Source organism: Salinimonas sediminis, assembly GCF_003429285.1.
Lineage (GTDB): Bacteria > Pseudomonadota > Gammaproteobacteria > Enterobacterales > Alteromonadaceae > Alteromonas > Alteromonas indica.
Map to the genome: position 1 here is coordinate 4,357,844 of NZ_CP031769.1, position 42,157 is coordinate 4,400,000.

Below are 42,157 nucleotides of genomic sequence, written 5' to 3' on the forward strand. Positions count from 1 at the left end.
TTATAGCAACCTGCACTTTATTCTGGCGCGTTTGATAAGCGCCCCCAACTGCTATATTGCCACCGTTGATGAAGACGGTGAAACCCTGCATTTCCCCTATTTTAGCGATACCGTCGATACCCAGGCCAGCCAGCGCCCGCTGGGGCTGGGGCTTACCGAATTTGTGTTGCGCACCGGCCAGGCAGAATTAATTAACCCGCCCCGGGTGCTGGAGCTGGCTGAAGCCGGCGAAATTGATGTGTCGATTGCCCAAACCATGTTAACCAGCGCTAACTCGTGGCTGGGTTCGCCCTTGGTAGTAGACGGTGAAATCTCTGGCATTATTGCCGTGCAAACCTATGGCAAACTGGCTAAATACACAGCCCGCGACCTGGAATTGCTTCGCTTTGTATCGCACCATATAGCGGTAGCTATGGAACGCAAACGCAGTACCGAAGCGATTCAGCAATACAATGCCCAACTTGAAGAGCGCGTCAAAGAGCGTACCGAAGAGCTAAACGGTGCTAATGCCAGCCTGCGTCAGCAAATTGAAGAGCGTAAGGAAATGGAGCTCAAGCTGATTCACGATGCGCATCATGACACGCTTACCGACCTGCCCAACCGGGCCATGTTCGCCAGCCGGTTAGAACTGGCACTGGCTAGCAAACACCGTTATCACGATAATCTGTTTGCGGTGTTATTTATTGATTTAGACCGTTTCAAAGTGATTAACGACACCCTGGGCCACCATGCCGGTGACGAATTTTTGGTTGAAGTTGCCCGGCGTATTTCATTATGTATTCGTGGCCACGACTTACTGGCGCGACTGGGCGGTGACGAATTTGTAGTCCTGCTGGATAATTTTGATACCGCCGAAGATGTGGAAGACGTGGCAGCCCGGGTGATTGATGCAGTGTCCGAGCCCTTTGTGCTGGAAGGCAAGGAAATGTACTCGGGCGCCAGTATCGGTATTGCTCATTTAGAGGCTTATTACCACAGCGCCGATGAAGTGCTACGCGATGCAGACGCCGCCATGTATCAGGCTAAAACATTAGGCCGTGGCCGGTTTGTCATGTTCGACAAAAGCATGCGCGAACGGTTACTTGAAGAGCTTGAGCTGGAAAATGAGTTTCGTCATGCCCTGCGCGAAGAAGAGTTTGACTGCTTTTTACAACCGGTAATGGACTTAACCTTAAACCAGGCGCTTTACCATGAAATGTATGTGCGCTGGTCGCACCCGCAGTTTGGCAAAATCGCCCGTGAACAGTTCCGGCAGGTAGCCGATCAAAGCGGCCTGACCTTAGATTTGGATTTATACCAGCTTAAACGCGCCTGTGACTTACTGGTCAACAGCCAGCAAAGCAGCCATGCCCCGCAAAAAATTGCGGTCAATGTGTCGATAAACCATTTGTTGCAGGCTACGCTGGTAACCAAAATGCTTAACCTGATTGAGCAGGCTGGCGTATCAGCGCATCAGCTGGTATTTGAATTCGACGAGAACGACCTTAACCGCCGTTCGCAGTACATTCTACCGGCGATAAAAAAGCTCAAACGTTCCGGGGTAACCCTGGTGCTGGATAATTTTGGTAGCGGGCTGGCGAGTTTAAGTTATTTATTCGCTTACCCGTTTGATTACATTAAAATTGATCATCGGTTTGTAAAATCATTACCACGGTCTCAGCGTAATCTGAAGTTGATTCAGTCGGTTATGTTGATATCAGAACATTTGAAGTTTTCGGTGATTGCAGAAGGGGTGGACTCGCCCTCGCAACTCGACGCCCTTAACGAAATACAATGCCATTATGCCCAGGGCAAAGAGCTTAGTGAGCCAGAAGCATTGGCCATTCGCAAACTGGCCGGTTAGCAGTGCGTGGGCTCGCCACCGGCCTGGTGGCGATAATATCTGTGCAGTCAGTAGCTTTCTTCTTAGATGTTAAATAGGGCGCGTATAGGGCGGCATACACGCTCACTTAACGCCCCTGAAACGACTAACCTTTACCTAACATCGCCCGCAGGTTGGCAATACTCTGATTACCCTTGTCCTGACGTTCCTGGGCACTGACCTTTTTCTTGTTTTCTTCCCAGGCCACATCATCTACCGGTAGCTCGTATAAAAACCGGCTGGGTTCGGGGTTTAGCACTTCGCCGTACTGGCGGCGCTCTTTTGCCAGTGAAAATATCAGTTCGCGCTGGGCGCGGGTAATGCCCACATACGCCAGTCGGCGCTCTTCTTCAACATTGTCTTCATCAATGCTGCTTTGGTGGGGCAACAAGCCCTCTTCCATCCCGACTAAAAAGACGATAGGAAACTCCAGACCTTTTGATGCATGAAGGGTCATCAGCTGAACCTGATCCGCTTCGGCGTCATCTTCGCCGCGCTCCATCATGTCGCGCAAAATTAGGCGATTAACCACCTCTGGTAATGTCATAGGCGGGTCCAGTTCACCGCCTTCAAGCATGTCGGTGACCCAACCAAACAAGGTACTGACATTTGCCATGGCCATTTCCGCCGCTTTAGGCGTGTTGCTTTGCTCGTACAGCCATTCCTCGTAATGCATCGACTTAATCATTTCGCGCAAGACTGCTTTACTGTCGCCGCGCTGTGCGTTGTCGGATAACTCCACCATCCACCGGCCAAAGCCAGCCACCCGGTTATAGGCAGCATCCGGTAGTACCTGCGCCAGACCATTGTGTACGGCAGCAGCAAAAATAGACACGCCTAAGTGGTTGGCAAAATTACCCAGCTTTTCCAGGGTGGCACGGCCGATCCCACGATGCGGCGTATTGATAACCCGCAGCAGCGCATTGTCATCATCTGGGTTAACCATTAAGCGTAGGTATGCCATGATGTCTTTTACCTCAGTACGGCCAAAAAACGACATTCCCCCGCTGATTTTATAAGGGATACGGTTGGCCATCAGCAGTTTCTCGAACAACCGGCTTTGATGGTTACCACGATACAAAATGGCGTAATCTTTAAACGCGGTGCGGTTCATAAACTTGTGAGCAATTAGCTCGGCTACTACCCGCTCGGCTTCGTGCTCTTCATTTTTTGCCTGAATCACCCGCAATGGCTCGCCATAGGCCAGCTCCGAAAAAAGCGTCTTATCAAATAAATGCGGGTTATTCTGAATTAAAATATTCGCACAGTGCAAAATACGCCCGGACGAACGGTAGTTCTGCTGTAGTTTAATAACATTCAGACGGGGGTAATCTTCTTTCAATAAATGCAGGTTTTGCGGCCGTGCGCCCCGCCATGAATATATCGACTGATCATCGTCCCCTACTACGGTAAAACGCGCCCGTTCGCCGGCCAACAGTTTAACCAGTTCATACTGGCTGGTATTGGTATCCTGATACTCATCCACCAGCAGATACTTTAGCTTTTGCTGCCACTTGTTACGCACCTGCTCGTGGTTTTTCAGCAATAATGTCGGTAGCAAGATAAGATCGTCAAAATCCAGCGCATTATAAGCCTTAAGGTGGTTTTGATATTGACGGTAGGCTTCGGCAAACTCTTTCTCGCCGGTGCTGATGGCCTGGCGCTGCAAAGCATCAGGCAGCATCAAATCGTTCTTCCAGTTGGATATACAGCTTTGCAATAGTTTTAGCTGGTCTTTGTCGCCATCCAGGGTGTCTTCGGTTAAATCATTCAGCAGTGCCATCGAGTCTTTGTCGTCAAACAACGAGAACCCGGGTTTTAGCCCTAGTTCTTTTACATGGGCTTTGATGATGCTCAGGCCCAAGGTATGGAAGGTGGATACCTTCAGGCCACGGGCTTCGGCTTTACCTAACGTCTGGGCCACCCGCTCTTTCATTTCACGGGCCGCTTTGTTGGTAAAGGTAACGGCGGCAATATAGCGGGCAGGCATATCGCACTGGCGTACCAGGTAGGCAATCTTGTTGGTGATTACGCGGGTTTTACCGCTTCCGGCTCCTGCCAGAACCAGACACGGACCTGAAACGTAAGTAACTGCAGACTGTTGGGCGTCATTTAATCGCATAGAAAAAGTACCGGCACTCGCTTGGGTTTAACATCTGGCGGTTTTCGTTGCATGTGTCCAACTTCTCTTTAGAATAGTTAAACCATGACGTGGCGCATTATAGAGGAAAACCATGCTCGATCCGAAAAAACTCGAAGAACTGGCAAAACAAATTTCTGAGGCCGTGCCACCTGGTGTGCGCAATATGGCCGAAGGCGCTGAGTCGCGGATTAAACAGGTGCTGCAGTCACAGTTATCTAAACTGGACCTGGTAAGCCGCGAAGAATTTGATATCCAAAGCCAGGTGCTGATTCGTACCCGTGAAAAACTGGATGCAATGGAAGCTCGGTTGACTGAGCTTGAAGCGAAAAGCGCAGCTGAAAAGCCATAACCCGTTTGTAGGGGTTGGCAGATGCGACCCGGCAACCTCAGTGGTTACCGGTCGCCATTGATTAATGCTATCCGGCGGAGAATGCAACGGGGCAGTGAATATACGCGCGGGCTGCATTTGCACGTGGATCAAAGATAGTTCAGCAGTAACCCCGCGGTAAAAGCCAACCCTATATAATGATTATCAAGAAACGCCTGGAAACAGGCGGGTCTTTCGCGGCGGCGCACCATATATTGCTGCTGAACAAACAATCCTGCACACACCACCAGGGCACTGTAAACCGCCCAGCCAGCCTGTATTTGTTGAGCTACCACTATCAGTAGTACCAGAGTGGCCGCCTGTAGTACGCCCACTATGCGCTTATCATGTTGCCCAAACAATATTGCGCTGGATTTAATCCCAATTTTTAAATCGTCGTCCCTATCCACCATGGCATACAGTGTGTCATAAGCGATAGTCCACAACAGGTTGGCTAAAAATAACCACCACCCATAGCTTGGCACGTATCCCAGAACGGCGGCAAAAGCCATTGGGATCGCCCAGCCAAAGGCCGCCCCAAGTATCGCCTGTGGCATATGCGTATAGCGTTTCATAAAGGGATAACAGGCCGCTAGCGCTACAGCCACCACTGATAGCGCAATAGTTTGCCAATTCAAAAACAACACTAAAATGAAAGACGCCGCCACCAGCACAAAAAATAATTGTAAAGCCTCACGCTCACTGACCTTACCCGACACTAAGGGGCGCTGTTTAGTGCGCTCGACGGCGCCATCTACCTTACGATCAGCATAGTCGTTGATAACGCATCCTGCTGAACGCATCAGCACTACACCGGCAATAAATATCGCCGTGATTTTTAACGAGGGTACGCCTTCAGCAGCAATGATTAGCGCCCACAACGTAGGCCATAGTAATAGGTAAATACCAATAGGTTTGTCCAGCCTGGCTAGCTGTATGTATACCCGAAGGTTGGCAAAAGATAAGTGGTTTTGCATATTTAGGCGTCCTGATAAGCCGGCGAACCCGCTAAAAAAACCTCAGCTACAATGATGTAGTCGTCATTTAGATGAAACCGTGACCGGCGGCCCCACAGGGTGGGCGGGGCATTAGTTTGCCGAGCATTGGCGGGGGAGGCATTGGCATACGCGCCAAAGTGAAATGCCGCAGGCGGTATCTGGCACAGTTCAAACTCACTGCGTACAAAGCGCGCGTCGTTAAACAAACGCTTACCTAACGGCTGTGTCCCCAAATTTGCTAACTCACCCTGGAGTAAGGTTTCTGGTAATACCGAGCGGGCAAATACCCATGGGGTATGGTCTGCGCACAGTAATACTTCACGGACCTGCCAGCGCTGATTTACGCCAGCCGGTAGCCAGCGCTGCTCATTGGCATACAGCGGCGCATTACCCTGGCCAATTTTATGCACTGCAAATTCGCCGCAGTGTTGCTGCAACCGTTCAGTCAGCGAGCCGGTATCTAGCAACCAGCGGCGCAAGGTTGGGTTTGAAATCGTCATCTGGTCTGCCGGTACCCACTGTACCGTCACCCCATGAGCAAAAGGAAAAGTTACTTCCAAAGGCTAATACACTCTTGGTTATTTACAGGCTATCTTAGCATCATGGGAATCAGACTCACACCCTGACACCCTAAACCAAAAAGTCGTTAAATGTGGGTGTTTATTTTTCAGTCTTTGCTACACTAACCAAATACCCACACCTGCTTTCGTGCTTAACTCAGTTGTCACTATCTATATGAAAATCCATTCTTTTCTTAGCGGCGTTACTGCCTTATTGCTGTTAATTTGCGTAAACACGACCCCTGCAATGGCGCAGGATAAGCCGAATTATGCTTATATGGGGCTTGAGCCAGACATTGTGACCAATTTTGTTGGCCCTTCCGCTAAAAAGCTTGGCTTTGTACGGGTTACGGTTGAGCTGATGATAGGGGATGCTGACCAGTTGGAAATAGCTGAACACCATATGCCGTTGTTACGGGCCACCGCCATTGAAATATTTGGCCAGCAACCAGAAGAAAAAGTACGCTCAATGACCGGCCGGGAAGATATCCGGCTGGCCATATTAAAAGCGTTACAAACGCATATGAAGGAAGAAACGGGCGCAGAGGTCATCAAAAACGTTATTTTCACTAAGTATTTGTACAATACCTAAGCAACGTGCTGATGACGCCGGCTGCCTAACGCCATAATGGCAGCCAAGGCGCAGCCGCTTATAAGGCCCACGGTATGGGCAGTATTGGCCATGTTTACCCATAGCACGTCGGTGTAGCCCAGTACCAACCATACCAGCATAAAGCCTACAATAGAGTTAGACAGCCCCAACCCCCACTGTGGCCGTAGCCAGCCTAACCACCATACAAAACCCAGTACGGCGTACACCACACCAGATAACCCACCAAAGCTTGGCCCGCTCACCAGAAGTTGACCAATGTTGGAAGCCACCGCAGATACAATAAATACCAGCAACAACACAAATATGCCTAAGGTTCGCTCTATTTGCGCCCCTAACATCGACCACCACAACAGATTAAAAATAAAATGCAGCGCACTAAAGTGTAAAAACACCGGCCCTACCAATCGCCACCACTGATGGTTTGCCGCCAGGGTGGATAATGGTTGCATGGTCAGGGAATAATACAGCTCAGGGAATAAGCCCAGCAAAGACAGTGCATAACTTACGCTACACAATAGCAATACCACGGTGGTAAATGGCGCCTGTTTGGCGCGATGTAACAAGGTGGCTGCAGAGCGCCCGGAGCTGGCTGGCATGGTTACCTGCTCACCGGTTTGCCAGGCCGCCTGCTGATATCGCGGATGGTTAGGTTGTTGTAAAAAGGCATCGCATATGGCTTTGACCTCTTCAATGTTATTCAAATCCTGCAAGCAAACCTGATAGGCCTTGCTATCGGCAGTAGTAGCATCGCCATTCTTATCAGGGCCTTGTACCACCGCAGGATGGCCTTGGCTGGTAAGGTAATTGGCCAGTAAATGCGCATAACTATGATGGCGGATAGTCAGTATTGGATGCGCCACGTTTAGTCTGTCACTACAGGTTGGGCTAACTTCCAGGCTTCAAACCCGCCATCCATGCTAAAGACGGTATCAAACCCCTGGCTCACAATAACTTGCGCCGCCCGTTGGCTGCTAATGCCGTGATAGCATACCACCACCACCGGCTGGTGCTTGGGGGTAGTTTGCAAAAAGGTGGCAAAATTGTCGTTCGACAAATGTACCGCCTTGGGCATATGGCCCAAGGCAAATGATTGCGGGTCGCGAATATCGACCACGGTGTAAGCCGATGTATCATCGGCCACTTCCTGCACACTAATGTGCTTAAATTCAGACATATTGACTACCAGTTTAAAATAACTTTACCTGACTTGCCTGAGCCCATTTGTTCGAACCCCTGCTGGAAGTCATCAATATCATATTGGTGTGTAATGATAGGAGACAGATCCAGGCCGCTTTGTAGCAAACTGGCCATCTTGTACCAGGTCTCGAACATTTCACGGCCATAGATGCCTTTAATTACTAACCCTTTAAAGATAACCTGATTCCAGTTTATCGCCACATCGGAAGGGGGAATGCCTAACATCGCCACTTTGCCGCCATGGTTCATATTGTCCAACATGTCACGAAAAGCCGCGGGTACACCCGACATCTCCAGCCCGACATCGAAGCCTTCTGACATGCCCAGCTCGTGCATAACCTCTTTTAACGACTCTTTGCTCACATCCACAGCGCGGGTAGCGCCCATTTTCTTGGCAAGGGCTAATCGGTATGGGTTGATATCGGTAATAACCACATGGCGTGCGCCCACATGGTGGGCTACCGCAGCAGCCATAATACCAATTGGGCCAGCGCCGGTAATCAGTACATCTTCCCCGACCAGGTCAAACGACAATGCGGTATGCACAGCATTTCCGAAAGGGTCGAAAATGGCGGCCAGTTCATCGCTGATATTATGGGGAATTTTAAACGCATTAAATGCCGGTATTACTAAATACTCAGCAAATGCGCCAGGGCGATTTACCCCCACCCCGGTAGTGTTACGGCATAAGTGGCGACGCCCTGCCCGGCAATTACGGCAATGACCACAAGTTATATGACCTTCACCGGAGACTCTGTCACCAATTTCAAAGCCTCTGACTTCCTGGCCCAGTTCAACCACTTCACCTACGTATTCATGCCCTACTACCATAGGCACTGGAATGGTGTTTTGTGACCACTCATCCCAATTATAAATATGCATATCGGTACCGCAAATTGCGGTTTTGCGAATTTTAATCAGTAAGTCGTTATGGCCGACTTCTGGCTTTGGTGTGTCTTGTAACCAGATGCCTTTCTCTGCTTTCGCTTTGACCAGTGACTTCATTTAATGATCCCCATTTCGCGGCCAACTTCGATAAACGCATCCACAGCTTTATCAACGTGCTCAATGGTATGGCCAGCAGACATTTGAGTCCGGATACGGGCTTCACCTTTGGGTACTACCGGATAAGAAAAGCCAATCACATAAATGCCTTTTTCCAGTAATTTATCGGCCATGTCACTGGCTACTTTTGCATCACCTAGCATAACCGGGATAATGGCGTGGTCTTTACCTGCCAGGGTAAAACCTGCCTCTTCCATGCGGCGGCGAAAATGGGCGACATTTTTCCATAATTGCTCGCGCAAACCGCGGCCCTCAGCCATCATATCAAACACTTTCAAAGAGGCGGCCACAATGGGCGGCGCCACTGAGTTAGAAAACAAATAAGGCCGTGAACGCTGGCGTAACCATTCTACAATTTCTTTTTTAGCCGCCGTATAGCCGCCGGAGGCCCCCCCTAATGCTTTGCCCAATGTACCGGTGATAATGTCCACCCGGTCCAGCACGCCGCAGTATTCATGGCTGCCTTTGCCGTTCTCACCCAGAAAGCCGGTAGCGTGACAATCATCTACCATGACCAATGCATCGTACTGGTCTGCCAGGTCGCAAATACCTTTCAGGTTGGCGATAACCCCATCCATCGAGAACACCCCGTCCGTAGCAATCACTTTGAACCGTGCGCCATCGGCGTCCGCCTGCTTCAGCTGATCTTCAAGCGACTCCATATCATTGTTGGCATAACGGTAGCGCTTAGCTTTACATAATCTCACACCGTCTATAATGCTGGCGTGGTTTAATGCATCAGAAATAATGGCATCTTCGGGGCCCAGCAGGGTTTCAAACAGCCCTCCGTTGGCGTCAAAACAAGAGGGATATAATATAGTATCTTCGGTACCCAGAAAGGCACTGATTTTGGCTTCCAGCTGCTTATGAATATCTTGAGTGCCACAAATAAAGCGCACAGATGCCATACCAAAGCCGTGCTCGTCCAGGCCTGTTTTGGCGGCATCAATTAACTCACTATGATTGGCCAGCCCCAGATAGTTATTTGCGCAAAAATTAATAACCTGCTCATCGCTACCTACATTAATGTCGGCCTGTTGAGAGGAGGTAATAATGCGTTCTTTTTTGTACAGGCCATCTTCTTTGACCTGGTCGATTTGGGCTTGTAGATGTGCGGTGAATGCGTCAGACATAGAGTCTCCGAAACCAGCTAAAAGGATTATTTTAAAGAATACATCGGGCGCGGTATACCATTTGACGGATTACCGGCCCAAGCGGTTAGTTGCGCTGTAAATTTATCGGCACACCTAATAGGCAGGTGTACTCGTATCTTCTAGTTTCCATACACCTGCATCCAATGATTTGTTCAACTGGTCCCAGAGTTTATTCTGCGGGATGGGAGGGCTAAACAGATAGCCTTGCCCCTGATGACAGCCAAACTGGTCGAGCATATTGTATTGCGCCATGGTTTCAATCCCCTCTGCCACCACCGTCAGGCCCATACCCCGTACCATTGAGACTGTTGATGCCACGATACTGCGATCATCATCGCTTTCCAGCATTCCAGACACAAACGAGCGGTCGATTTTGATAAAATCAGCCGGCAAGGCCTTCAGATAGCCTAACGACGAATAACCGGTGCCAAAGTCATCAATGGCAATCATACAGCCCATACTACGAATGGTTTCCAGGGTTGCCGAGGCCCGGCTTATATCAGCAACCAAGGCGGTTTCCGTTAACTCCAGCTCAATCAGGGCGGGCGGTAGCGAAAACTTGTCTAACTGACGGGCAATAAACTCAGGTAATGCCGGGTCCAGAAAATGCGCGGCGGAGATATTAATGGCCATTTTGACCTCATCATAACCCCGTTCGCGTAGCTCGCTTAATAAACTCAGGGCCTTTTCCACCACCCAGTAGTCAATAGTCATCATCAACGAGGTGTTTTCCAGTAAAGGAATAAACTCGGCAGGTGAAATATTCCCTTTTTCTGGATGATGCCAGCGCAGCAGGGCTTCAAACCCAACCAGGCGTCGGGTTTCCAACGACAGTTGCGGCTGCAGGGCTAAGCTGAACTGCCCATCATTAAGCCCAATACGCGCTTCTTTTTCTAGTTCAACCCGCCGCATTACACGCTGGTTCATGGTTCCGTCAAACTTGCAGTAGGCTGAGCCTTGTTCCGCTTTGGCCTCGTACATCGCAATGTCAGCATGGCGCAGCAGCTCCATGGCTGTAATTTCACCTTCGTTACAAAAGGCCAGGCCAATGCTTATCGACACATAAAACTGGTGGTTATCAAACTGGATGGGGGCTTCAAATGCCGCGATTAAACGGGTGGCAACCACTTCCACCTGGTCGATGGTATTCAGCCCGGGCAGCAGGATGACAAACTCGTCCCCCCCAAAGCGAGCAGCAATGTCGCTGTCGCGTAACGGCTCGCTAATACGGGAAGCCGCCGCCTGAATTAATTTATCGCCTACGTCGTGGCCATGGCTATCGTTAATACGTTTAAAGTCATCTAAGTCCAGAAACAACAAACCTAAAGGTAAATCCGCGCGTGAGGCCAGGGAAATCTCTTTTTCCATCTGGAACATCAGCATGTTTCGGTTGGGCAAGCCGGTAAGCACATCAAACATCGCCATGTTTTCCAGTTGCGCGGTCGTCAGCGCAATTTTGCTGTCGATGGTTTCCAGCTCGCGAGCCAGGTTACTGGCGGCGTCTTCCAGTACATCCAGCTCGTCAGTCAGGCGTTTTTGCTTTAAGGGTCTGGACCGGCTGGCGCTGCGGCTAAAATCATCATAACGATGCTCTGCCAGCAAGGGCAAACGCCGGCTCAAGGCCATTAACCGGGCGCGATACTGATTTAAAATCAGGTATAACAATATGGCAAATACCGCCACCAGCGCCACGGCACTACCAACCACCCAGTTTTGATACGCGCTGGCTGAACGCACCTGCTCGGTGATGTCGCGGGCAAACAGTATGTAGCTGTCAGGTAAGCGGCCATCCAATACCGGTAATAAGCTCACCAGTAGCAAGCGGCCTTCATATACTACCCGGCTCCCCTGCGTGGTTAAATTATCAATTGCGGTATTGGCCGGCAGACCTTGAATAATAGCAGTCACCGCCCGTTTGTTAGCCACTGACAAGCGGCTAATCACCTCCATGGAGGCCGCATTATCGGTGCCCCGGGCAATTGCAATACGCCCGACATCAGCCGAACGCGACAACAGGGCCAGTAGCTCCTGCATGCCAGTGGCAAAAATCATAACCGCGGGCTGTTCGTTCTGGGTCATAACCGGCGAGGCTATATAGCGACGGCATAAATGGGCGCAGGAGGTCACCATTTGCGGGCGCAATGTTTGCAGAGCCTGCGTACGCATGTCACTGACAAAACCAGGCATTGCCTGCGGGTCACCATAAATCAGTGTTTCTGTACTATCAAAAAGCCATACATTGTCTATTTGCAGGCTGACATCCATCGAACTACGCGCCCCTTCAATAGCCCCTTGTAAGGTTTCAACAGAAGCCGGCGCCCCGCTTTTTTCCTGAGTGAAGGTTTCGGTCCAGAGTAAAATACGGTCGGTAAGCAGCGTATTGAGCAACGCGTAGCGGCGCATATTCTGCTGCTGAACTACCTGATGCTGCGTATCGATAGCCGTATTAGACTGCCGAATAAGCAAGGAGCTGATAACCGCGGTAATACACGCCATCATCAGTAGTAACAGCAGCATCACTTTGGTAAGAAAAGATAACTTTACCTGCATATAACCTTAGAACCAGTACATTAGCTGCACTGACCACATGCGCCAGTGCTTTTCTGTCATTGTTACGCTTTGCGGCAGAATAAGGCTGGTGGCCCGGGCCGCTCCGTTTACCCAGTGATGTTCACCCTGCAAGCGCCAGTTAGGGGCGATATCCCATCGTATACCCACGGCTACCGTGTCTTCGTAGCCGTAATAGGCGGGGATCAGCCCGGCGCTGGCCCGGTTCAGGCCGACGCCATCGGGATCGTCTCTATCAAGGGTGTAAGTATCAAAGCTAAGTAGGGAACTAATTTTGGGCGTAAATAGATAACGGGCCTGCACATAGCCGCCTTCTCCTACCCGCTTGTTGGTAAAGTCCGGCGCATAGGCACCAGTGTCGGTGCGATGTTCCTGCACCAGCTCAGCACTAAATTCCCATTGCTCGGTAAAATAAACAGCTGACAACATAAGCCGGGTAATACTGCTTTTGCCGTCGAAAAATATATCGGTTGGCGCCGCCTGGTAATCAAAGTCAGATTTGAGCCAACTGGCGCCTATCCGCCAGTTAAGCGATGGCGGCTGATAATACACACTGGCCTGATGCACAAAATCCTGATCAGCATCCCCTTGGGCTTCGGGGCCCAAAAAAGCACCGGTTTCGCCCTGGTTTAAGGGCGACTTACCATAGCTCCAGTTCAGCTCCCATGACCCACTCTCATCGCTACGGGTGGACTGCATTAAAATGCCGTCGCTTCCCAGGGCAATATCGCGAAATCCATCAAAATAAACCGACTGGGGTAATATGGCTGTGGCGCGTGTTTGCGGCACATCGCGGGTAGCTGAATATAGCCAGTGGCGGTTTTTAAAGCGCCCCAGATGTAAATGGGTATCCCACTGCCATAGCCGGGGCAAATGCCAGTCTACAAACAAGTAATCTACCCGGCCGCCCGACTCATAACGATTACCGCCATCCAGATAATTAGCCTGGCCCACCAGTGCAATTGCCGGGTTAATTTGCCAGCGGGCATTTACTCCCAGCTCGGTTAAATTAAGGGTAGTATCGTTATTATCAGTAATAAAGTTACTGTCTATCGATTGGGTAATACCTTGAGAAACATAGCCGTGCCAACTGAAAGTACCAGCCTGTACCGCCGGAGTCAGGGCGCAAAAAGAGATAAATAACAGCCGTTTCATAACGGGTTAACCTTGTTGTCTTGCTGGTCTTCCAAAAAAGTGTCGGTAGCATAACCCACCGCGCCGGGCGTTTGATTGACAGCGTTAATCAGTGCTTGTGAAGAATCTACGATATGAGGAGGATCGCCCTGACCTGAATACGTTATCTGGTTCCAGATTCGCTCAAGCTGATAGGGAAACATTTGTAGTAACTGGCGACAAAAACGTTGGTGCTCCAGCGTATCTGTGTTCAATACAAATACGTGAATTTTAGAGCCGTCTTCCCAATGTTGCTGGCGCGCCGTGAAAATTTGTCGCGCCTGGGTCTGGGTCAGGCTTTGGGTAGGTACGCTTGGATGGAAAATAAATTGCAAGCGCGCCTCACTGGCGTCAGTGCGGGTAGCGTATAGCACAAGCAGCACCACTACCACTGGCAGTAATACGCTGAGCCAACTATTACCACCAGATATCCTTTCTGTTAAGGCCACCCGGTATTTCTCCCTGGTCTTGCTCGTTTCAAGCATCAATAAGTTTAAGTGTAGTTATATTAGTGAATTTCGCCCCCTCTATATCGGCGGCATGCGCTATAACTCAAATAAGGCGGGCTACCTTTTCCCATACCATAGGTACGCTGATACGTTGCATCAGGTCACTTCCTTTAGCCCGGGTCCCCCAGGGTAGCTGGTCCCACGCTTTACCTTTTTGTTCTTCGATAACTTCGTCGTACACCGAGACGACATTATCCAGATTATTTACCGGCCCGGTACGGCGTGGGTTGGAATGGGCATACAGCCCGACTACAGGGGTGCCCATAGCAGCGGCAATATGGGTCGGGCCGGTATCCGGCGCGATGACCAGTGTAGCCTGCTGTAACAACGCCGCCATTTGGTGCAAAGAGGTGCTACCCACAAAATCATACAGCGGTACGCTACTACTATGCTTAATGTCGCTGGCCAGTTGTCGATCCAACTTACCTGGCCCGCCACACAGCACCACGGCAATACCCTGTGCGACAAGTTGCTGAGCGACTTGAGCGTAGCGTGGTGCCAGCCAGTTACGTTCGGCTTTACTGGCCGCGGCGCTGATCACCGCAAACTTACCTAGTTTTTTAGCCTGCTTCAGGGCCCACTCAGTGGCGGGCTCTTCCAACGGAATATCCCAGCTAAGGGGAGCTTGGGGTACGCCCAGTTGGTCTGCAAAATCCATAAAACCGGTAAGCACATGCGCGTGCTGGCGCGCAGCGATACGTTCGTTGGTAAACCACCAGTGCAACTCTTTGCTGCGGGCCCAGTCAAACCCGATCCGGCGGCGGGCACGTATCGCCTTAGAAGCCAGGTTTGCCCGTAACGCAACCTGCATCATAAGCAGCGCGTCAAACTTTTCGCTAGCCAGCGTTTGCTTTAGTTTTTTCACTGCCGCCTGTTTCTCTTTTTTATCAAAGATAACAAAGCGTACATTCGGCATAAGCCGCACCAGTTGGTATTCTATTTTACCAATAACCCAGGTTATTTCCGCGTCAGGCCATTGGGTACGGATTCGCGTTACCATCGCCGCAGCGTGACATACATCACCAATGGCGGAAAGTCTGACCAGACAGATTTTTTTACCCAATTAAATTGCCTCCCGGGGGTGCGTCACTACAAAAAGCGATTACAATGACAAATTTACCATAAGTTAACCTGTTCATGACCATAAAGCACCAGAAAATAAGTATGGGCCACCATACATTAGTTAACACTCACTTTTTTGATAGTGTAGACCCAATGGTATTTTCTGCTGAATATTGGCGTGCAAAAAACGCAGTTATTGGCCAGGCAAAAGGCCGCGGCACAACCTTGTTTGTACAAAATAGCGACACCGATTGCTGGGTTCTTCGCCATTACCGACGAGGCGGCATGGCGGCTAAGCTGCTCAGTGACCAGTTTTTCTATGAAGGCTTACGTCGCACCCGCCCGTTTATGGAGTTAAACCTGTTGCATTATATGCAGCAAGCCGGCTTGAATGTGCCCACCCCTATTGCTGCGCAGGTATGCCGGCGGGGTTTAATTTATCGAGCAGACCTACTGACGGTAAGGATTCCCCATGCCCGCGACATGCACCATGTTCTGACTCACCAGAGTCTATCGCCGGCGGTGTGGCAAGCGGTTGGCGCTGCCGTACGCAAAATGCATGATGCCCAGGTTTATCACCACGATTTGAATATCCGCAATATCATGCTGGATAGCCATGAAACCGTCTGGATCATCGATTATGACCGTTGTTACCGGCGCCAGGGAGATAGCTGGAAACAGCAAAATCTGGCTCGCTTACAGCGTTCATTGTTAAAAGAGCAGGCGAAGGCCGGCGATACTGCTTTTCACTGGTCTGGCGCGGATACCGAGGCCATGCTGCGCGGTTATGGGAAAGTGTAGGCGCGGTTTGCCCTGAAGGCGAGGTTTTAAGATAATTGCATCGTAACGAAATACTCGGTAGTGTGCAGCTAACTCCTTTAATTGTGATGAAAAGTCATGCATACCAGAGCCATTTATCCAGGCACCTTCGATCCTATTACCAACGGGCATGCAGATCTGATTGAGCGCGCCTCCCAGATGTTTTCTCATGTTATTGTGGCGATAGCCTCTAACCCAAGCAAGCAGCCGCTATTTAGTCTGGAAGAACGGGTACGTCTGATACAAACCGTGACCAAAGATTTAGACAACGTGGAAGTGCAAGGTTTTACCGGATTGTTGGCCGATTTTGCCGATGAGCAGCACGCTACAATATTGATTCGAGGCTTACGCGCCGTATCTGATTTTGAATATGAGTTTCAGCTGGCTAATATGAACCGGCGGTTAAACCCAAAGCTGGAAAGTGTGTTTTTAACCCCGGCAGAAGAGAATTCATTTATCTCTTCTACACTGGTTAAAGAAGTGGCTTTGCATCGCGGGCGGGTAAATGGTTTTTGTCATCCTGAGGTGGAAAAAGCCCTGGCGCAACGCTTGCACAATCCCGAGCAAAATAATAAGCCAGCTTAACGCTGGCACTGTGGGCAGTAAAAGGTATTGCGCTGCCCGATTACCACACTTTTTATCGTCCCGTCACAGCGTTCGCATGTATCGCCTGCGCGGCCATACACCCGCAGATGCTGTTTAAAGTAGCCGGGGTTACCGTCTGATTGCGTAAAATCTTTTAAGGTAGTGCCGCCCTGCTCAATCGCTTTAGCAAGTACCTCGCGAATAGCCTGGCTTAACTTCACATAACGCTTTTCGCTAACCTTACCTGCTGCGCGCCGCGGATCGATACCCGCCATAAATAAAGCTTCATTGGCATAGATATTCCCTACGCCCACTACATTCGCGTTATCCATGATAAAGTTTTTCACCGCCCCGGCACGCCCGCGAGACAAACTGTACAGCCTGCTATCGTCAAAGGCATCGGTAAGCGGTTCGGGGCCAAGATTGCTCAGTAAAACGCTCTGTTCACCTTGTGACAGCCATAAACAGGCGCCAAAGCGCCTGGCATCGTTTAGCCGCAAACATTTTCCACTTTCCAGCACAATGTCGATATGGTCATGTTTTATCGGGGCCAGGGCAGCATCAACCACGCGTAATTTACCCGACATACCCAAATGCAGCACGATGGTGCCCTTGTCCAGCTCTATAAGCAGATACTTGGCCCGCCTGTTCACCTGGCGCACGCGTTGGCCGCACGCCTGTTGAATTTGTTCTGGCACCGGCCAGCGCAGCTTAGGCTGGCGTACAATAACCTTACTGATAATCTGATTGGTCAGCCAGGGCGCAATACCCCGTCGGCTCACCTCTACTTCTGGAAGTTCAGGCATGTGGTTTTCCTGCATTAGATCGCTTTTAAGCCTGCATTGCACGCCTTATGTTAAGCCTGCATTGTACGGCTTATGTTAAGCCTGTAGTGTACGGCTTACTTTAAGGCTGCGTCGAACGGCTTGTTCCAAGGCAATAGTTGGGGCAGCGTGGTGTCTTTCAAGACAAACCATTGGTTATTCACCTGAACATAGGTATGAGTTGGGCCAGGATGAAATGCATAGACCAGACCATCGGACTTGCCGGCCAGCCACAGGATAACAATGTAGGCCTGTCCATTAGCTATAGTCGCCGGCACCCTGTCGGTAGGAGCAAGATAGCCGCGCTGCCATGCGCTAAACTGCGCTTCAGGCGAGGTATCTATAGGCGACTCAAGTTGTGATTGCCGCCACACTTGCCCCACCCGCTCCAGCCGGTAATGGTCTTGTTCAATACGCAGTAGGTATTCGTGTTCAGGCACTAAAGGCTGGTCTTGCGGGCTACCGGTGGTGGGCAAAAACGAGTCCAGATTAAACAATAAAATCATGAACAGCATGGCAAAAATCACCACATTGTTCATAGCTCTGGAAGAAAAGCGACTTTTTGCCATAGTTACTGAAGCCTTTAACTATAAAGACCAACCCAATGCCAGCCTGACGAAGCCATAATATAGCATACGCCATAACGCAAAAAACCCGGCAATAGCCGGGTTTTCGTGGAGACAAAAGCAAGTTTTATTACTTGATTTTGGCCTCTTTGAACATAACGTGCTTACGCACTACGGGATCAAACTTTTTGATCTCCATTTTGCCAGGCATATTACGTTTGTTCTTATCAGTGGTGTAGAAAAATCCAGTACCTGCTGATGAAACTAATTTGATTTTATCACGCATTTTCAGGCTTCCTTAGATCTTTTCACCGCGAGCACGGATGTCAGTCAATACTGAATCGATGCCGCGCTTGTCGATAATACGCATGCCTTTAGCAGACAAACGCAATTTAACGAAACGGTTTTCGCTCTCTACCCAGAAACGGTGAGAGTGAAGGTTTGGTAAGAAGCGACGACGGGTCGCGTTTCTTGCGTGCGAACGGTTATTTCCAACCGTAGGACGCTTACCTGTTACTTGACATACTTTTGACATGTATTTGTCTCCAGAACAACGATAACTGTCGCGCCAATCGATCCCACCACTCACTAGTCACTGGGTCAAATGACGTATTATACTATAAATAAGAGGGCGCATTTTATACAGCAAAGCTATCCAAAATACAAGGCAAACAGCAAAAAATCTGGCTCATGCCCCCATAAAACGCAGATCCCTTTCAGATCCAGGCGGCGGATTCTACCCTAACATTCGCCTACAGTAAAAGATCTGTTGGTGTTTTTACGCACAATGATCGCGATCTTGTGTGTTATCAACAGATCTAGACTGTTTCAAAAGGCAATAATGCCGTCAGATCAGCCTCTGTGTAGGGTGCCGTCTGATGCAATGTCTGCCCGTCTAAAACCGTCTCATAACACTGCTGATAGCCCTGAGCCATTTGCATATGCCCGAACCGCTCTTTAGCTACCTCGTGGCACATACGTCGGTTGTAGGGGCTCATATCAGCCATCGCCGCCGCCAGTTCTTCGGCATTAGTGGATAAGAAGCCCAGTTCAGGCTCACTGACAATCTCTGGAATAGCGCCGTAGGGCGTAGCAAACACCGGCGCACCTAAATACAAGCTCTCGGTATAGGCTAGCCCAAAAGGTTCGTGCCAGCGCACGGGTAACAGCAATCCTGCAGACTGGCGAATCAGATTATGTTTATGTTCCCCACCCACCATGCCTTTAAACGACACGTGGCGGTCAAAGTGAATGTACCCACCTTTGCCTAGCTTCATTCGCGGGCCGCCCAGCACCGCTAGTTTTGCTTTGGCCTGTTTCGCTATGGCGATAGCGCCAGACAGATTTTTAGTTGCGATACGGGCTTTACCTAAAAAGTGGAAATAATTCCCCCGAGGCGTAAAACAAGGTTCGCCATAGTCAGACCAATCTAAGCCGTTATACACATAACAATGGCCGTGGTGAATAGCAGCATGCTGGCGGGATAAGAAAACCGTATTAAGATGATACTGTTGTGGTCCACCCGCATTAAAGTGCTCGGTCACCACATAGGGTTTGCTAATCGGCTCGTCGGGGGCCCGGTGAAAATGTACGATGTCGGGCCAGTCGCCGATTAATGGGTTCAGGGCCTGGCCCTTTTTCGCCACAATCGTTCCTGCCGGCACCTGCGGGGCATCGCCCCATAAAAAACGAACTTCATGCCCCTGTGCTCTCTGGGCTTGGGCCAGGGACCAGATAACTCTTTGGGTACCACCGTATTTAGGCGGGGGTAACGACACCCTGGAAACCAAAACATGCAGAATTTTCATTGTGCAAACCTCAAGTACAGCCACTGGCTAAGCGTGATCATCATTAACGTTAAATAGACGTAGCAATAAGTCGATAGCGCCGAACATGATAAGGCCGGCGCACCGGCCCGGTTTAATCAAGAAACGGCGAACGTGGCCCGGTCAGGTTGATCAGCTGGCTAGGACGATTCAGCATTTGCCCACCATCGCGAGAAATCGGCACCCATGGGAAACGCCCACTCCCTTTTGCATGTTTCAGGACAAATAAATCCAGCGGCACGGAAATATAGAACCCTTTGGTAAAGCTTCCTTCCCCGTATTCTTCAGCCGAAGCATCGGTAAAGGCCGCGTAGGCGCCTACTACAATGCCACTGTCAAAGCGCTTAGCAAAGTTGATATTCACCCCTTTGTCTTTGGCCAAAAACTGGCCTGCGCTCACCGTAAACTGAGTTTCAGGTAAAATTTCAGGCCGCCAGTATGCTGTGGCAAAGCCGGTCACTGCTTTGTAATCAAACAAATCCCAATCGTTTTCGTAGGAACGCTGCTGGGCGTAGTTAATGTCGACCCCGAACGCAAAATTACTGTCGACCGGCCGGTAAAGCGCCTCTGCACCCACCCCGGCGAACATTGTTTCAAGGTATCCGCCATAGACCTGGGCATACCAGTCATCAGCGACTTTATCTACCCAGCGGGTATACAGGGTGTCAACGATGACATCTGAACGCGATATATACTCTCGCACATAGGTCCGAACCCTAGGCAAGGAAGACTCGGCACGGTCCAGCGTATAGTTAAATTTGTCATAGTTGTCGATCAGCGTGGCCCGTAAACTGCCAAAAACACCAAAGTTTTCATTTGCCGAATAATTACCACCTAAAATCAGCCCGCCCTGGTACAAATAAAAATCTTCAGGACCGCCAAAGCTTTGGGTATAGAAAAAGTCTGCTGAATAACCAAAACCGGTTACCCCGCTCGGGTTGTAATCCTGCAGATCTTTCTCGCTAGGGGTAGACCGGGTGTAAGTGTCTTCAATGTGCCGGTTAACCCCTTCGTAGCGGGCCACCGATTTAAACGATTGGGCATCAATAGAGGTAGTAGTCATCGGTAACCCGGCACTGGTTTCGACCAGTCGGTATTCTGTTACCTCTTCGGGCAGTTCGTCGGCCAGTACACGGCCTGCGCGCTCAGTAGCCTGCACAATATCACGATAGGCGGTTTGCTGGCCGTATACCGTAATTTTGTCGTCTTCTATACTAACATCATGTAATACCAGCCCCGCTTCAGCGCGTAATCCGCGTGATAGCGAGATACGATCAATTTGCTGCGGGTTTTGGGGCGGCTGGCTGGTCATCAAAGACCGCGGTGGCTGGTCTATTTTTACCTGCCTGAAAGTGTTCATATTAAAGTTATAGGTAATACCAAAGCCGACGGTATTACCGCGCTGGTAATTCAGGGTGAAGTCAAAGTTATTCCAACGATAAACTGCCGCCGCATTCCACCGGCTATCCTGGTCCAACCGTCCAGCCCGGTCTCGGGAATAATCATTTCCTTCGTATTCCAGCTTTAGCGTGAGTGGTTGCCAGGGCGTCTGGTATTCCAGCCCGCCAAACAGGGCGATGGGCCCTTTGAAAAATTGATCATAGTCAACCTCGCCCCCGTTGCCGCCAAAGCCGCCGGGACGTTCACAAAAACTATCCCGTACTTTACAAAACGGGTTGGTCAGGTCATCTGCGGTACCTAGGTAGCCCCACCCCATCCCCAGGTGCAAGTCAAATGGTCCCCAGGCTTTACTGGCTGAAACATGTTCGCTTTCAAAAAAACCGGTGCCGCCAATATCGCGAAACCCAACCGACACTTCAGGCAGGTAAAAACTTTCCTCAAGTAACCTGAATTTTACGTCCAATCCTTTGTCTTTCAGGGTCTGGTCGCCACTAAAGCTTTCTACATTACTGTATAAACGGGTTCGCACATCGGTATAGCGAGCCGTAGCTTCCATCCACGGAAACAACTGCAAGCTTACAGTCCAGAAACGATATTGGTCATTGTCGGTATAGTTAAGCGACAACTCACCTTCTTCGCGCATTCTTGAGGTCGGGGTTTGAATAAGCCCTGCGCCCCCCTGCACCATTTGTGAAGGCTTAACGGCCAACGTGTTAGTGGCTTGCTGAGCCACCGCAGGTGTTGCAAAAACACCAGCAATCAGTAACGAAAGGTATGTTGGTTTGCTTGTTATCATTACAGCACCCGGTTGACAGCAAGCTCCGCTACTTTCTGGTTTAGCTCAGACAGCGAAGGCGTAAGAAGATAAGAAAAAATAGGTACAAAAATCTGGCTACCAGGCATTACCTGAGTGTATTGCCGATTCCAGTACGCCGTATTCACGTTACGTAACCGGCCCGAGGGCTCAATAATATACACAAAATCCGGATCAGCATCGGCGCGTAGCTCAATAGCCTGGGTATATTGATAGGCACTTCCCGCGGGCTGATGTTTGTACGGCCCGGGAGTTTTTACCAAACCACTCAAATGTACCACCTCTGGCCGGGGGGTAAGAGTTAGCAGGTAATCACCTTCAAGCAACTTTGGATTTTGGCTAATGTTCAGTCGGGCCACGTCATAGTTCACTTTGAGCGGGACCCGTTTGGCCAGCTTCCAGCCTTCAATCTGCTGGCGCAACGCATGCAAACCAATAGCGCGATCATCGGTGGGTTCCAGCTCAATCGCCAGCTTATCAATTAACTCGATAACCTCGTTACGTTGTTCCTCAACACTTTCATCAACTATAAACAAGCCGGAAGCAGGCCAGTACCAATCTTGATTATGCGCCACCGGCGCTAAGGCATGCGCTAACCGCACTGGCTCTAAAAAGCGATACTGTTGGTTATTTATTTTAAGGTTAACCTGAGCACTGGTATTGACCGAAAATAAGATCAGCATTAACAGGGAAAAAATTCGCATTACAAGGTACTCCCTGCTGCTGATGTATGGCGGGCTGCACGGCTTAAATAGGTCATATCTATACGCGCCCCTTCAGGCATTAAGCGTACTGAAGCTTTAAGCAATTCACCGCTATTCTGGTCAACCCAGTATGTATTCGTCCAGGCGTTCGTGGTTTCGATAAAAGGTGTCGTTTTAGGGAACTGTAGGGTTTCTTCAATCCTTCGCGTATTGAACGAGTTGCCCAGCACCTCAATAGTTTCACTGCTTTTAACCTGCCAGTTACCGGTGACGGTAAGGCCATACCCTACCTCGGCAATATCCAGCTGTCGTTGCCAGCTAAAATCAATCATTCCTTTATCGGCCAATGGGTTAGCTGCCAAGTTGCTGGTATACAGCACATCGTTCGACATCCCTTCTGTTTGCACTATCACGCCTTGTTCGATCGTGAATATGGCATGGTCGGCAGAAACCCATTTGTTCTGCCCTTTTTCAATAAAGGCCAGCGCCATAACGACGGGCGGTCGCTCGCCGACGGTAACTTGCAATAAGTCAGCTTTGCTTTGCCTGACCTGCTCGATCGTGAGTGATTTTCGCTCGTTTGACTTAACCGCCAGCTTAAGAGTATCAAAGTAAGCCCGGTTAGTAGATGAACACGAGGAAAGCGCCAGGCATAGCACTATGCCAGTGAAAACATGCAAAGGATGAAATTTATTCATGAAGGAAATATGGTGTTCTTTTGGCTGTAACAGGTTTCGCGGAAACAAAAAAAGCCGCACCAGGCGGCTTTAATCTACAGAATCTATCGCTTACACAGATGGCGCGTAAGTGAATGTCACTGAAGTCATGGTAGTAGCAGTGCCAGTACCAGTAACAGTGCTAGTAGTACCTACACAGAAACCATCGGCATTCAGTTGGTCGTCACCTTCACAACCTGCGCCTGGCGCTACATCTTCGATATCAGCTGAACCACGGTTGTTGCTAACAACTGCCGCTAGTACACCTACAGCTACAACGCCAGTAGCGATTGTACCAGTAGTTAATGCACCTTCTGCACTGTCGGTAGAACCGCCAGCTTGATCTTGAGCTGTAGCAGAAAAAGCTAAGCCAGCACCGATCAATAATGAAACTAATGACTTTTTCATAATAATCCTTACAAAATTCCACCAACTTACTATGCTAAAGCATCAGGGCAACATTGGCCATACTTTAAACAAAGCTTCGTCGTATTTACTAAAAATCCATCCCAAGCAATCATAACAAAGCAGGTCAGAATTCGACTTTTATCAGTATAACTGGGGTTTGTCTTTACATCAATCCCCGTTGTGATAGTGAAACGGTTAAACCTTCGCCAACAACAAAATGATCCAGTACGCTGATATCCACCAGCGCCATAGCGGCGATCACCTGTTTGGTCAGCTTTATATCGGCCAAACTTGGCTCAGGATTACCCGAAGGGTGGTTATGGGCCAATATCACGGCCGCCGCATTTTCCTTTAGTGCCCGTTTTACCAGCTCTCGGGGGTACACGGCGGCGCTATTCACCGTGCCAAAAAACATCGGCCGGTATGCAATAAGCTGATGCTGACTATCCAACAAAAGCATGCCAAACACTTCCTGCTCTAACCCTTTAAATGACGCCAGCAGATAATGATGAACCTGATTGACATCGGTAAACACGTGCTCTCGCTGCAATGGTTCTTCTAGCATACGGCGTACCATTTCGCGGGCCGCCTGTAATTGCATATAGCGCACTATCCCTACACCCGCCTCGGCGCAAAAGTCTTCTGTGGTGGCGGTAAAAAGGTTACTGAAAGTAGTAAACTTTGCCATAAGCTGATGCGCCAACTGACAGGCATTTTGTCCCTGTCGGCCACTACCTAAAAATACTGCCAGTAACTCAGTATTACCCATGCTCTGCGCCCCATTAGCTAAAAGCTTGGCCCGGGGTTGCTCGCCAGTTGGCCAGTCTTGTATACGCATATATTATGACAACCAGGTATTTTCCATGCTCTTGTTATACGCTGGTATTGATGGCTATATAACTGAACTTTGTACGCGTTCGCAGCTAGAGCATCGAACTACCTATAGCTTGCGTAGCATGGTACGCTTATCTCTATCCATACGAGCCATTCTGTTAATCTATGCAGCTTCATAATAAAAACATTTTGCTGGCAATAAGCGGCGGCATAGCAGCTTATAAAACGCCTGATCTGGTGCGCAAACTCACCGCCCTTGGCGCGAATGTCAGAGTTGTACTGACCACCTCAGCGAAAGCGTTTGTCAGCCCGCTATCTTTACAAGCAGTATCAGGCAACCCAGTTCACGATAGTTTACTGGACCCAGCGGCGGAAGCCGCCATGGGCCATATTGAGCTGGCTAAGTGGGCCGATATTTTGCTGGTAGCCCCAGCTACCGCCAATATCATGGCGAAGCTGGCCCTCGGTATTGCCGACGACTTGCTTACTACCTTGTTTTTAGCCACCACCGCCAGGCTTTATCTGGCCCCCGCGATGAATCAACAAATGTGGCAAGCCCCTGCCACCCGCCGGAATTATGCTTTGCTTACCCAAATGGACGTCACCATGATTGGGCCGGCCAGTGGTGAGCAGGCTTGTGGTGATGTGGGCTATGGCCGCATGTCGCAACCTGAAGACATTGTGGCAGAGCTTGTGGGTGCCCAAGAGCACGTTACTTGTGGGGATTTTTCAGACAAAACCGTGCTGATTACTGCCGGCCCCACCCGGGAGGCGCTGGACCCGGTACGTTATATTACTAACCACAGTTCAGGCAAAATGGGTTATGCCATTGCCCAAGCTGCGCAACGTGCCGGCGCCAGGGTTATTCTGGTAAGCGGGCCCACACAGCTGGCCACGCCAGCAGGTGTAGAGCGTATAGATGTGACCAGTGCCCAGCAAATGCTGGAAACGGTTATGGCCCATGTTAAAAGTTGCGATATATTTATTGCTACAGCAGCGGTGGCCGACTACAGAGCCAGCCATATAAGCCAAAATAAGATAAAGAAAAAGGATGATGAGTTAACACTTACTTTTGTTAAAAACCCTGATATCCTTAAAGAGGTAGCGTGCTTGCCCACCCCACCGTTCACCGTGGGCTTTGCCGCAGAAAGCCAGAATGTAGAGCATTACGCACGCCAGAAACTCATTAATAAAAAACTGGATATTATTGCTGCGAATGATATTTCGAGGGAAGGTTTGGGCTTTAACAGCGACCAAAACGCCTTGCATGTTATTTGGGCTGATGGCGACAAACGCCTGGAACCACAAAATAAAAAGCACCTTGCCTGTGCGCTACTAACGGTCATTAATGACCGCTATAACAATAAGAAAACGTCATAATAACTGACTATCTGTCGATAAAGAGACGTGCAAAAAATTTATTGCCCTGTTGGGCATGTTCATCCATGGAACGGGCTTCGGTCCCAAAGCTTAGGAAACACTTTTGTTATGCCTGCTGTAAAAAAGACGAATCGCCGGGCTCAAATTCTTCAGGCACTGGCCGGAATGCTCGAATCCAGCCCGGGTCAACGCATCACCACCGCTAAGTTAGCGGAAAAAGTGGGAGTGTCGGAAGCGGCGTTATATCGCCACTTTCCCAGTAAAGCCCGCATGTTTGAAGGCCTGATAGAATTTATCGAAGATACGTTGTTTTCGCGTATCAATAAGATATTGAATGAAGAAAAAGACTCCAGCGCCCGCTGCCAGCTTATTTTGCATTTGCTCTTAGGCTTTGCTGAAAAAAACCCAGGGATTACCCGTATTTTGAACGGCGATGCCTTATTGGGCGAACAAGAACGTCTGCGGGCGCGGATAGCAAAGCTATTTGAGCGCCTTGAAACCCAGTTTAAACAAGTCCTACGGGAACGAAAGTTGCGTGAAGGCCGGGACTTATCGGCAGATGAAGCCGTATTGGCCAATATGTTTGTGTGTTATGTAGATGGACGTATCAATATGTTCATTCGCAGTGGGTTTACCCGTAAACCCACCGAACAGTTCTCTGAACATTGGGCTTGTTATAAGGCAATCTTCCTGTAGCCAGCTCTTTGATTAAGATAGAAAAATGCCCGGTTTTAGACCGGGCATTTTTGTTGGCGGTTTAAGCAATTTAACCGCCGATAACCACGTCGGGTTACTGACGATCTTTAGCGAAAGTTTCACCAAAAAAGTCGCCTTTATTCCACGTTGGCTTTTGCTGCTGAGTGGCCAGTGTATAGCCAATTTGAGCATTAACTTCTGCAAAGGTACGGGCCGCATCCCAGTTGAACTTCTGGTTCACATCATCGCTGGGTTTATGATAATTGGTAGATAAAAACTCACCAAATACCTTGCTACCATCTACATTAGGATCTTTTGATTTTAGGCCAGGAACCAAAAATACCGAGGGCACACCTTGCTTAACAAAAGCATAATGATCAGAGCGGGTAAATAATGCTTGTTCCGGCCATGGATCAGGGCTTAGTTCAATACCCGCATTTGCCGCAGCCTGCTCAACGGACGCTTTCATATCGCTATGACTGGCACCAAAGGCGATAACATCGGCAAATTCGTACGTTAAAATAGGCATATCCAGGTTTACGTCCGCCACCATGCTTGAAACCGGAACGGTGGGGTTATGGGCAAAGTAATCAGCTCCTAGCAAGCCTTTTTCTTCACCAGTAACTGACACAAACAGAATTGAGCGCTTCGGCTTTTGCTCCATCTGGCTGAATAAACGAGCCGTTTCCAACATCACCGCAGTGCCCGAGGCGTTATCCATTGCACCATTGTTGATATTGTCTTTTTTAACCGTTTTGGCAAAACCAATATGATCAGAATGAGCAGAAAATACCACATACTCATTTTTAAGTTCAGGATCTGAGCCTTCCAACGCCGCCACCACATTGGGGCTGGTGATCTGTGAATGCTGGCTTTGTTTGCTCATATTTACTTTACCTGGTAAAGCAAACCCTTTAGGTGATTTATCTTCTGCCAGTTGGGCATAGATGTCATCTAAGGATACCGGGGCATCAGCGAATAATTTGCGCGCCGCGCCTTCACTTAAATAGGCTGAGCCTTTCAACTGAGGGAACCGATTAGCCGGCTCGCCTTCACTGTCTATCCAGGCCAGACTGGGCGTATGGATATAGCTTAAACGCGACTGGTAAGGGCGAACTTTTTCATTGGTGGGCGTAGTGATAGAAATCATACCAATTGCGCCGTGGTCAACCGCATACTGGGCCTTTTGGCTACCCGAGGCTAAATGCGCTCCCATCTCGCTAGGGAAAGATTCCGGCTTACCAGATAAAATCACTACAATTTTGCCGTCGACGTCTATGTCTGCATAGTCGTTGTGGTCTAGCTCTTCAGCAATAATGCCATAGCCGGCAAAGACCATTTCGCCACTTAGCTGGCTTGTCTGATTCAATACATCAGGACCCGTCAGGTATTCTTTTGGATAGGCTAAAGCGGTTTCGCCTTCGTCGGTAGTTAATGTGAAAGAGGGCGATTCCTGCACCAGTGTGGCTTTGCGAAACGCCACTGGCTGCATATAGCCGTCGGTCCCCATTGGCTTTAGCCCATACTTGGCAAATTCGGTAGCAATATACAAAGAAGCAATATTATGCCCGCGCGACCCGGTATCCCGGCCTTCGAGTAAATCATCCGCTAAAAAGAACAGATGAGACTTGATGCGATTGGTGTCAGGTTCAAATGAAACCGCGTCGTTCCCCTGGCCAACAGCCACTGCGCTTAAAGCAGAAACCATAGCGCCTAATACAATTTTTTTTATCATAGTCGTTAGATGTTTTGGTGTAGTGGAAAAAAAGCAATGGTATACCAGCTAAGATGAATAACAAATGTTGCACTGCAGGTTTTCGTTATTTGCCGTAAACTTGCGATAACCAACGGCTAACTCCCCGTTAAAAGATAAAACGGTATTAAAGACCAGAAACAATACTAAGATCCTACATCAAAGTTGCCGGCTCAGTGGCCTGCGGTTAGCCCCTGCCCAAACACCACCGGGCAGGCACAGCATGACTGGGTATAATCAGCATCGCCGTGATGCCTGACCTGGCTATAATCGTACAAAGTGACCCAGAGGTTCGATCCCTGTATTTTTTTAGTTATGCCCCCATATTGGACAAACTTCAGCTAAGAACAGATAGAACAGGTGTAGTTATGAGTAATCCATTGCCCTTATACCGGGTACAGTTTGTGAGTAACGGCGAACGATACGAATTGTATGCTAAAGAAGTCAGCCAAGGCGGCTTGTTCGGGTTTATTGAAGTCGGCGACTTTGTGTGGAATACCCATTCCAGTGTGGTTGTAGACCCAAGCCACGAACGGCTGAAATCTGAATTTGCAGATGTGACAAGTACTTATGTTCCCATGCATAATGTGCTACGAATAGATGTTGTGAAAAAGCAGGGCGCCGCAAAAATCAGCAAACTATCCGATAAAGTTGCGGCGTTTCCTAATCCTATTTATACACCTAAAAAAGACTAGCCCGGCATCTACGTGTCCGGGCACTCCGGCCCGGAATAACGATTATGATAAAAAAAATCCGCGTGTTGCCCGGTATACTGGCAGCCCTGGTAACTCTCACCAGTATTGGTATTAACAGTAGCGCCCAGGCGCAATCTGCTGCCAGTAAAGAGCTCGACTCATTAGTCACCACTATTTGGGAATATGAAAGTAAGCTACAGCAATCCCGGCCGGCCGATATCTCGCCTGCCGCCCTCGCCAGCCAGCATGAGCAGTTTGCTCGTTACCTTAAGCAAATTAACCAAGTCCCCGTCGAGACACTCAGTGAAGAAGAAAAAATCACCTTGCTGATGCAGCGTTACCGACTTAAAAACGAAATAGACCAGTATGAATACGGTGCTTATAAAGTGCCACTCACCTCCGAATATGGCTTTCACAGCGCCTTGGCCACACTGCCACAAAGCACGCGTTTTTCTAGTATCGAAGACTATCGCAACTATCTGTCGCAGCTTGAACGGGTGGCAACAACTATTGATCAGAACATTGCTTATATGCAGCAAGGCCTTGATGAGGGTTACACCCAACCTAAAGCAGTCTTGCAAGGTTATGAAAAATCAGTAACCCCAATGCTGGTTAAGCGGACTGAGGAAAGTGTATTTTATCAGCCTTTTCATACCCTTCCCGCCCAGTTGGAAGCAACTGCCATAGCCCCGCTGCGCCAGCAGGCCAAACAGCTAATCGAGCAACAGATTATCCCCGCCTACCAGCGCTATTATGATTTTCTGGTGTCACAATATATACCCGGCGCTCGAGACTCTATCGCCGCGACGGACTGGCCGGATGGGAAAGCTTATTACCAAAACCGTATTGCCTACTATACCACTACCGAGATGACCGCCAGCGAGATTCACCAGCTCGGCTTAAAGGAAGTCAAACGCATCCGGGCACAAATGCAGACAATTGTTGATGAACTAAAATTCGACGGCGATATAGACCAGTTCATTCATTTTTTAAGAACTGATCCGCAGTTTTATGCCACCTCAGCCACCGCATTACTCAAACAAGCTGCCTATATAGCAAAACAAGCCGATGCCAGCCTGCCCGCGCTATTCGAGAAGCTCCCAAGCGTGCCTTACGGTGTGGCCCCTGTCCCGGACGATATCGCCCCCAAGTACACTACAGGACGCTACATTCACCCAGCCAACGACGCCCAGCCAGGTTATTACTGGGTAAATACTTATGCGTTGGATAAACGGCCTTTATATGCGCTTGCCGCGCTCACCCTGCACGAAGCCGTACCCGGACACCACTTGCAGATTTCGTTGGCCGACGAAATGGAAAATTTACCTGCCGTACGCCGTCAGACCTATATTTCAGCATTTGGTGAGGGTTGGGGTCTGTACGCCGAGTTTTTAGGCATTGAGGCCGGTATCTATACCACCGCGTACGATAACTTCGGGCGCTTAAGCTACGAAATGTGGCGGGCTTGCCGTTTAGTGGTGGATACCGGTATGCATATGTTTGGCTGGTCCCGGCAACAGGCTATTGATTACATGATGAAAAATACGGCGTTATCGGAGCATAATATTACCACCGAGGTGGACCGCTATATTTCCTGGCCAGCCCAGGCCTTGTCTTACAAAATAGGTGAAATCAAAATCAAACAACTACGGCGCCAAGCTGAACAGGCATTAGGCGATGAGTTTGATGTTCGCGAGTTTCATACCGCCGTGCTAGCCCATGGGTCCGTGCCATTGTTTGTATTGGAACAAAATATTAATACGTTTATTGATAATAAGAAAACAGGAAACCTTTGATGTTAGCGTTTGGTGTAGTGGGGATATTGGTCATTATTTTGATTTATTTTGTGATGCGGGCGCAAACCTTACAAAGAGAGGTCGCATTATCACGTAGCGGACTAAAAAATCAGACACAGCGGGCTACCCTAGCATTCAATAGCCTGACTCAGGTATGTCTGAAGCTACAACATATTTATACTGATAATATCGAAACCGCGTCCTCGAAAGGGCTTATTAGCTCAGCTCAATATCCTATTCTGGCCTTTCTAATGACCCACTTTGCAGAAATTGTGCTTGATTGCTACCAAGGGGGCAAAAATACTGAAGAAGCACTGACCCGGCTACTGGGGCCAGAGCAGGCCCTAACAATGGAAGATATTCGGCGTTTTATGCAAGAACAACCTAGTCAGATCCGCATGGCCTGGGCTAAAAATACGCCGGATGGTTTCATCAGTGCTTGTGAACAGATGTGTAACCAGGCTTTCGGCAAACCCCTGAAAGGGTCATAGAAAACCCGGCTCATTAAACAAAAATCGCTGTTAGGTAAGCCACTTAACAGCGATTTTTTTATCAGCTCTTGTCAGCTAAACTCGTTCACCTATAATACTGTATATACATACAGGTGAATTATGACTAACTCTACCCTACCTTTGACACAACATCCGGGTGTATGGCGGGCCAGTGAAGGCCGACATCAGGACACCACACAACGCCAAGATACTGGTTTTGCTGCGCTAAATACGGCTTTAGGCGGTGGCTTTCCGGCCAGTGGCCTGATCCGCTTACGCAGTTTGTGCGGGGTAGGTGAACTGAGCTTATTAAAAACGGTATTGGGGCAAAATAATAGCGAAAAACTGCTGGTTTTTATCAACCCACCCGGCCAAATTCATCAAGCCTGGCTACATCAAATGGCCATTAATCCGGCCAACGTTACCGTTGTGCACTGCCGCTCGGGCGATGAAGCGTTATGGGCTGCTGAACAATGTCTGAAAAGTGAGGCGTGCTATCAGGTATTGCTATGGCATGATGCAATCACCACTAAACAAGCCCGCCGCTTACAGGTAGCCTCGACTCAGCACCGGCTACGTTGCTTGCTATTTGAAAATAAACGGGTACAGCGTATAGCCCTGCCCCTGACACTGGATTTAGATATTCAGGCGGTAACGGGTGGCTTGCAAATAGACATTACCAAAAACCGGGGGGCCTGGCCTACCTCGGCTACCCAACTTATGTTTTGCTACACCCCCACTAACCAGGCTATTTACCGAGCCATGGACAATACCAGCGCCTTACACGCGTTGTCCCATATTGCGGGATAGCCAAATATGCTGTGGGCGTATTTCCATTACTATCAGCTTTTTCTGGATAATACCGAGATTACGGCGCCGCCGACGTCCTCTCAGGCGATAGTCGTTTATCAGGCAGCCAACAACCGTATTATGCAAGCCAACCAGGCCGCTCGGGAAGCAGGGATAACCCTGGGAATGGGCCTGGCTCAGGCTGGGGCATTGTGCCCACAATTGACTATTCTTGACTATCAGCAGGCTGATGAAACCCATCGCCTTACCGCCCTGGCTAACCGCTTATACCAACTGGTAGCTGATATCGTTCTGCTGCCCCCGAATGGTTTAGCGGTCCGTTTAGATCCCAGCATGAAATACTATGGGGGGCTGAGTTATTTATGGCAGGCGTTGAAAAATGAGATGACCGCGGCCCATGTCCATTTTTCGTATGCCACCGGCTGGAGCGTTGAAGCGGCGAAAGTGCTAGCCCTAAACGGTGCTAACCAGGTTTTTCAGCATAATAGCGCAATTAAACAGGCGCTGGCCAAATGCCCACTTGAACACACTGATTTAACGCAACAACAATGCTTTGCCTTACATCGGGTAGGCATTCGGGATATTGCGACCTTGTTGCAAATGCCGGTCACCGAACTGGGCAAACGCTTTGATAATTCGCTTATCCAGTATCTATGTGCCTTACGGGCCGAGGTGGTGCCCCGCTATGTTTATTATCATCCCGAGTCCCATTTTTTCAGTAGCCTGACACCGTCTTATGAAATAAGTGAAAATACCCGTTTACTGCCTTGGATGGCGCAGTTAATGGAAGAGTTTATGACGTATGCCCGGTTACGCAATAAGCTTTCCGCGTGCTTAGGCTTTGAATTACACTTTCGGGATGAACAGGCTTTATCTGTTTGTATTCAGTCTGCTACGCCCTTATACAAAAGCGCACAATGGCACAGCCTTATGCTATTGAAGCTGGAAACATTAACCTTACCTGCCCCGGTAATTCAGTTAAGCCTGACAGTGTCGGAACTAGAGGAACTAGAAGAACAGACCACCGACTTTTTTACTAACCGGGTCCATGTGTTTGCGCAAAAACAGTTATTGAGCAGACTGCAAACGCGCTTAGGTTGCGAGGCTGTCGGAGCGCCTATTAATGGTAATGACCATCGTCTGGACCAACACCAATCAGCTCTGTCGGCCCCTGGCGCTTTACCAGCTTATACGCTGCCCAGTATTTGTTTGTCACAGCTGCAACCCTTGTGTGCGGCCTCGCATATTGAACATGGCCCGATCCGGCTGCATACGGGTTGGTGGGATGGCAATATTCAAAAACGTGACTATTACATTGCCCGGGCCAGCGATGGCCGGCGCATGCACGTATTCAAAGATGCCGAGGGGAGCTGGTTTGTGCAGGGCTGGTATTGCTGATGTTTGCCGAACTGGTTTGTCAGACTAATTTTAGCTTTTTAACCGGCGCTTCTGAGCCAGAAGAGATGGTTTCTACTGCAGCTTTTTTAGGTTACCAGGCGCTGGCGATCACCGACGAGTGTTCGGTGGCCGGGGTAGTTCGAGCCTATGCTGAAATACGCCGCAACAGTTTGCCAATAAAGTTAGTTGTTGGTAGCCGTTTCAAGCTGGCGGATAGCCTTGAGGTGGTATTATTGTGTCCCGACAAACCAGCCTATGCTGAATTATGTCGCATTATTACCAATGCGCGGCGCCGTTCAGCCAAAGGCGAGTATCAGCTCGCTGAGTGGGATTTAAAAAGTATCCGGCATTGTTTGGTTATCTGGCTGCCGGGTACTTGCCGGCAAACTAATACCCACTGGGGACAATGGTTACATCGCTTTTTATTTTCGCGCAGCTGGATTGGTGCCAGCCGCCTACTAGATGGCCTGGATGAACAACGTTTTGCTGAAATTCAGTTTTTAGAACAGACCTTTAGTATGCCGGTGATGGCCACCTCGCAGGCATTGTTTCATCATAGTGATCGGCTACCTGTACAGCATGTTTTGCACGCGATACGGTGTAATACCACGGTGGCCGAGCTAGGCTTGAGCAGCCAGGCGAATGCCGAACGTACTTTACGCCCTTTGAATAAGCTGAATAAACTGTATCCACGTAAATGGCTGGAACAAAGTACGGTTATTGCTTCTCGCTGTCAGTTTTGTTTATCCCAACTGAAATATCAGTATCCGGCAGAGATTATTCCTGCAGGCTATAGTGCCCGACAGTTTTTACGCGAATGCGTTGAAGCCGGTATTCTCAAACGTTTTGGTGGTGAGCCCGAGCCCGCCATCCGCGCTATTATAGAAAAAGAACTTAGCCTGATTAGCGAGCAACATTATGAATATTTTTTTCTCACTATTTATGATGTGGTGCAATTTGCCCGACGCCAGCACATTTTATATCAAGGCCGGGGATCGGCGGCTAATTCGGTGGTGTGTTACTGCCTTGAAATTACGGCGGTAGATCCGCGCCAGATTGATGTTCTGTTCGAACGCTTCATCTCTAAAGAGCGTGATGAACCGCCCGATATTGATGTCGACTTTGAGCATGAACGTCGTGAAGAAGTTATTCAGTATATTTATAACAAGTACGGCAGAGAGCGTACCGCCCTGGCGGCTACCGTTATCTCGTTTCGCTTTAAAAGCGCGTTTAAAGCCGTAGGTAAAGCCTTAGGTTTTGCTGAGTCCCAACTTGATTATATTGTAAAAAACATTAATCGCCGCGATAAGGTTATGCCGTGGAAAAGCCAGTTAGCTGACCTGGGCTTGGATCCAACGGTATTAAAAGTCAAACAACTGGTTTATCTGGTGGAGCAGATTGTAGGGTTCCCCCGCCATTTATCGCAACACGTAGGCGGGTTTGTTATCTCTGCTGGTCCTTTGTATGAATTAGTGCCCGTCGAAAATGCTGCAATGGCCGAACGCACGGTTATCCAATGGGATAAAGATGATCTAGAAACACTGGGCTTACTGAAAGTCGATGTCCTGGCATTAGGTATGCTCACGGCTATCCGCAAGACATTCGATATTGTTAACCAGCATATGGATTCAACCTTATCTATTGCCCATATAACCGGCCTGGGTGATGACCGACAAGTTTACGATATGATCTGCGCAGCAGATACAGTGGGTGTATTTCAAATTGAATCCAGAGCACAAATGGGCATGTTGCCACGCCTTAAACCCAGAAAGTACTATGACCTTGTGGTGCAAATAGCCATTGTACGGCCCGGCCCTATTCAGGGCGATATGGTTCACCCCTATCTTAAACGTCGCCAGCATGGTGAAACCGTCAACTACCCTTCCGCTGAAGTAGAAAAGGTTTTGGAGCGGACTATGGGCGTTCCTATTTTTCAGGAACAGGTGATTCAGCTGGCTATGGTCGCAGCTGGTTTTACTGGAGGTGAAGCCGACCAACTCAGGCGCGCTATGGCCAGCTGGAAAAAAAACGGGCGGTTGAACCTGTTCAGAGAGAAGCTGGTTAACGGTATGCTGGACAAAGGGTACGCACCAGAGTTTGCTAATACCCTGTTTGATCAAATAAAAGGCTTTAGTGGCTATGGTTTTCCAGAATCCCATTCAGCCTCTTTTGCCGTGCTGGCCTATGTTTCATGCTGGTTAAAATTTTATTTCCCGGTAGAGTTTTATGTTGGGCTATTAAACAGTTGGCCTATGGGCTTTTATACACCTTCACAACTGGTGCAGGATGCCCAACAGCATGATATAGCAGTATTGCCAGTGTGTATTAATGCATCTACCTGGGATCATCAGATGGTATTTGTGGAACACCAAAAGGCAATAAGGTTGGGCTTTCGCCTGGTAAAAGGGGTCAGCGAGTTGAATCTGAATAAGTTGGTTTCTGTTCGCCCTACTACTGGCTTTAGCTCAGTTGACGAGGTGAAAAAACAACAATTATTACGTCACAACGAAATCTCCGCACTGGCCAGTGCAGATGCATTTAAAGGCTTAGCAGGTAACCGCTTTCAGGTGCGCTGGAACATAATGGATGGTCAAAGCGAGCTACCACTATTCGGTCAGGATACGCAGACAGAGTTATTCTCGCTGGCCCCTGATAATACTGAAAACCTGATTGAAGACTATGCTTCAACAGGCTTGTCGGTTTCGCATCATCCTATTGAATTGATTTATCAACAACCTCAGTTCAGACGAATTACGCTGGCAAAAGACCTTAAACAGGCGCCCAACCAATCAGTTGTACATATCCTGGGGTGCGTAACCTGCCGTCAAGCACCCGGTACTGCCTCTGGCGTTACCTTCCTTACGCTGGAAGACCATACAGGTAATACCAATGTAGTGGTTTGGCAAAGCACTGCCAGGCACCAGCAGCAAGCCTTCCTGAAAGCGACCATTTTACAAGTAGACGGTATTTTAGAGCGTTCACCTGAAGGGGTTATTCACGTTATTGCCGGTAAACTTACAGATTGTACTGATATTCTTGAGCAGTTGCGCGTGAGCGCCAGAGATTTTCATTAAACAAACATACTCTTTAGCGAACTTTTTTTGTATGCTAAAGCCTGAATAAACGATTTATCAGGTTTTTATGCGTATTCTGGCACTGATAACCTTACTTCTCTGCTCCCTTCCTACCTTAGCAAAGCATTATATTATCGGGGCGCAGAACATTCATTACTACCCGCATTATGACTTCCAGTCTTCTGTAGATAAAGGGCTGGGCTGGGCAATCCTTGAAGCCTACGCGAAATCGTCCGGCCATCAATTTAGTTATCATGCTATGCCGATAACGCGCCTGCAGCGAGAACTAAACAAAGGTAACGTAGATTTTATATACCCGGATAATCCCCAATGGTATGCGGGTACGGATGCTCAATATCCTAAAACGTATTCAGGACCTTTGGTGCGTACATTAGGAGGGACTATCGTTCGCCCCGCAGATGTGGGGAAAGGGGTGGCATATGTTAAGCGCCTGTCTTTTCCACTGGGCTTTTCCCCTGTCATCTGGCAGCCAAGGATAGATGCCGGGTTGTTGGACGTGGTGCCGGTTAACGATACTATGGCAGCGCTGGAACTATTACAGCGCGGACGAGTTGAGGCAGCGAACCTGGAATACAATGTAGTTCAGTATATTGCTTCAGTAACGCCTAATCTGGGGCCATTTATTATGGACACCTCATTACCCTATGTTGATGTAGGTTTTCGGCTTTCAACATTGAATCATCCCGAGCTGATTGCAGACTTAAATGTATTTCTCGCTGAAAATATCCCTCTCCTCCAACGGCTTTACCAGCAATATAAAATCAGTCCTCCGCCCGAAATCTTAGCGCAACTGGCCTCCACGTATTAATCATATTTGCCTTAACATTATTACCCACTTAACTCCCATCACGTGTAAATTCGTAGCGTCGCTATAAAGGGCTTTTCTCTGTTTTAACAGGTTATCTCCAGCAGCTTATCGGGGACTATCTCAGTCAAAATAAAAACTACACCGTGCAGTGTAAATTATACGCTACTAATATTACCAAATTACATAGTTAGCCTATACTTAATCGTTCATTACATAGATTTATTTATACATTTTAGGTATTTATAAACTTGGATCCCGGCTTGCTCTCAGGTTACGCACAACCACGAGGAGCAATCATGTTACGTCCACTCATTTTATTAATACTGCCTTTGATCTTATTGATTACGCCCGCAGCGCATGCTAATTCACAAGCGGTAGCTATTGATTACCTGCAGGGTTCTGATGATATAAAAGGCGTGCGATTAGCCTATCGTCCTTATACCCATCATTTAGTGAGTGACTGGTTTGGTGAAATTAGCCTGTATTGGGAGGCCAGCGTGAATGTATGGGAATATGGTGCGCAAAATACACATTCCAGTAATGTGGCATTTGCCCTATCGCCGGTGCTAATGAAAAGAATTGGTACCGTGGCAGATAGCTACCCGGTGTATTTAGAAGCGGGAATTGGCGCAAGCTTGGTAAATGATCGTGAGTTTGCTGGCAAAGATATTGGTTCACACTATCAATTTGAGGATCGGCTAGGTTTGGTAATGAGCCTTGATGAAGACGACAGTGCCCAGGTAAGCGTTAGATATATGCATTATTCAAATGCCGGGCTCAATGACGACAATCCGGGACTGGACTTTTTAAGCCTTTCTTATATTCATCATTTTTAGCAGACCATTTAGTCTGCTTAAGCACGAATAATTTTCAAAAAGTGCGTAAATATATTCCAATCTATACTACGGCGAAGAAGCGTTAATCTAGCTATACTACTGATTAATAATAATATATTGGTATACGGCACAGTTAATGAATATCTAATATCGAACTTATCCTCCGGTCAGCAGTTCCCACGGAGGCATGACAATGGAGATACAAATGAACAAATTAGCCCTAGCCGTTATTATTTCAGGCACGATGTCTACCGCTGCTTTTGCCAATCATCATATGGAAAAAATTGATAGCACGTTTAGCAGTCTGGACAGTAATAGTGACTCAATGGTATCGATGGATGAGGTGAAAGAAACCTCTATTTCGGACTATTTTTCTAAAATGGATAAGAACGGCGATAATTCGCTGTCAGAAAATGAATATATCACCTACTTACAAGATAGCCCTGAGTCGTTCTCAGAAGATGTGAAAAAACAGATTCACATGACACAAGCTGAAGTAGAAGCTGATATGGACAAAGTGGCGAAACAGTCTCGTGAAGACATGGACTATCGTCAAAAAAATGTTTCTGCGACCGTTGAAGAAGGCAGTTCAGAAATGACGCAGGGCATGCGTTCTGTTAATACAGAAGAGCATGCTATGCAGTCACATAAACAGGACTCTATGGACCATATGGAGCAAGACCGTGACGGCGATATTGCCCGTAGCAGTGAGCAAGCAGGCCAGCCTGAAGGCGATGTAGTAGCCCGTAATGAATTTGATATGCTTGATGAAAACGGTGATGGCCAGGTAACTGAAAAAGAAGCGTCAAACGCCGGCGTTAATGAAACTTTCAGTGATATGGACAGCAATGACGACAACATGATTACTCATCAAGAATACAGCGAGTATCGTAACTCAGAAGAAGCTGAAGAATAATTAGTCAGCATAATGCTAAAAAGGCCTGATATTATCAGGCCTTTTTTTAGGGCGGTAGACGCCCTGTAATATACGCATTTTTGCTATCAGAGTAGTGGGCTTTATTCTGGCTTGATTATTTGCGTTCCCTTTCGCTACTTGGCGTGCTATTTCTTAATAGCTGTTAGGGTTAACTCATCTTTAATTACTTCCTGGCTATAAACGTATTAGTGTTCGGTATATGGCATGATGCGCCACATACCCTAACATAAAACGTTCCATACCTTTTTCAGGCCATAGACGCGTGCTCTTTTGCTGCTTATGTTCTTTTATCTACTAGCTATCTTTATCCATCCATGTGCTATCTCGCTATGTGTGGCGTGAATCAGGCTAATCACCCTAGTCGGGATATCGTCATTTATGCGTTAGGTAGTAACCTTAATTAGTGCTTACCAACGTTAGCCTAAGCTATCTGCTTAATAGTAGGGAGAGGGCCTGCGGATGTAACTGGCACGCTATCGGTGTACTATTTGGCTAATGGGTTTGAGGTTAAATAAAGCATTGTTCCTTCGCCTACCACACTTTGTATTTTTTAGGCGACAGCACCAGGGCACACCCGTTTGCTTCACTACTTTAACTACCGGCCCGGGTCTAGCCATACGGCCTGGCGTTTACCATTTCACTCTAGACACGCTAGCGCTATTCCACACTAATCTGTCTGCTGCATTAACCGTTGAGTAGGCTTTTTACTTCGTTTTTTCTGCTAATGGCTATTCCTATTTTTGCTCTAGGCTGGCCTATTGGTAATTGGCCAGAGAGCCTTATAAAGCATATAAACATACACCATTTGGCCGGTAATGCGTTTGTTGCCGAAAATTCATTAAAATACGATCAAACATTCTCAAGTCCTTTGTAGCCATCTAATTAATCCGCAAAGATACCGTGAGTACAATAGCGGGATCGCCGTGGGTGATGGCAGCTGCGCTACACGTGGCGCTATCCTGATCCTTTATGCTTTATTTTGTCACCGCCACATAAAAGCCCCTGTCTTTCGACAAGGGCCTCTTCGTAGAACGGGACTGCTTCACAGCGAGTCGTAGCGGCTGTGCTACACAAAACACTATCCTGACCCTTTATGCTTTATTTTGTCACAGCCAAAAAAATCCCTGTTTTTCGACAAGAGCCTCTTCGTAGAACGGAACTGCTTCACAGCGAGTCGTGGCGGCTGTGCTACACAAAACACTATCCTGACCCTTATGCTTTATTTTGTCACAGCCACAAAAAAGCCCCTGTCTTTCGACAAGGGCTTCTTCGTAGAATAGGCCTGTTTCACAGCGAGTCGTGGCGGCTGTGCTACACAAAACACTATCCTGAACCTTATGCTTTATTTTGTCACGGCCACAAAAAAGCCCCTGTCTTTCGACAAGGGCTTCTTCGTAGAATGGGAGTCTGGCGGTGTGCTACTCTCACATGGGGAAACCCCACACTACCATCGCCGCTAATACGTTTCACTTCTGAGTTCGGAATGGGATCAGGTGGTGCCGTATCGCTATGGCCGCCAGACAAAAACTTTTTGTGCAGAATACGTTTTATATCCTGCGTAAGGAGGACCTGCTGTGCGCTTAAGCGCGCGGCCTGTCAGCCTTACTTTAAAACTTAACAATTCGGGAAATCTGATATTCAATCAATCATTGAGTAACGTTGCTACTCTCACTTATTTTAGCTTGTCTCTACCACAACCCGTCGCGCATGAAGCCGCTTAGGGTTGTATGGTTAAGCCTCTCGGGCAATTAGTACAGGTTAGCTTAACGCCTTACAACGCTTCCACACCCTGCCTATCAACGTTGTAGTCTACAACAACCCTTCCGGACTTTAAAAGTCAGGGATGACTCATCTTGGGTTCGGCTTCCCGCTTAGATGCTTTCAGCGGTTATCCGTTCCGAACGTAGCTACCGGGCAATGCTATTGGCATAACAACCCGAACACCAGCGGTTCGTCCACTCCGGTCCTCTCGTACTAGGAGCAGCTCCCCTCAATCATCCAACGCCCACACCAGATAGGGACCGAACTGTCTCACGACGTTCTAAACCCAGCTCGCGTACCACTTTAAATGGCGAACAGCCATACCCTTGGGACCGACTTCAGCCCCAGGATGTGATGAGCCGACATCGAGGTGCCAAACACCGCCGTCGATATGAACTCTTGGGCGGTATCAGCCTGTTATCCCCGGAGTACCTTTTATCCGTTGAGCGATGGCCCTTCCATACAGAACCACCGGATCACTATGACCTACTTTCGTACCTGCTCGACGTGTCTGTCTCGCAGTTAAGCTAGCTTATGCCATTGCACTAACCTCACGATGTCCGACCGTGATTAGCTAACCTTCGTGCTCCTCCGTTACTATTTGGGAGGAGACCGCCCCAGTCAAACTACCCACCAGACACTGTCCACAATCCCGATAAGGGACCTATGTTAGAACATCAAACATACCAGGGTGGTATTTCAAGGTCGGCTCCACGCAAACTGGCGTCTGCGATTCAAAGCCTCCCACCTATCCTACACAAGTAGGTTCAATGTTCAGTGCCAAGCTGTAGTAAAGGTTCACGGGGTCTTTCCGTCTAGGTGCGGGTACACAGCATCTTCACTGCGATTTCAATTTCACTGAGTCTCGGGTGGAGACAGCGTGGCCATGGTTACACCATTCGTGCAGGTCGGAACTTACCCGACAAGGAATTTC

At 48.7% G+C, this 42,157-nt stretch carries 38 protein-coding genes and 2 rRNA genes (2 of these 40 cut by a window edge); 16 read left to right on the forward strand and 24 right to left on the reverse strand.

Features of this window, described 5'->3' with window-relative positions:
* Positions 1–1,843: the 3' portion of a bifunctional diguanylate cyclase/phosphodiesterase gene (locus D0Y50_RS19040; RefSeq protein WP_117318508.1), read on the forward strand. 758 nt of this gene lie to the left of the window's left edge; only the last 1,843 of its 2,601 coding nucleotides appear in the window; its start codon lies off the left edge, out of view; its stop codon occupies positions 1,841–1,843.
* A 124-nt stretch (positions 1,844–1,967) separates the two neighbouring features.
* Here the strand turns inward: D0Y50_RS19040 and rep are convergent, their stop codons facing one another.
* Complete coding sequence (rep, locus tag D0Y50_RS19045; protein ID WP_117318510.1) at positions 1,968–3,983, reverse strand: DNA helicase Rep; 2,016 nt, start codon at positions 3,981–3,983, stop codon at positions 1,968–1,970.
* Positions 3,984–4,095: 112 nt separating this feature from the next.
* Here rep and ubiK point away from each other — a divergent pair, with 112 nt between their 5' ends.
* Complete coding sequence (gene ubiK / locus D0Y50_RS19050; protein WP_108569000.1) at positions 4,096–4,353, forward strand: ubiquinone biosynthesis accessory factor UbiK; 258 nt, start codon at positions 4,096–4,098, stop codon at positions 4,351–4,353.
* Positions 4,354–4,481: 128 nt separating this feature from the next.
* Here the strand turns inward: ubiK and ubiA are convergent, their stop codons facing one another.
* Complete coding sequence (ubiA, locus tag D0Y50_RS19055) at positions 4,482–5,348, reverse strand: 4-hydroxybenzoate octaprenyltransferase (protein ID WP_108569001.1); 867 nt, start codon at positions 5,346–5,348, stop codon at positions 4,482–4,484.
* 2 nt (positions 5,349–5,350) lie between these two features.
* Positions 5,351–5,929 carry a chorismate--pyruvate lyase family protein gene (locus D0Y50_RS19060; RefSeq protein WP_232366341.1) on the reverse strand — a complete coding sequence of 193 codons (579 nt, stop codon included), beginning with the start codon at positions 5,927–5,929 and terminating at the stop codon, positions 5,351–5,353.
* 247 nt (positions 5,930–6,176) lie between these two features.
* Between D0Y50_RS19060 and D0Y50_RS19065 the strand changes: the two genes are divergently transcribed.
* Positions 6,177–6,521, forward strand: a complete 345-nt coding sequence (locus D0Y50_RS19065; protein ID WP_232366534.1) for a flagellar basal body-associated protein FliL — start codon at positions 6,177–6,179, stop codon at positions 6,519–6,521.
* Here D0Y50_RS19065 and glpG read toward each other — a convergent pair.
* The 8 genes from glpG to D0Y50_RS19105 form a co-directional block, all read right to left on the reverse strand.
* Entirely contained in the window at positions 6,518–7,402 is an 885-nt protein-coding gene (gene glpG / locus D0Y50_RS19070; RefSeq protein ID WP_108569003.1) for a rhomboid family intramembrane serine protease GlpG, read from the reverse strand. The two genes, D0Y50_RS19065 and glpG, sit on opposite strands and share 4 nt — an antisense overlap.
* 2 nt (positions 7,403–7,404) lie before the next feature.
* Positions 7,405–7,716: a thiosulfate sulfurtransferase GlpE gene (gene glpE, locus D0Y50_RS19075; RefSeq protein ID WP_108569004.1), complete on the reverse strand. Its 312-nt coding sequence runs from the start codon at positions 7,714–7,716 to the stop codon at positions 7,405–7,407.
* 5 nt (positions 7,717–7,721) lie between these two features.
* On the reverse strand, positions 7,722–8,744 hold the full coding sequence (gene tdh, locus D0Y50_RS19080; RefSeq protein ID WP_117318514.1) for an L-threonine 3-dehydrogenase: 1,023 nt from the start codon (positions 8,742–8,744) through the stop codon (positions 7,722–7,724).
* The gene (locus D0Y50_RS19085; protein ID WP_117318516.1) at positions 8,741–9,937 is read right to left on the reverse strand and encodes a glycine C-acetyltransferase; all 1,197 of its coding nucleotides are present in this window, start codon (positions 9,935–9,937) and stop codon (positions 8,741–8,743) included. The genes tdh and D0Y50_RS19085 overlap by 4 nt, the downstream gene beginning before the upstream one ends.
* A 114-nt stretch (positions 9,938–10,051) precedes the next feature.
* A complete protein-coding gene (locus D0Y50_RS19090; RefSeq protein ID WP_108569007.1) occupies positions 10,052–12,508 on the reverse strand; it encodes a putative bifunctional diguanylate cyclase/phosphodiesterase in 2,457 nt (818 codons plus the stop codon).
* A 6-nt stretch (positions 12,509–12,514) separates the two neighbouring features.
* Entirely contained in the window at positions 12,515–13,681 is a 1,167-nt protein-coding gene (locus D0Y50_RS19095) for a hypothetical protein (protein ID WP_117318518.1), read from the reverse strand.
* Entirely contained in the window at positions 13,678–14,148 is a 471-nt protein-coding gene (locus tag D0Y50_RS19100; protein ID WP_232366343.1) for a type 2 periplasmic-binding domain-containing protein, read from the reverse strand. The genes D0Y50_RS19095 and D0Y50_RS19100 overlap by 4 nt, the downstream gene beginning before the upstream one ends.
* 103 nt (positions 14,149–14,251) lie before the next feature.
* On the reverse strand, positions 14,252–15,271 hold the full coding sequence (locus D0Y50_RS19105) for a glycosyltransferase family 9 protein (RefSeq protein ID WP_232366345.1): 1,020 nt from the start codon (positions 15,269–15,271) through the stop codon (positions 14,252–14,254).
* 74 nt (positions 15,272–15,345) lie between these two features.
* On the opposite strand from D0Y50_RS19105, the gene D0Y50_RS19110 reads away from it, so the two are divergent.
* Both D0Y50_RS19110 and coaD read left to right on the forward strand, forming a co-directional pair.
* Positions 15,346–16,071, forward strand: a complete 726-nt coding sequence (locus D0Y50_RS19110; protein ID WP_117318520.1) for a 3-deoxy-D-manno-octulosonic acid kinase — start codon at positions 15,346–15,348, stop codon at positions 16,069–16,071.
* 96 nt (positions 16,072–16,167) lie between these two features.
* On the forward strand, positions 16,168–16,674 hold the full coding sequence (gene coaD, locus D0Y50_RS19115; RefSeq protein WP_108569010.1) for a pantetheine-phosphate adenylyltransferase: 507 nt from the start codon (positions 16,168–16,170) through the stop codon (positions 16,672–16,674).
* Here coaD and mutM read toward each other — a convergent pair.
* The 10 genes from mutM to radC all read right to left on the reverse strand — a co-directional run bounded on the left by mutM (position 16,671) and on the right by radC (position 24,771).
* A complete protein-coding gene (gene mutM, locus D0Y50_RS19120) occupies positions 16,671–17,480 on the reverse strand; it encodes a bifunctional DNA-formamidopyrimidine glycosylase/DNA-(apurinic or apyrimidinic site) lyase (protein ID WP_117318522.1) in 810 nt (269 codons plus the stop codon). The two genes, coaD and mutM, sit on opposite strands and share 4 nt — an antisense overlap.
* Before the next feature lie 95 nt (positions 17,481–17,575).
* Positions 17,576–18,067, reverse strand: coding sequence for a hypothetical protein (locus tag D0Y50_RS19125; RefSeq protein WP_117318524.1), 492 nt, complete (start codon positions 18,065–18,067; stop codon positions 17,576–17,578).
* 127 nt (positions 18,068–18,194) lie between these two features.
* Positions 18,195–18,350: a 50S ribosomal protein L33 gene (rpmG, locus tag D0Y50_RS19130; protein WP_013786148.1), complete on the reverse strand. Its 156-nt coding sequence runs from the start codon at positions 18,348–18,350 to the stop codon at positions 18,195–18,197.
* A gap of 12 nt (positions 18,351–18,362) precedes the next feature.
* A complete protein-coding gene (gene rpmB, locus D0Y50_RS19135) occupies positions 18,363–18,599 on the reverse strand; it encodes a 50S ribosomal protein L28 (protein ID WP_108569013.1) in 237 nt (78 codons plus the stop codon).
* A 283-nt stretch (positions 18,600–18,882) separates the two neighbouring features.
* Complete coding sequence (locus D0Y50_RS19140) at positions 18,883–19,872, reverse strand: glycosyltransferase (RefSeq protein WP_108569014.1); 990 nt, start codon at positions 19,870–19,872, stop codon at positions 18,883–18,885.
* A gap of 112 nt (positions 19,873–19,984) precedes the next feature.
* A complete protein-coding gene (locus D0Y50_RS19145; protein ID WP_117318526.1) occupies positions 19,985–22,087 on the reverse strand; it encodes a YjbH domain-containing protein in 2,103 nt (700 codons plus the stop codon).
* On the reverse strand, positions 22,087–22,809 hold the full coding sequence (locus D0Y50_RS19150) for a capsule biosynthesis GfcC family protein (RefSeq protein WP_117318528.1): 723 nt from the start codon (positions 22,807–22,809) through the stop codon (positions 22,087–22,089). Before D0Y50_RS19150 ends, D0Y50_RS19145 begins: the two co-directional genes overlap by 1 nt.
* Positions 22,809–23,507 carry a YjbF family lipoprotein gene (locus D0Y50_RS19155; protein ID WP_117318860.1) on the reverse strand — a complete coding sequence of 233 codons (699 nt, stop codon included), beginning with the start codon at positions 23,505–23,507 and terminating at the stop codon, positions 22,809–22,811. The genes D0Y50_RS19150 and D0Y50_RS19155 overlap by 1 nt, the downstream gene beginning before the upstream one ends.
* Before the next feature lie 90 nt (positions 23,508–23,597).
* Positions 23,598–23,933 carry a hypothetical protein gene (locus D0Y50_RS19160; protein WP_108569017.1) on the reverse strand — a complete coding sequence of 112 codons (336 nt, stop codon included), beginning with the start codon at positions 23,931–23,933 and terminating at the stop codon, positions 23,598–23,600.
* 163 nt (positions 23,934–24,096) lie between these two features.
* Complete coding sequence (gene radC / locus D0Y50_RS19165; RefSeq protein ID WP_108569018.1) at positions 24,097–24,771, reverse strand: RadC family protein; 675 nt, start codon at positions 24,769–24,771, stop codon at positions 24,097–24,099.
* A gap of 161 nt (positions 24,772–24,932) precedes the next feature.
* Between radC and coaBC the strand changes: the two genes are divergently transcribed.
* Together coaBC and slmA are read left to right on the forward strand one after the other, a co-directional pair.
* Positions 24,933–26,147, forward strand: coding sequence for a bifunctional phosphopantothenoylcysteine decarboxylase/phosphopantothenate--cysteine ligase CoaBC (gene coaBC, locus D0Y50_RS19170; RefSeq protein ID WP_117318530.1), 1,215 nt, complete (start codon positions 24,933–24,935; stop codon positions 26,145–26,147).
* 108 nt (positions 26,148–26,255) lie between these two features.
* Positions 26,256–26,843 (forward strand): nucleoid occlusion factor SlmA, encoded by a 588-nt coding sequence (gene slmA, locus D0Y50_RS19175; RefSeq protein ID WP_117318532.1) that lies wholly within the window; start codon positions 26,256–26,258, stop codon positions 26,841–26,843.
* A 94-nt stretch (positions 26,844–26,937) separates the two neighbouring features.
* Here the strand turns inward: slmA and D0Y50_RS19180 are convergent, their stop codons facing one another.
* On the reverse strand, positions 26,938–28,551 hold the full coding sequence (locus D0Y50_RS19180) for a M28 family metallopeptidase (protein WP_408640708.1): 1,614 nt from the start codon (positions 28,549–28,551) through the stop codon (positions 26,938–26,940).
* 413 nt (positions 28,552–28,964) lie between these two features.
* Here D0Y50_RS19180 and D0Y50_RS19185 point away from each other — a divergent pair, with 413 nt between their 5' ends.
* The 9 genes from D0Y50_RS19185 to D0Y50_RS19225 all read left to right on the forward strand — a co-directional run bounded on the left by D0Y50_RS19185 (position 28,965) and on the right by D0Y50_RS19225 (position 39,441).
* Complete coding sequence (locus D0Y50_RS19185; RefSeq protein WP_108569022.1) at positions 28,965–29,291, forward strand: DUF1820 family protein; 327 nt, start codon at positions 28,965–28,967, stop codon at positions 29,289–29,291.
* 44 nt (positions 29,292–29,335) lie between these two features.
* A complete protein-coding gene (locus D0Y50_RS19190; RefSeq protein ID WP_117318536.1) occupies positions 29,336–31,087 on the forward strand; it encodes a DUF885 domain-containing protein in 1,752 nt (583 codons plus the stop codon).
* Entirely contained in the window at positions 31,087–31,578 is a 492-nt protein-coding gene (locus tag D0Y50_RS19195) for a hypothetical protein (protein WP_117318538.1), read from the forward strand. Before D0Y50_RS19190 ends, D0Y50_RS19195 begins: the two co-directional genes overlap by 1 nt.
* Positions 31,579–31,698: 120 nt before the next feature.
* The gene (gene imuA / locus D0Y50_RS19200) at positions 31,699–32,388 is read left to right on the forward strand and encodes a translesion DNA synthesis-associated protein ImuA (protein ID WP_108569025.1); all 690 of its coding nucleotides are present in this window, start codon (positions 31,699–31,701) and stop codon (positions 32,386–32,388) included.
* 6 nt (positions 32,389–32,394) lie between these two features.
* Positions 32,395–33,786, forward strand: a complete 1,392-nt coding sequence (locus D0Y50_RS19205) for a Y-family DNA polymerase (protein WP_117318540.1) — start codon at positions 32,395–32,397, stop codon at positions 33,784–33,786.
* The gene (locus tag D0Y50_RS19210) at positions 33,786–36,860 is read left to right on the forward strand and encodes an error-prone DNA polymerase (protein WP_117318542.1); all 3,075 of its coding nucleotides are present in this window, start codon (positions 33,786–33,788) and stop codon (positions 36,858–36,860) included. Before D0Y50_RS19205 ends, D0Y50_RS19210 begins: the two co-directional genes overlap by 1 nt.
* 67 nt (positions 36,861–36,927) lie before the next feature.
* Entirely contained in the window at positions 36,928–37,689 is a 762-nt protein-coding gene (locus D0Y50_RS19215; protein ID WP_117318544.1) for a type 2 periplasmic-binding domain-containing protein, read from the forward strand.
* A 296-nt stretch (positions 37,690–37,985) separates the two neighbouring features.
* The gene (locus tag D0Y50_RS19220) at positions 37,986–38,525 is read left to right on the forward strand and encodes an acyloxyacyl hydrolase (protein ID WP_108569029.1); all 540 of its coding nucleotides are present in this window, start codon (positions 37,986–37,988) and stop codon (positions 38,523–38,525) included.
* Positions 38,526–38,730: 205 nt separating this feature from the next.
* On the forward strand, positions 38,731–39,441 hold the full coding sequence (locus tag D0Y50_RS19225; RefSeq protein WP_170145555.1) for a hypothetical protein: 711 nt from the start codon (positions 38,731–38,733) through the stop codon (positions 39,439–39,441).
* 1,426 nt (positions 39,442–40,867) lie between these two features.
* On the opposite strand, the gene rrf is transcribed toward D0Y50_RS19225, so the two are convergent.
* Both rrf and D0Y50_RS19235 read right to left on the reverse strand, forming a co-directional pair.
* A 5S ribosomal RNA gene (rrf, locus tag D0Y50_RS19230) occupies positions 40,868–40,983 on the reverse strand.
* Between the two features lie 206 nt (positions 40,984–41,189).
* Positions 41,190–42,157, reverse strand: a 23S ribosomal RNA gene (locus D0Y50_RS19235); it runs 2,014 nt beyond the window's last position.

What these genes read in the sequence shown, in the direction of transcription:
- D0Y50_RS19095 (WP_117318518.1), bottom strand. Translation starts at nt 13,681, where the DNA reads ATGAAACGGCTGTTATTTATCTCTTTTTGCGCCCTGACTCCGGCGGTA.
- tdh (WP_117318514.1), bottom strand. Translation starts at nt 8,744, where the DNA reads ATGAAGTCACTGGTCAAAGCGAAAGCAGAGAAAGGCATCTGGTTACAA.
- D0Y50_RS19160 (WP_108569017.1), bottom strand. Translation starts at nt 23,933, where the DNA reads ATGAAAAAGTCATTAGTTTCATTATTGATCGGTGCTGGCTTAGCTTTT.
- slmA (WP_117318532.1), top strand. Translation starts at nt 26,256, where the DNA reads ATGCCTGCTGTAAAAAAGACGAATCGCCGGGCTCAAATTCTTCAGGCA.
- ubiK (WP_108569000.1), top strand. Translation starts at nt 4,096, where the DNA reads ATGCTCGATCCGAAAAAACTCGAAGAACTGGCAAAACAAATTTCTGAG.
- D0Y50_RS19155 (WP_117318860.1), bottom strand. Translation starts at nt 23,507, where the DNA reads ATGAATAAATTTCATCCTTTGCATGTTTTCACTGGCATAGTGCTATGC.
- D0Y50_RS19125 (WP_117318524.1), bottom strand. Translation starts at nt 18,067, where the DNA reads ATGGCAAAAAGTCGCTTTTCTTCCAGAGCTATGAACAATGTGGTGATT.
- D0Y50_RS19110 (WP_117318520.1), top strand. Translation starts at nt 15,346, where the DNA reads ATGACCATAAAGCACCAGAAAATAAGTATGGGCCACCATACATTAGTT.
- D0Y50_RS19150 (WP_117318528.1), bottom strand. Translation starts at nt 22,809, where the DNA reads ATGCGAATTTTTTCCCTGTTAATGCTGATCTTATTTTCGGTCAATACC.
- mutM (WP_117318522.1), bottom strand. Translation starts at nt 17,480, where the DNA reads ATGCCTGAACTTCCAGAAGTAGAGGTGAGCCGACGGGGTATTGCGCCC.
- rpmB (WP_108569013.1), bottom strand. Translation starts at nt 18,599, where the DNA reads ATGTCAAAAGTATGTCAAGTAACAGGTAAGCGTCCTACGGTTGGAAAT.
- D0Y50_RS19180 (WP_408640708.1), bottom strand. Translation starts at nt 28,551, where the DNA reads ATGGTTTCTGCTTTAAGCGCAGTGGCTGTTGGCCAGGGGAACGACGCG.
- D0Y50_RS19215 (WP_117318544.1), top strand. Translation starts at nt 36,928, where the DNA reads ATGCGTATTCTGGCACTGATAACCTTACTTCTCTGCTCCCTTCCTACC.
- D0Y50_RS19225 (WP_170145555.1), top strand. Translation starts at nt 38,731, where the DNA reads ATGAACAAATTAGCCCTAGCCGTTATTATTTCAGGCACGATGTCTACC.
- coaBC (WP_117318530.1), top strand. Translation starts at nt 24,933, where the DNA reads ATGCAGCTTCATAATAAAAACATTTTGCTGGCAATAAGCGGCGGCATA.
- D0Y50_RS19190 (WP_117318536.1), top strand. Translation starts at nt 29,336, where the DNA reads ATGATAAAAAAAATCCGCGTGTTGCCCGGTATACTGGCAGCCCTGGTA.
- D0Y50_RS19220 (WP_108569029.1), top strand. Translation starts at nt 37,986, where the DNA reads ATGTTACGTCCACTCATTTTATTAATACTGCCTTTGATCTTATTGATT.
- D0Y50_RS19210 (WP_117318542.1), top strand. Translation starts at nt 33,786, where the DNA reads ATGTTTGCCGAACTGGTTTGTCAGACTAATTTTAGCTTTTTAACCGGC.
- ubiA (WP_108569001.1), bottom strand. Translation starts at nt 5,348, where the DNA reads ATGCAAAACCACTTATCTTTTGCCAACCTTCGGGTATACATACAGCTA.
- radC (WP_108569018.1), bottom strand. Translation starts at nt 24,771, where the DNA reads ATGCGTATACAAGACTGGCCAACTGGCGAGCAACCCCGGGCCAAGCTT.
- glpE (WP_108569004.1), bottom strand. Translation starts at nt 7,716, where the DNA reads ATGTCTGAATTTAAGCACATTAGTGTGCAGGAAGTGGCCGATGATACA.
- D0Y50_RS19085 (WP_117318516.1), bottom strand. Translation starts at nt 9,937, where the DNA reads ATGTCTGACGCATTCACCGCACATCTACAAGCCCAAATCGACCAGGTC.
- imuA (WP_108569025.1), top strand. Translation starts at nt 31,699, where the DNA reads ATGACTAACTCTACCCTACCTTTGACACAACATCCGGGTGTATGGCGG.
- coaD (WP_108569010.1), top strand. Translation starts at nt 16,168, where the DNA reads ATGCATACCAGAGCCATTTATCCAGGCACCTTCGATCCTATTACCAAC.
- D0Y50_RS19145 (WP_117318526.1), bottom strand. Translation starts at nt 22,087, where the DNA reads ATGATAACAAGCAAACCAACATACCTTTCGTTACTGATTGCTGGTGTT.
- D0Y50_RS19185 (WP_108569022.1), top strand. Translation starts at nt 28,965, where the DNA reads ATGAGTAATCCATTGCCCTTATACCGGGTACAGTTTGTGAGTAACGGC.
- rep (WP_117318510.1), bottom strand. Translation starts at nt 3,983, where the DNA reads ATGCGATTAAATGACGCCCAACAGTCTGCAGTTACTTACGTTTCAGGT.
- rpmG (WP_013786148.1), bottom strand. Translation starts at nt 18,350, where the DNA reads ATGCGTGATAAAATCAAATTAGTTTCATCAGCAGGTACTGGATTTTTC.
- D0Y50_RS19140 (WP_108569014.1), bottom strand. Translation starts at nt 19,872, where the DNA reads ATGAAAATTCTGCATGTTTTGGTTTCCAGGGTGTCGTTACCCCCGCCT.
- D0Y50_RS19205 (WP_117318540.1), top strand. Translation starts at nt 32,395, where the DNA reads ATGCTGTGGGCGTATTTCCATTACTATCAGCTTTTTCTGGATAATACC.
- D0Y50_RS19090 (WP_108569007.1), bottom strand. Translation starts at nt 12,508, where the DNA reads ATGCAGGTAAAGTTATCTTTTCTTACCAAAGTGATGCTGCTGTTACTA.
- D0Y50_RS19065 (WP_232366534.1), top strand. Translation starts at nt 6,177, where the DNA reads ATGGCGCAGGATAAGCCGAATTATGCTTATATGGGGCTTGAGCCAGAC.
- D0Y50_RS19195 (WP_117318538.1), top strand. Translation starts at nt 31,087, where the DNA reads ATGTTAGCGTTTGGTGTAGTGGGGATATTGGTCATTATTTTGATTTAT.